The sequence below is a fragment of the Candidatus Nomurabacteria bacterium genome, from assembly GCA_023898665.1.
In the GTDB taxonomy this organism is placed as follows: Bacteria; Patescibacteriota; Saccharimonadia; order Saccharimonadales; family HK-STAS-PATE-42; genus HK-STAS-PATE-42.
In genome coordinates this window covers 57,672-114,410 of sequence record CP060233.1, presented here as the reverse complement: position 1 = coordinate 114,410, position 56,739 = coordinate 57,672, and the positions used below count along the sequence as shown (strand labels likewise).

Sequence of the window (56,739 nt, the reverse complement as noted above, 5' to 3'; positions counted from 1 at the left end):
CTGGCCAGCAAGAGGCCTTTAACCAAAGTGATACTCTAGATGACGAGTGGATATCAAGTCTAAATAAGCTTAAAGAGCCGGATACCGAGCTCAAAGTCTCTACTTCACAGATCAGCCCAGATTCACCAAATGTATACACTTTTTTAAACTTAAATAACGAGCAAGTTGCAGTCACAGCCGATAATGTCGATATTAGAAATCTTAGTACCCAAAATGATCTTGGAGTTCGCTCTTCAGATAGCTATCAATATAAAGCCAAGCTCGATCTGCCAGGCTCCGGAGCCAATACTTATAATGGCAACACTATGCAAGATTTCGCTCCCATACCCAATCAGTTTGCTGGCCAATATTATGCTAACGAGTCTCAAAACGGGTTCGGAGATCAGAATAATTACAGAAACGGCCTACTATTCACATTCTCAGAACCGCTTCAGGCATTCGGAGTTTGGCTCGGCGATCTCGAGACTAGAACGGATGGCAATGGTACTCCTGCACTTCTACGTATTTTTAACCCCAATGACGAGTTAATCTTAGAGCGCACTATCCCGCCAAATAACTGGATTACGAACGGAGACCTAGACCAATCAATTTGTGGCACAGCAAATACGACTACAGATCTTATCAACAAAATGGGATGTGGGCACAATACAACTAGATTTATCGGATTTAGTTCTGGCTCAGATTCAATCTTAAGCCTAGTAAAAAGAATGTTGATTATTGTAGGAGACGATGATAACTTTCCGGACCAGCCAGAGAATAACAACGGCAATACTGAGCACATTAGCTTTATAGGGCCAACTGTGGCCTTCTTCCAGGCAAAAACAATTATCACAGATCCAGCAGACCCTCATGACCTCGAAACACCAATCGCCTCTTCTTTGCTAAGTGCGGGCCCTGTGTCTACTGCTAATGCTTCTAGTTCTCAAGATCCAAGGATCGAAGCCTTACAGAATTATCCATTAAGCTTAGCAAAAACAGGACAGCCTCAAACTCTAAGCTTACTTTTTAGTCTAAGTTTAGTGATGATCTCTGGGTACTTAACTACCAAACAATCTCATCTTTACCGTGATATTTGAGCCACTCATTTACTCTTCTAAAATGATTATTCCCGAAGAATCCTGAATATGCTGAGAATGGGGATGGATGGGCAGACTCTAGAACCAAGTGTCTATTAGCATCAATAAGTTTTTTCTTTTTTCTTGCATAGGCTCCCCAAAGCAAGAAAACTACTCCATCACATTTGTTTGAGATGAGTTTAATAATCTCATTAGTTAGGCTCTCCCAGCCTAAATCTGCATGAGAGTTTGCTTTGCCAGCCTCTACTGTTAGAGTTGAGTTAAGTAGTAAAACTCCTTGCTTAGCCCAACTTGTTAGGTCTCCATTAAACTTAATCTCAGCTTCGGGCTTCTTATTAAATTCTGCTTCAAGCTCTTTAAATATATTTTGCAGACTCGGTGGATTCTTAATATATTCTGTAACCGAAAAGCTCAAACCTTGCGCTTGCGGTAATCCGCCTTCTGATCCATGGTAAGGATCTTGGCCTATTATTACTACTTTTACTTCATCTAGCGGAGTTAAGTTCAGGGCTCTAAAAATATTTTTGCTTTCGGGGTAGATCTTCTTGCTAGAGTATTCTTTTTTAATAAAACAAGCTAAAGATTTAAACTCTTTAGATTTAAATACAGCACCTAGGGCTAACTTCCATGTTTTATCGATCGGAGCTTCCATAGCAAATATTTCAATAGTCTTTACCCTATAGATCTTAACAAATTATGATAAGATTAAGCTTAAGTAAATTAACAATAACAATAAATAAGAGCAACACTAAATATGAGTGATTTCTTTCATAAGGTCTCTACAAAAATATCTAATGCCACAGGCAAGGCTTCGGCATTTATACTCTCAGTGTTAGTCGTGTTAATTTGGGCGTCTGTTGGTCCTCTGTTTAACTATTCAGACACATGGCAATTAGTAATAAATACCGGTACAACTGTGGTTACCTTTTTAATGGTCTTCTTGATTCAAAATACCCAGAATAGAGACTCTAAATCGATTCATCTAAAGCTCGACGAACTTATTAGAACCCAAAAGAACGCTAGCAATGCATTCATGGATCTCGACAGTCGCACCGACCAGGAGTTAGTTGAGCTCGAAGAGCACTTCGCAATTATGTCCAGCAAAGTCACAGGAGAAAAACTTGAGAGACTTCAAAAAAAAGAGGTGAATGAGCATAGATTACATATTTTTAAAAAAGATAAGAGTAAGATTAAAGATAGAGATGGTGACGGCCTTCAAGATCCTGTAAGAAAGAAGTAATAATTTATGGCTAAGAAGCCGACTAAAAAACAAAAAAGAAGTTATAAAGCTGAGGATTTAAAGTCTCATCACTCAAAAGCCTTCAGAAAACGACACCTTAGCTTATTAATTCTATCAGTAGCAATAATAACATTTACGCTACTTTCTTTATACTCAATTAAGCTTAACAATAACAATGCTCTAAGATCAGCAAAAGACTTAATTACTAAATTTATAGATCCAGAAAACGACAAGGAGACTAGTTATCAATCAGACCAAGTAATATCTTCATTCGGGTTTTCTCTATTATATAACTCATTTAGGCTGCAGGCGAGTGGTCTAGACTCAAGCACAAATTCAATTTACGTTGGTAAAGAGCTTAACGAGTCCCGACCATACTCCACGATAAAGATATCCCCATCATCTAACTCGAATACTACAGGACTCACAGGTGGTTACATAAGTTTAAAGTATTACCAGGATAACCCTTTGGGTGTATCAGCAGATTTGGCGAAGCTAGAGGCTCAGTATGTTAGCGTTGATTATCCAAATTTCGTTTTACAAAGCAGCTCAACAGAAGAGATCGATGGCCTAGATTTTCTAAAATCAAACTGGTCCCTTTCAGATAATGAGAAGCACAAGCAACCGCTAGCATCTGATTTAAGCTTAATAAGTTATACCGGATTAGTAAATAACTCACCTTTTACGGTTGTCGTAAACAGTGGCCTTAACTCTGAGGATGAAGTGCTATCTCTTTTTGAAGAAGCTTTAGATTCTCTTAGCTTTTCTGCCCCAAGCTCATTAAATATTAAAATTAAAACCAACGACAGCGCACAAATAGTAACTGACCGTAGCTCCACTTTGTCTTTACTTGATAGACTGACTTTTACAAAAAGCACTAACGCACAATCATTTTTAAACGAGAATAACCCGTCAGAAAGAATTAGCTTGCTCTATGGCCCAGCAGTAGTAAAGATCTACAACTTCTACTGTATGGATATCAATCTTAACAGTAAGATATTTATTCCACGGAGCTGTAGCGCAACAACAGGCAGCGGATTTTTGGTCAGCAGTGACGGCTATTTTGCCACAAACGGTCACGTAGTTGTAAATGACCCACTAAGTATTGCTATCACGTACGCGTTTGAGCAGATCAATAACGGAAACTCATTCTATTTCTCTCAATTAGCAAGCGCTTCAGGCTTAACGCAAGCAGATCTAGACTCCGGCTCCACTAATAAGGACAAGCTAAAAATAGCTATCGACAAGTTTTATAAAATCCCTACAAACAGAGTTACAGCCTCCAATAAATCAGAGAGCATACTAGTCGGGTTGGGAGAGCAGCAGCCGGATCTCTCGAAGCTTCTCGAAGCTACTAAGCTTAATCAGGAGTATACACTTCCACTAAAAACTCAAAAAGCTGAACTTATTGGCTATAATTACAGGGAAGTTGATGGGGCCCAGACCGGAGTCTTTACTGCATCAGACGTAGCTCTTTTGAAGATATCTGGCTCTAATTATCCTAACGTTAAGCTCGGGGATATTTCCAGTATTGTCCAGGGCAGCAACTTAAATATAATCGGCTACCCAGGCGCCGCTAGCACAAATCCTTTAGTTGAGGCGAGTCAGTCAATTGCTACCCTAACCTCAGGCAAAGTCTCTGCCATAAAAACAGCCAGCGGTTCTGACAGCAAGCTTATCGAAACGGATGCGACCATTGGGCACGGCAATAGTGGCGGTCCTGCCTTTAACGATTCTGGTGAAGTTGTCGGTATTGCTACATATACAATTGATGGCTCAGGAGAAGGTGATGGAGTATATAACTACATCAGGGACATTGCAGACTTTAAGGAGGTTGTTTACGAAAAGAATATAAGTTTAGCCAAAAGTAGCTCGACACAAAAAACTTGGGAGGATGCCATTGAACTAATTTATGAGGCAAAATACTCAAAAGCTTTAATAAAACTAGAAGAAGTCAGGTCATTATATCCTGATCACCCGAAGGTGGACTCGCTCATCTCCTATATTAGCCAGAGACCAGACCAAACTGAAGATGTTAAAGACTTCCCGGTGCTTATTGCGTCCATAGCTACTCTAGTCGGAATCTTAATCTTAACTCTTGCCATCATTTTAATAATTAATCATGGCAGAAGACATTCTGCATATCTTGAGCAGTCAAGAGTTAAGAATATCAATGAAGACAAAAATGGTATACAAAACATACAAGTTTAATAGCTTGTAATAATTATCACATCCAGCTACAATGTGCTTTAACCAAAAAGAGACTCTAAAAGATTCTAAAAAGAAGTCCCGCATATACTTTCTGTCCTTACTCTTAAAGTAATTTCACGAAAGAGCGGGATCTCTCTTTGGCTAGTTTTTCAGAAATCAACCAATAGAAAATACACCATGACAGACTCTAATCCTGAACTAACAAAGAATAACCGTCAACCAAAAAGAGAATCCAACGAATGGCGTTGCGAATGTGGCAAACTTTTATTTAAAGGAGCCTTCCTTGCAGGCTTAATAGAGGTTAAGTGTAGTCGCTGTAAACGTATGGTTTATCTCCAGCAGTTTAATGCTTATACTGCAGATAATCCCAGCTTTATGACTACGATGTCTCAAGAAGGAACAATTCTTACTGTCAGTCAAGGACTATTTGATGCGCTGGGCTATGCACAAGAGGAGGTGACTGGTAAAAGCTTTCTTGATTTCTTAAACCCTAAATTGCACTTAACTGCTCTATTTTGGATCGAGAGTATTGCCGAAAACAAACATACAAACAATCCCTATAGCTCCCTAATTGTCCCTCTTCTAACAAAAGAGGATGAAGAAAAGATCTTCTCAGTATTAATTAGACCAGCTCATCTTGGGGGTAAAGACATATATATTGTTTTAGCCGAGGCTGGAAAAGAGGCGGCAGACTCTCAAGAGCAAAAAGTACTCTCTAAAATAGCTCAAAAAGACAGAAAACGTAGGGAGAACTGGGACTTCATTATCGATGATGAAGGAACAATCTTAGAGGTTAGTGGCAAGTCTGATTTTGGCTACAAAAAAGAAGACTTAATTGGGAATAGTTTAATAAAAACCCTAGAGATTAATGATAAGAAACTTTCTAATCAATTAAAAATACAAGAAAGCTACGTTTTTACTACCAAGCTTAAGTCTAAAGATGATAAACAAAAAGAATATAAAGCTTGCTTCACACCAGACTTTATAGTTGAGCCCGGAGACAAACAAGGCTTTATTGTTGCTTTTCGACCTCTAGAGGCTCAGCGAGACTCCAGTACATCTCAAACATCTGCCGCATAGTGTTGGCAAAGGCTTTGTTATGTATCTCGGCTCCGACCTTTTGATCATCTCTCCAGTGATAGAAGCCAACTGTGTCGTTATAGACTACAATTTGTTGTTCTAGACCTAAGACATCTTCGCCGATAAACCTTCTATTAAAATTTTTATAAAAGTTACTATTCTTTGTAAAGTTTATCGGTTTTTTACCATGGTTGTTTAGTTCACGAATTGTGTAGTCTACATCTAAAGTCCTTTGCCTATGTGCTTCAGCCCACCTTTTAGAGCCCACTAAATCTTCTAAGACACCACTACCAAAAACCAAGATTTCTCCTTTTGTTTTTAGCTCATTCCATAGCATCTGTTTCATTCCGGCCACACCTTCATAAGTGCTAACACTAAACCTGGCATCGTTTTCCTGTGAGTCAAACATTTGAGAGAGAGTGGGCAATAGTTCATTTAAGATAATCTTTTTTGATTTGACCTCTTCCTCTTTATTAACTAAGCTCACTTCCAGATTTTTAGGCTCAGAAGCGCAAAGTAGTTTGCCACTATCAAGTTGCTCCTGCTTCACTAAACTAAGTTTTTCTAGATCATCAGCAATACGATAAACTTTTGTCCTATTAACTCCCGTTTTTCTAGCAACCTCTAAATGACTCAAAGGTTTTTCTAAAAGAGCGATATAAACCTTCGCTTCGTCAGAAGTTAGACCGTAAGCTGTTAGGTATTTTAGGATATCGTCTTTGTTGTTCAACATAGTGAACAGTTTAGCATATATAACAATAAAATGCAACAATATACAACCACAACAACAAAATATACAAGTTTCTTTAGTATGAATAATTTAGAAAAAACAATTTTAGACCAACACGCCCGTATAAGATCTGCAGGAGATAATCCAGTCGATGCTCTGGAAGAAGCAAAGGGCGAAATACTTGAAGTTGCTAATCAAGATAATGTATCTGAAATATTAAAAAGGAATTTTATCAACTCAATATACCTGGAGATGCCATCATCGACAACTGCGCAACTCAGAAGAATCAGGCACGATGAGTATCTGGCACATATAGCAAATACATCTCTTGAATGGCTAAGGAACTTGGTGGCTAGTGATGTTATTGCGCCAATGCAAGGTTATCTTGGTGGCATTGCTCTCGAAGGTGGACGAGCTATTGGGGTGTTCGGGTTTCCTCCTGGGGGCAACTGGATTTATGCCAGGAAGGGTTACCGCTGACACTATCAATGCTCCCTGGCCTATCGGAGATCATATAAGAAACGAGGAGATTGAAGTATTTAGGCTCTCTGGCTTTTGTGACCAAGCAGTAGTCGATCCAAAATTCGTTGAGAAGCCATCATCCTCTATGATGCAAGTAATTTTTAAAGGAGGAAGTTTAAATTAGTATGGCAAAAAATAGGACAGAAAGCTTAATTTTAGAAGATCTTCCAAGAGTATTTGAAGGTAATTCAGATACTCGTTGGGAGGCAGTTAAAGAGCTTCGAGAAAAAGCTGATAAAATTGCTCAAACTGATAGATTTGAGGACAATTTTATCAGAGAACTCGCAATTTATAACTCAGGTAAATATGGTTTAGATTGTTTTGAGGCAGATAAAACTTTTGATGTAGTAAGAAAGTCGGCCGGTGGGAGTCTAGCATCTATGCACTCACCTTCTCATAGGGCGTGGTTAGGCACTGGCTCATGTCTCACAACAACTGCTAACGGCGAAGTCGTCCATTATGTCAACAGGCCGGGTGAGGTCGAAGAGCGATATGGTCCCGCACTCCCTTATATTTTAGATAAATTAGCTTGGCTTGCTATAGCAAGAGACATTAAGGGTCATAATCAAGTGCATTCTGGAGAAGGTTACAGGTATGTAGCAAACAGGCTAAACAGAATAGGTCGCAAGGGCACACACCCTCATATTGGCTCAATAGCATTCAATCCAGAAGGGTTACTAGGGGTTAAAGAAGATGCACCTGTGCTTTTAGCTAGCGCAAGTGGAACGTTACCATCCGAGTTTCATGATTTTATGTACGAAGCACACATGCCATCACTCAAGGAACGCGCGGACAGAGACCGAGAAGCCGGACTATTCGATAGCTATGAAAAGAATAAACGGGCTGGTGTCTATGACATCGCTTTTGCTGAAATGGTCTGCGAAGCTCTCTATGGAAGACAAGTAAACGACCAAATGCTCGGCCTTTTCGATATCCCAGGAGAGTTCGCGGACGTAGATATAAATTAATCAATTAAATGATTTCTTGGTGGAGTATAACGGATTCGAACCGTTGACCTCTTCACTGCCAGCGAAGCGCTCTAACCAACTGAGCTAATACCCCAATACCTTCTATTATAACGCTGTTATCTTCTAACAACGACCATACTGTGGCGCAATATCTCATCCCCAAGCCTATATCCGGCTTGCATATCCTTAGTCACAACATCTCTTTCGCCATTGCTCTCATCGATAGAAATCGCATCATGAAGGTTCTCGTCAAACTTTTTACCTTCAGCTTCTATTCTTTCTAGACCTAAATTCTCAAGAGTCTTCTTAAGCTTAACTAAGACTGCCGACATTCCCTCAGAGGTTTTATCTAACTTCTCTTTGGAAGATAATTCTAAAGCTTTTTCAGCTGCATCGAGAACTGGCAATAATTCTTTAATAACCTGCGCCTTGTAAAATCCACTAAGCTTAATCTTCTCTTCCTCAGCTCTCCTAATAAGATTCTGAGCATCAGCTCGCTCCCTTTGAAGAGCCTCGGTAAGTTCGTTTATCTTAAGTTCAAGTTCTGACACTCCTCCGTTGTTGGAAGAATTTTTTTCGGACTTAGCCTTCTTTTTTTTAACTGGTTCCATAATGTCTAAGGTGGTGGGTGATGAGGGACTCGAACCCCCGACCCCCTCGGTGTAAACGAGGTGCTCTAGCCAGCTGAGCTAATCACCCACAAATTGTTAAACTCCTTCTCTCATTTTACACAAACATCCTATCTTTTGAGAGAGAATCTCACACCCTTCTATTCCTAGAAGCACTCTAACTATAAGATTGAGGGGTGCTAACCTTAACAATAGTTAAGGATTTCTTTGCCTAGTCCAAAATCGGATTTAGCTTTTTGCCGGTCGAAGCTTTATGCAAAGACTGGTGATCCCGCGGGGAATCGAACCCCGGTTGCCAGGATGAAAACCTGGTGTCCTAACCGTTAGACGACGGGACCATTAATAGCCTATTTTACCATATATCACCCCGGTGGTTCAATTTAAGGCCTTATTTTGATAAAATAGATACATTAGTTTTGTTTGACCAAATCATATAGAACTTAACAAAATGGGCGAGTGGTGGAATTGGTAGACACGCATGCCTTAGGAGCATGTACCGCAAGGTGTGGAGGTTCAAGTCCTCTCTCGCCCACCATCCGGCTTCGTTCTTGAATCTAAGAACTATGCCGGATTTTATTTATGGCCTAAGCGACTTGTCCGGTATAAGAATAAAACTAAAATAAGCGAAGTTAAGCGAAAACTAATGATATAGTTAAGCTTAAGCATATAAGAATCTATTTGGTGGGAAGCTGATTTAATGGCACGATCTAAACAAGCGGTTATAATTGGAGGGGGTTTTGCCGGACTTTCGGCAGCGTGCTACATGGCGCGTGCCGGATATCGTGTTGTTCTTTTAGAAAAAAATAAAAAAATAGGAGGCAGGGCACAGGCCGCCCAAGATGCCGGTTTCAAATTTGATCTCGGTCCAAATTGGTACATCATGCCAGACCTATACGAAGACTTCTTCCAAGATTTTGGGACTAGCCCGGAAGATCATTATAAACTAATTCGCTTAAGTCCTGCCTTTAGAACCTTTACTCCAGAAGGTGAATATTTTGATGCCCTAGAGCCGGAGCATATGGCTGATCAGCTTGACTCGTTCAACCATGGTGATGGAATCGGGTTCAAAAGACTGTTAAACAGATCAAAAGTAGTCTATTCTAGGTTTAAGCTTGGTCTTATGCAAGAAGACTGGCTTAGCAAGTTGTCAAAGCTAAAACCAAAAGTATCTTCCACAATCTTTAAACTACCAAAAGGCACTATAGCTTCTAGAAATGCCGAGTTTATAAAGTCTCGTGACGGCAAGGCTATGGCCGATAGCTTTAGCCACTTTCTCGGAGGCACAGCCAATAGAACTCCTGCCGCATACTCATTCTTGCCATACACAGTTTTTGACCAAGGAGTTTGGTACCCAGAAGGGGGCTTCAGCTCAGTTGTATCAGGCTTTAGAAGTCTGGCCCAAAAACTTGGAGTTGAAATCTACGAAGGTTATGAGGTCGAGAAAGTAGAAGTCCAATACGGGGTTGCTTCGGCTGTGGTCATAAAAGATTTAGGAGAACGAATCCCGGCCGATGTGGTCATTTCAGCCTCTGACTACTTAAATTCAGAAAGCATGCTCGAGCCGATCTACCAATCTTATAGCCTTGATTTTTGGAAATCTAAACAATATTCTCCGTCGGCGATCGTTGTCTCTTTGGGCTTAAATCAAAAAGTACCAAATTTGTTGCATCACAATACTTTTACTAATCCAAGTAGCTCAGACTTAAATATAAGAGCCTGGCCAAGCCAAATTGGCACATTTAGTGTGACATGTCCAACATTCACTGAGCCAAACTTGGCGCCAAATGGGGGAGAGGTTCTAACAGTTACTATTCCAATTCCTGCTGGTTTATCAGACGAAGAGGCTGCTATAAAGAGATTAATTTCTCAAGCTTACGAAAAAATCTCAGTGGCTACTGGAGTCAACATCCAAGGAGCAATTGTAACGGAGCATATCATTTCTTCAAGTTACTTCAAGAGTATGTTTTATGCACCTGGAGGCTCAATTGCTGGACTCGCCCAATACAAAGATCAAATCTTCCAAAAAGACCTCGTTTAAAATCTAAAAAACTCTCAAATTTATTTTATGCTGGACAAGATACTAATCCGGGATCAAGTGTAGGCTTTGCGATTGTCTCAGGAAAGCTTGCCGCCTACGCCGCCCTTGGTAAAAGACCAGAAGCAAAGCTTTAGTCTTTTTTAATCTTCATCACGCCCTCAGCTCTTCTTATAAAAACTGGTTCAAGCTCTGTGCTTTTCTTGTCCGAATAGACATAGTTATCCTCATTAAAGTTTTTTAATAATTCTGGGTCGTCGATTCTATTTTTAATAATCCATCGAGCCATCATTCCTCTGGCAACTTTAGCATGAACTGCCTCAAACTTAACTTCTGATTTATCACCTTTTTTTCTATCTTGTAAAAATAGGGGAGTAATTATTTTGCCCCTAAAACTTTTTCTAATCAATTTTATATATTCTTCTGAAGAAAGATTAATCACAAATTTGTCATTAATCTGAGCTGATATTTTATCTTCCCAAAAGTCATACAAGTTCTTACTTTTAGCGACGCTAAGCTTAAATCCGGCCTCCAATCTATAAGGCTTAATTAAGTCTAGCGGTCTTGCGATGCCGTAAAGTCCGGATAGAGTCCAGACTTTTTCTTGTGCCCAAAAAAAATCTTCTTGGTCTAAGCTTTCTGCAACTAAGCCCTTATAAACATCTCCGCTAAAATAGAGCCAGGCTGGCCACGCTTCCGCATCTTTCCAATTATCAATCTTAAGCTTAGTTTCTTTAGCTAAATTCTCAGAGATATGCATTAACTTCTGTAAGTCTTTAACACTAAGCTTAATTAATTTAGCATTAAGTGCTTTAGCTTCTGCTTCAAAAAGAGGGCTCGTTCCATTGAGCTTAAAATCAACATTTTTCTTAAGCATCGTCTTAGAAGAAACAAGTAGAGTAATCATTAATATTTAAGCTTAGCAGGTTTCTCTGTTAAACTTAAAACTGTATGAGTGAGGATCTAAGAGGTAAGACATTAGCTATCATTGATGGCAAATCAGTTTTTTATCGTGGTTATTACGCAATGCCGAATCTCTCTACAAGAGATGGAGTCTCCACGGGAGGGGTTTATGGCTTTGCTACTCTAGCATTAGAAATTATTGCTAAACTTAAGCCAGATTTTGTAGCAGTCGCATGGGATAAATCTAAAACCAATACCGCAAAAAGAAAAGAGATTTATGCAGACTACAAAGCCAACAGAAAGCCGGCTCCGCCAGATTTTTACGAGCAAGTCCCAATTTTAAAAGATTTTCTAAAAGTACTTGGCTGGCCTCTTTATGAGCTTGATGGGTACGAGGCGGACGACATCCTTGGCACGCTCGCTCACCAAGCAAAAGAGTTTGGCTTGCAGACTAAACTTATTACCTCAGACCTAGATATGCTCCAGTTAATTCACGATGGGAACACTGAGATTTTAAATATCAAAAAAGGTTTTTCAGACATCCAAAAGTTTAACCAAAAAGCATTCGAAGATAAGTACGGGATCCAAGTAGAACAATTTGTAGATTATAAATCTCTCACTGGCGATAGCTCAGATAACATTCCAGGCGTTGCTGGCATTGGTCCTAAAGCTGCGTGCGAGCTTCTAAACGAGTATAAAACTCTAGAAAACATCTACGAGAACCTCTGGAAGGTTCCGACAAAGTATCAAACCAAGTTGGAATCCGGCAAAAATTCTGCCTTTATGTCCAAAGAGCTCGCTACAATCATGCTCGATGCACCCCTTAAACTTAAAGAAGAAATTAAACACATGCATGGAGTCCCGGCCAATGCCTCTAAATTACTTACCACAATGGAGAACTTAGAATTCAGGACTCTTATAAAAAATCTCCCAAGCTTTTTAAGAGACCGTGGAGCCCTAAGTGAAGCTAATATTATCGAAAGCTCAAAAGTCGCACAAAAAGCGATTCTTAAACTCAAAAGTGTAAATAACTTAAATGATTTGGATATTAAACAAGATCAACCAACCTATCTTTACTGCGTTTCAGAAGGTAAGTTTGGCAAGAACTCTAAGCGTCTCTATATTTCTCAAAATCTAAAAGAAGGCTTCATAATTCATCCTCAAGACTTTAAAGATCTTGATAAATTAGAAGACTTGCTTTCAAAAACAAAGGTTGTAACTTACGATTCTAAAAAGCTTCTACATTTTTTTGCTGAACTTAAGTTTGGCGGGCTGGCTAATCTTCCTGTTCATCATGATCTGCAAATTGTAGCTTTCCTTTTAAACTCACTTTCACGCGCAAGTACCCTTACAGATTTAGCAGCTCAAGAGGTTAAGCTTAAGCTTCAAGAAGACTTGCCCCCAGAAGATCTAGACACAGTATTTCCAGAAATAAACCAAGCGCTAAATGAGCTTTACGAAAGGCAAGTTCATCAGCTTTCAAAACTCCCTAAACTTAAAGAAGTTCAAGAAGAGATTGACCAAGCGGTAGTCCCAACTCTAGTCCAAATGGAGAGATCCGGGCTTTATGTTAATCAAAAAAAAGTCACCACAATCACTAAAAAGTTTGAACGAAGAATTGATGAGCTCACAAAAAAAATTCATAAACTTGCTGGCAAAGAATTTAATATTGCTAGCCCAAAACAGCTCGGCGAAGTTTTATTCCAAGATTTAGGTCTTGCACCGACTGGAGTCAAAAAGAAGAAGACCGGCCTATCGACTGCGGCTGGTGAACTCGAAAAGATGGCTTTACTTCACCCCATAATCTCTCTTATCCAAGAATATAGACAAATCACTAAACTCAAAGGCACTTATCTCGATCCTATTCCTAAGCTTATTTCAGAAGAAGATGGCAGAGTCCATGGCTCGTTCAATTTAAATGTCGCTGCAACTGGGCGTTTGAGCTCAGCCGACCCTAACATGCAAAATATCCCTGCTAGAACAGAACTCGGTCGAGAAGTCCGCTCAATTTTTGAAGCACCAAAAGGTAAAACACTCATTTCCGCCGACTATTCTCAGGTAGAACTCCGTATTGCGGCAGCTATGTCTGATGACAAAGACTTAATTAAACTTTTTAACGAAGATCACGATATCCATACGGCAACTGCTGCAAGCCTTGCCGGAATTCCAGAAAGCGAAGTTACAAAAGAGCAGCGTTATAACGCAAAGGCCGTTAATTTTGGTATTCTTTACGGACAGGGAGCTCACGGTCTAGCTCAAGTAACTGGAATGACAGATGGAGAAGCACGGATCTTCCTACTTAAGTATAAAGAGATACGGTCAAAGCTTTTTGAACTTACCGATAATTTTATAAAGCAAGCAAAAGAGCAGGGCTATGTCGAAACAATTTACGGCAGAAGAAGACCAACTCCAGATATCAGATCTGTCAACTTTAATATCCGAGCCGCAGCAGAACGTGCCGCACTAAACATGCCAATCCAAGGAACAAGTGCGGATATAACAAAACTCGCCATGATTAAGCTTAGTAAAGTATTACCAAAAGGAGCCGAGCAAGTTTTACAGGTCCACGACAGCATTGTTGTAGAGGTTGATGAGAGTAGTGCACAAAAAGTTGCCAAACTAATGCAACAAGAAATGGAACAGATTGCCCCAGATCTAGGAGTTAAGCTCAAGGTTGACGCAAAAACCGCCACTAGCTTGGGTGAGTTATAACTGTTGACACATACTACATTAATATAATAAACGATATGACTGAATCGGGAAGATATACATTTGATACAGCAACTAAAACATTAGAAGAAAAGGTCAAGAGAGCATCGAGCCTCCTTGGAAAGGATATAGCCGTAGGTGCTAGCGAAGGGGTTGAATTAGCAAATCCGAAGCTAACGCCTCTTAAACCAAATACGGCCCGGAGCGTTGCTCAAGTACGTGTTGCGGGCGAGGTGGCAGGAGATCTTTTATGTAATTATATTCAATAAAGGTGATAGCACTGGCGAGTATAGTGAAGAGTACCCGCAGGATAGCCTTGAAGTGCCACCATTAAATCTAGGTGATGCTACCCTAACTCCTGGATCTACTTCATACCCGCGACCAAAAAATCAGCTTGCAGAAATATGTATTCCTTTGGTTAACGCAATGATATGGTAAGACGAAAGAGTAACTATGTACAGAGGAACACATCTTAGATTGATCGGGATTAATAAAGGCGGCTCTTTAGAGAAACCAACGGTTACCCCAGTTGACCTAGGGCCTTATGGTTCAAATAGGACCCCATCCCAGGCGTTTAGTGAGTCTCCTAGCTTCTTAACGCTAGGAACTGACGGTTTCGGCAGAAGAGTCGGTGACCCTCATGCCATTTTTAATCCATCAGAGCATGTTCAAATAGCCGGATTCATTGCAGCCACTGATGAAAGATGGCTAGACCTATTAGCATCTTTTGAGCCGACGAATCCATACACAAGTTAGCCAAGTTGACTCCTGAGCACAAAGATTGCTATAATCTCGATATTAAGTAAACTATTAATACTATTGTAAAAACAGATAGAATTTATCATGGGAGATCTAATAGTAGAAAAACCAACATTTAGGATGCACTGTGACAACTGTCACGGTAATACTGGATACTTCGAAGTAAGCAGAGAAGATGTCGTCCACATCGACAAAACAGCTCAGACAATCGTTTTTTATGCAACCTGTCCAAATGGTCATCAACACCCAGTTGATTCAGAGTACGTCGTATTCGCTCCAGAAGTGAGACAAGCCATTGAAAGTCTAAGGGCTCAGCTGGAAGGCTCTCAAGTCTAAATAAGTAACCTTTTTGCTAAACTTAAGGTATGCCTGAGCTACCAGAAGTAGAAACCGTTGTTCGTGGTCTAAATGAACATCTCGTTGGACATACAATTAAATCTTTTGATTTTGATTGGCCAAAAACAATCAAGACTCCACTTGAGATTTTTAAAAAAGAGATTGAAGGCTCTAGGGTTATTACTGCAAGACGTCGCGGCAAGCTGATCATCATAAACTTAAGTTCTGAGCATTCAATTTTAATTCATCTTAAGATGACTGGGCAGCTAGTTTATAAATCTTCAAAGCTTCAGTATGGAGCCGGCCATCCTAATAATTCACTAGTTTCTAAACTTCCAGACAAAACAACTCGAATTCACTTTAAGCTAGATAATAATTCTGAACTCTTTTTTAACGATGTTAGAAAATTTGGTTGGGTAGAGTTAATCCCCTCAGACGAACATCATTTGCATAAATTCATTTCATCCTTAGGTCCTGAACCTCTGGAGATAGACTACATTAAGTTTAAGCAAGCTTTATATAGATTTCCAAAAGCCCAGATTAAAGCTAAGCTTTTAGACCAAAACGTTCTTGCCGGAGTGGGCAATATTTATGCCGACGAATCTTTATGGGCAGCTCAGATTCATCCTCAAAAAAAGATCTCCGAGATTCCAGAATCTAAACTTAAGAATCTTTTTACAGAGCTCCAAGCAGTACTAAACTTAAGTATCGAGAAAGGCGGTTCATCTTCTGTCAACTATATCAAGGTAGACGGCAAAGTAGGATCATACCTCACATTTGCAAACGTTTATAAAAGAGAAGGTAAGCCCTGCAAAAGATGTGGTACAGAATTAATTCGAACAGTCGCAGCTGGGCGTGGAACCCGCATTTGCCCTAAGTGCCAGAAAATATAGAATCCAATACTAAATTACTTTGTTTAGAAAATAAATTATACCTGCTCGACTTTAAGTCCTCGGGCTTTGGCGCGGTGCAGATTAGATGTAAAATAAGAGCTAACTATGTTGAAGATTTTTTATGGCCAAAATACTTTTGCCAAACGCTTAGAAGTATCTAAGCTTAAGAAAGAATTTATAGAAAAAAATGGAGAATACTCTGTAAGAGAGTTCTCGGCAGAAGAGCAAAGTCCAAACATTTTTATATCAGATATATCATCCTCCGGACTGTTCGCCACTAAAGAACTAATAATTATCAAAAGATTAGAAGATAACTTAAATCTACTTAATAAAATTATTGAATCAAATTTAGAGCATAATCCTAATGAGATAATTTTATTAATAAACTCACTAGACAAAAGAACTAACGAGTATAAACAAATTCGAAAACACACCGGATTTACAGATTTCCAAAGCCTGCCAGAAGCTAAGCTTAAAACTTGGATTACGCAAACATCAAAAAAACTTGGCTTTACTTTTTCTCATGACGTTTTGCAAGATCTAATGATCAGAACAAATCAAGATCAGCAGGAGATCTGGATTTGCTTAAATCAACTCTCTCACCTCCAAAAAGAGTCTATAGATAAAGATGATTTAGATATTTTTCTAGCTCCTTCATGCTCCGAAACAGCTTTTAATTTGCTAGAATCTGCCCTAAGAAAAGATTCTAAAAAATTCCAGAAATCCTTAAAAGAGCTTGAGCTATTTAGGGAAGACCCCTATCAGATAGTGGCTCTATTATGCTCTCAAGCCCACTCACTTGTTGCTGTAGCTTTAGGGAATGAAGCTGGTAAATCACTTCAGTCTATAGCTGGCGATATCGGTATCCACCCATTTGTAGCCTCTCAACAAGCTAAGCTTGTTAGATCTCAAAATATTAATAAACAAAAGTCTCTTAACATTTCTAAAATCATAAACTGGCTTGATCTATCTTTAAAAACAGTTAACAAAACAGAACCTTGGCCAATGCTAGATTCTGCATTGATGCAAATTACTGTGCTATAGTTTCCAATAATAAAGTTAAGTTTAATACAATATAATTAATATGAAATATCGAGAGATTTGGAAATCGTTAGCACTTACTTTAATTACACTTGGGATTTATGGGATCGTCTGGCAGGTCAAAGTTAAAGGAGAGATGAACGGGCTTGGGGCAGACATTCCAACCGCTTGGTGGCTAATCGTCCCAATTGGGAATATCTGGTGGCTCTGGAAGTACTCCGAAGGAGTTGAGCAGGTTACTAAAGGCAAGTACACAGCAGGCGTAAGCTTCTTGTTGCTGTTCTTAGCAAGCGTGGTTGGACAGGCTGTATTACAGACAGAGTTCAACAAGATGGCTGGTGGCAAACCAGTTGAGGGCGGAGCTAGGAAGTCTATAGAATCATAAATATAGTTAAAACATAGCAAGAATCATCCTGAACTCGCACGTCATGGCGACATGCCACGGTCTCAGGATCTCTAAAACATAAAATGAGCTCCAAAAACGGAGCTCTTTAACTTGCTTAAGATTATAACATAATCAATAACTACAAAACAAGACTATTCAAACAATGTCAAACCCGCTAAAATCAAAAAGATTATGAATGATAAAAAAATGAGCAATAAGAGCGCGGATCAATTTACAAGATCTTACTACCTAAAGAAACTTAACCAAAACAAGTTGGGATATCTAGCTCCTTTATTTTTCCTTTTGGGGAATATCATAGCCATAAATATTACTCCCATAATATACTCTAACTTTATTCAAAGGGCTACACAGGGTAAGTACACACAGCTGCTAGAGATAATCCCTGTAATACTTATTCTTCTAGTACTTCACCTTACCCGATTCACTCTTTTTGGGCTTACAGATTATATCTGGTCTAAGGTTAGTACTAAAGTCCAGGGTGAGCTTATTGTAGAATCTCAGGAAGTCATATTAACCAAGTCTAAAAGCTTTTTTGCTGATAATTTTACGGGAGGGATAGTTAATAAGGTAGGCTCATTCGCGATAGGTTTTCAAGCCCTATTGAATGAATATAGCTATAACCTTATACCTTCAATTGTGACCATGACTCTTGTTTTTATCTATGTAGGCTCTAAGAGTCTCATTCTCTTAATCCCATTTATAATGACTTCGGCAGTTTTCGGTATATTTGTCCTGGCCACTAAACCTAAAAGAAAAAAATTAAATAAAGAACGGCAATTGGCAATAACCAAGTTTCAGGGCTTCTTGGCTGACTCCATCTCGTCCGTAGATGTGGTCAAGTCTGAAGGTGCAGAAGAGTATGAAATAAGAAACGTGAAGAAACCACTAAAAGTTTTTACGGATGCTAAGTCTAAGGCTATGGTATTCAGCAATGTTCTTGGCAGGGCGACGGGATATGTGGGTCAGTTCTTTACAATAGTAGCTTTGCTTTTCGCAATTTTTATGTATATAAACCATAAGATCGATCTGGCAATGGTTCTAATAATGACCTCTTATGCCGGAAGCTTGGTGGACAAGATAAGCGCACTCAGTAACTATAAGATTAATGTCCAGGAGGTTTATAATTCAACCTTTGAGATGGCTGAGATTATGATGATGGAGCCTGAGATTAAAGATCCTCAATATCCTGTTAAATTGAAGATTGAAAAAGGGCAGATCGAATTTAATGATGCAAGTTTTAAATACACTAATGCATCCGAGGAGCTTAAAGAAGATGAAGACAAACCTAATAAAAACATAAAAGACGAACAGCATCTGTTTAAAAACCTTAGCTTAACAATTAAACCAGGCGAAAAGATCGGTTTGGTTGGCCCAAGTGGAGGAGGAAAGTCGACTCTACTAAAATTAATCTTAAGGTTTTATGATATAGATTCTGGCGCAGTCAAAATAGATGGCATTAATGTCAAAGATGTAATCCAATCAAAACTAAGGCAGCAGATAGCTTACGTTCCACAGGATCCCGCACTCTTCCACCGCTCAATTGCAGAAAACATTGGCTACTCTAAGCCAAACGCTAAGCTTAAAGAAGTTAAGGCAGCCGCAAAACAGGCTTATGTTGATGAGTTTATAGAATCACTTCCAGATGGTTATGACACTTTAGTAGGTGAGCGCGGAGTTAAGCTCAGCGGAGGTCAGCGCCAACGTGTTGCAATTGCTAGGGCAATTCTAAAAGATGCCCCAATTCTACTTTTAGACGAAGCAACATCTGCTCTCGACTCAGAATCTGAAAGCTATATCCAGAAAAGCTTAGAGAAATTAATGAAAGATAGAACCACTGTAGTTGTAGCGCACCGTCTTTCAACAATCCGCAAAATGGATAGAATAATCGTAGTAGATAAAGGGAGAGTAGTAGACTCTGGCCCTCACGACCAATTGTTAAAATCATCACCACTCTATAAAAAACTATGGTCCCACCAAAGTGGAGGATTGCTCCAAGATTAAGCAACAAAAAGTTCAGTAAGATATTTAACACAACATTCATTGATTTTAACTAAGCTCGGGAGTTTAATTAACCTCAGTTAAGTTTAAAAAAGAGGAGAGAAAATATGGTTCTATTCGCTTTCGCGTTACTGGCGGTAGGCTTGCTTTGCGCAACGCTTGGAGCTCGCGTCGCAAAAACATTGTTACCACTTTTCGGCTTGTTTGCAGGAGTCATGGTTGGCTTTACTGGAGTTCAGGCCGTATTTGGTACAGGCGCACTTAGTACAACAGTCGCAGTGTTCGTCTCATTTGCAGTCGGATTGTTACTTGCGGTGTTATCCTACGTCTTCTTCGACCTAGCCGTCGTTGTACTGATGGGTCTAGTAGTAGCAAATGCCCTGGCATTCTTAGGTATTGCACTAGGCTTAAGAGAGAACGGTTTCGTAGTCTTTATGCTCTATGTAGCAGGTTTAGTTTGGGGAGTCAAATACGCCCTTCGCAATCCTACTGCCGAGGCATTCTTGATCTACCTAACTTCTTATGTAGGAGTCGCAATGATTCTAGCCAGCGCGCTACTGATTACAGGAGATTTAACTGTCGCTCAACTCGCTGATAATGGAGTTGTAAAAACTTCACTAGAGGCTATGAGTCAGTCATTCCTATGGTTCTTAGTTTGGTTTGGTGGATCAATGGTTGCTGCTCAAGCGCAAATCGCATCACTTGCAGCCGAGTTCGGACTTCCAAGGTCTAGTAGTAAAAGATAAATAAAAGTTCATAAAATTTAAAAGGAGATTTATTATGGCAAAATCATCAACAAAAAAACTAACCGGACTTAAAGCCAGCTCAGTGGCTATGTTCGAAGGGACTTTTGCGGCAATCGTTGGACTTGGAGTAGCGGTACTTTATAGCCTAGCCGGTACAATTGAGCTAGCCAAGTCTACCTCAAGCGTTCTAGCCGGAATGGCCTTTGGCCTAACTGCTGGAGTAGTCGCAATTGTGGTAGTACCACTTGTCTACTTTGCACTCGGATGGGCCGTTGGATATGTTCACGGATTTGTCTTTAACGTTGTAGCAGGAACATCAGGTGGCATAGATCTAGAATTTGAAGAGTAAGATCAGTATCTTCTATCAAAGAAAAAAACCGGGAGATTTAATCTTCCGGTTTTTAAAATTTTCTAGTTTGCTATAAAGAATCTATTTCTTAGCAGGAGCTTTTTTTGCAGCAGCCTTAGTAGCTGGCTTTTTAGCCGCAGGCTTCTTTTCTGCCGGTTTTGTGCTAGAGGTCTTAGCTTTAGTCGTACTCTTAGCTCCTTGAGGATTAACTCCCATAGCTTTTAGCTCAGCATTAAGTCTAGACTTTTTTCTAGAGCCAGTATTCTTATGTAGAACATTCTTTTTAACGGCAGTATCAATTGTTGCCTGAGCCTTTTTGAATAGTTCAGCAGCATTCTTCCCGCCATTCTTTGCATCTTCACGAAGGGCTTTAATAGCCTCACGCATGTTCTTTTTAGTTAGTCTATTCCTTGCTTCACGAACTTGAGTTTGTCTAGCTCGTTTTTTTGCAGATTTAATTATTGGCATTACTATTCCTTCTTATGATCCGTAGACCTTATTTTATATTTACTTGCTCATTATATTATAACAGGGTAGAAAGTATTATTCAAACATTTTAGTATTGACTTTAACAGTACAAGATGATATTATATGAGCGAATATGGCATTACGTGGTTTTTATAATGATAACTTAAGTATTCCAGGGAGATCGAGCTCGGGGCCCGAACTGGCAAGGGATATATCATTTATTTTGAAAAAAGGTGGAGCTGTCCGATCAGTATACGATTCAATTGAGACCTCTAGACCGATTGGTGATATGCAAGGGACACCAGGGATTGAATTAGCTGGTAAAGTTGCAACTACTGTTTATGCTGTATTATTACCTAATCCTCTTGCCTCACAAAAAGCTTTTGATAGAGCACAGCATTTTGTGAGTAAATATGACCTATTAGAGGACTATACAAATTAGATTGTTGTATAAAGCCAATAAAAAGTGTATATTATGCACATCTAAACAATTTAGATAATTATTTAATCAATAAACATGACAATTGAAAGACAAGACACATTAGACGAGACTAAACTCGATCTCGCGGATCCGAGCGGGCAAGAGAAAAAGGTCGCAATTGCCGCTTCTCCTAGACATACAGCAGGACCAACCAATAGACCACCAAGTGATGCTGAGCTCGCTGCTTTAAAGGGAAGTAGCTCAGGCTATGCAAGAAGCGTTAGGATGAAGGCAGCAGGAGCTTTAGCTACTAGACCACCTGTGAATCATAACTTTGATGATGAGCCTCACGAAGAATTGGGCTTTGGTGATTAACTAGCGTTCTTCAACATTTGCGTTAAGCTTATCTGCTAAGCCCTTTGCAGCAAGAGCCTCAGTATTCCTTTTTTCAACAATGCTGTTATATTCACCGATTATAGACTTAATTTCTTCTACTTTAGAGTTAAAAATTTTTACTTTAGAGTTATATTCTTCTACAGCAGATTGATATTCTTCTTGGCTGTCACTGTTTTGCAAATAATCAATCGAATCTTTTTCTCTATCAAGCTGAAGACTTAAAAGATTAATCTCTACTTCTAGATTATTTTTCTGGTCCCTTAAGTCACTTAGTTTCTTGTCGTATTCTTTTATAACAGAGTTTATTCTTTTAAATTCAGAGCTATAAGCAAGGTAATAGTCTACAATCGCACTCCTGTCCTTAAAATATTCTGAATAAATATCCTCAAGCTCACTCCCAACATCTTTAAGCTGAGTGCCAAAGATGGCGAACATTTCATTATTCAGCTCCTCACCTGGCCCAAGTTTGCTCTCATAATTTCTCACAAGATCTCTAGTTTCTTTGTCTTCTGTTCTAGACCTTAAGCTTTTAACAAGTCTCCCAACCTTTAATTTCTCAGAAGGATCCATTCTTTCGAATTTTGCATGTAGGAGCTCATGCGCTGCGGTGACTTCTTCGACTCCGTTAAGTTTAGGTTCATCTACTTTAAGAACGTAGATCTTTCTATTTCCGTAACATCCCAAGACACTGGCCTGTTCGTAAGCTTGCACAGGGCATTTTTCTCTAAAATTATCTTTATCATCAACCTCAGTTAAGCTAGCTCGGTATACCAGATCTCCCTTTGAAGTAAGTTGAAGATTATTCAAAACTTCAGCGGAGTCTTGGGTAGATTTATAACTCTGCGAAACCCATCTATCATGAATTTCCCACTTATTATTCCAAGCAACAATCCCCAAAATAAATAATAATGTCACTAAAATTAAACCCAGTAGTTTTTTTGAGGATCTCTTCTGTTCTGTTTCCATATATCTAATTCTACAATAGTTTAGCCTACTAAACTTCAAAAAACAGAGGTAATTGAGTTATAATTAAACTTAATGGGGGCGTAGCTCAGGGGTTAGAGCAGTCGGCTCATAACTGATTGGTCGTAGGTTCAAATCCTACCGCCCCCACCATTTTACCTAGCTATAAAGCCTAGCTGAGGGTCTAGGCTTATTTTAGATTAGATACCATAGATTAAATTGGGTATTAAGAGACTAATGACTTATAATTCTAAACCCTCGGAGATAGTAATTGAGACAGACTTTTTTGATGGAGCACCAAATAACGTAAAATTTGGTGTCGCTATATCGAGGCTACCAGACGAACCAGGCAGAAGCGGACTCCTACTTCCTGTTGAGGATGAGGCAGCCGTACGTCTTGTGCAGGTTAGTTATCAGCAGGCAGGCATCATTGCTAACTGCAAGGAGGATCTTGCAAGAATTCGAGCCTTAGATCACAGGTCAGAAAGGATTGTTGTAATGGAGCGTGTCGGCAAAAGGGCGGCCAGCCTATTTGCAACAGCCAGACTTGTCCATGGAACATTAGAGGAGTCTTTACCTATGGAGGAGTATTTCCCATCCTTGCTTTGTTCGGTGGATATTCCAAGATGTGTGGAAATATCTAGACTAACTTCAATAGCAGAGGACAAAAAAACAAGAGAGAGGCTTTCAAGCTGTCCTAAGAGCTGCCTATGGCTACGCAGTTAGCTCCATATCTGATTATTTTGGGGATGGAAACATATCAGCAGAAGAGATACGTGTAACAGAAGAGATAGATCATTACTTTGGGCCGATTCAGCCAGAGAAAATTGAAGGGGACCAACTTGACCATTTTCCAGACGTAGACACCATAGTAGCAATGACAGAAGACTTTGTGATTGCTCGGGCAAGAAAATTTGGGATTACGGTAGATGTACTAGGTGGGCCGATTCCTGTTCAAGAGGCAAGGGATACTATGGCCATCTTACATCCAGTCTCTTTCGATCTAAGGAAAGTGCGTCGCACTCACTTAGCTGGCACAAATCAGCTCTTTAACGTTTATCTAGACAATATAGATAAACACCATGGGCTTGGGTGGTTTGGGGATGAGATTATAGAGAACCTCGGCTTCCCTCAGCTTTAATGATGATTTATAATTAGAAATTATAAATATAAAAAAGAATGGGATTAAAAGGTGACAATGCCCAAGATCGATACCAGTATCATTATCCCAGCCTACAATGAGTCTGTGGTTATTGAGTCCACTCTCCAAAAGCTCGCTAATTACCTGTATAAAAAAAGAAAAGTTTTAGGGGTAACGGAAGTAATAGTGATTGCATCGGGTACCGATGATACTGCAGTACTTGCTAGAAAACTTTCTTCTAAATTCGAAAAACTTAAAGTTATTGATCCAGGTCATAAAAGAGGTAAGGGCTTAAGCGTAAGAATCGGTTTTGACAATGCCCAAGGTGATGTCCAGATATTCATGGATGCAGATCTTGCTACACCGCTCCATCATATCACCAAGACAGTTCAAAGCCTGAGAGGCGAAAGTGATGTAGTCGTTGGAGTCCGAAGACTTAGCAAAATACATCCTGGTAAACTAAGAACACTTTTCTCTATAGGGAGTAATTTAATAACAAGGGTTCTGCTATTCCCAAGAATAAGAGATACTCAGTGCGGTTACAAAGGTTTTAAAAAAGATGCCGCAAGAAAAGTCTTTACGAGGCAGCGCCTCAACGGCTGGGGGTTCGATATAGAGATGCTCCAGTTAGCAAAAGAAAATAAATTAAAAATCACTCAACAAGAGATTTCTGATTGGCAAGAAGAGCGGGAAGAGGGCTTGAGGGGGGACGGCTTGATGGGGGCCGGGTTCAAAACCTTGGCTGATGTAATCTTAGTTAGAGTAGAATCATGGGGCCGATTTGCTAACAGACACTATAAAGCAATTTTGATGTTTTCGATGATTGGTGTATTTTTGCTCTCTATGCACATTGGTTTAAAGCAGAGTATTTGGTTTGATGAAGGATATTCAATTACACTCGCTAAAAGGCCAGTCTCAGATCTCCTAAGTTTAACAGCAGTCGATGCCCATCCTCCACTTTATTACCTAATTCTAAAGGGGTGGGCGACTATACTCGGCTACAGCGAATTGGCATTAAGATCTCTAAGCGCAGTTTTTGCAGCCCTAAGCTTAAGTGCTATGTTTGTGTTAATTAAAAAAGTCTTTAGACCTTCATCGGCAGTTATTTCACTACCATTCCTAATTATCTCCCCATTCTTAATGCGCTATAGTTTTGAGATCCGTATGTACTCAATGGTCATGCTCATATGCATACTCGCTACATATGTTTTAGTAAAAGCAAAAGAATCAGATAAACTTAAGCACTGGTTGCTATATTCAGCACTAGTAGTTCTAGGTCTCTATACACTTTATATGAGTATAGTTGTTTGGCTTGCTCATGGACTTTATTTAGTCTCTTCATACATTAGAGATGTAAAGAACTCCAAAACAAAAGTCTCTTTAATACCTTCGTTGCTAAAGCAAAAATTCGTAATTGCATTTGGAGTTGCGGGCTTACTTTTTGCTCCATACGTCCCTACACTTATCGGGCAATTCCAGCATTCGGCTCTTCCAAGTATAACCTCTCCAGTTACATTTAAAGAGTTAACTAGAATCTTAAGCTTTGTCATAAGTTACGAGCCAGAATGGCAAATATCAGTCGTTCTCAGTTTGTTGCTGCTAACTTTCTTTATTATTTTAGTGAAACTAATTTCTCATAACTATTCTAAAGCTTTAAAAAAAGAAAAGAACGGTCTTAACTTATTTTTATCAATTCTTCTGGTTCCAATTTTATTCTTTGCAGTTATTTCTATACCTCCACTAAAGCCATATTTTATGGAGAGATACTTAGCACACTTTATTATCTTTGGCTATGCACTTATTGGTATAACTCTTGATTCCGCCTGGCGCAATGGTAAGCACTTAAGCTCAATAATTCTGACATTCTTATCACTGGGTTTGTTAATCTCCGGAGTGACTAATTTGAGCAAAACAGGAAATTACAACTTCCAGAGCTTAAACAAACCAAACTCAAAAATTATTCGAGAAAGCATTGGAGACTGTTCTAGCGCAACTATAGTAGCAGAAGATCCATTTGCTTACATCGATTCTTCTTATTACTACCAAGATTGTGACCTACGTTTTTACTCAAAAGAAGAGCTTGGTCCGTACGGTGGTTATGCTCCTTTGAGATTTAGTACCAGCAGAGTCAGCTCGACAGACGACGTCTTTGCTAGTACCGTTTACCACCTACACTGGGAGAAAGACCCTGAGTTTAAAATAAAAAAGGATCCTCGCTACAAACTGGTTAAGTCTAATAGATTTGATAAGCACTTTGTCGATGAGTACAAATTAGTAAACCAAACTATCAATTAGAATTTATTAAATAACATTTCTATTCCCACCTAAACGCTCTAAACGCGATGGTATAGATTATTACTATCCATGCTGCTAGCAACCCTACCTGTGGGCCAAGGTCAAAAATAGTTCTTCCTTCAGTAACAATTAATCTTACGCCGTCCACTACTGGAGTAAGAGGGAAGAATGAGGAAACTCTCTGTAATATCTCAGGCATTGCAAACCTTGGGAAGAAGACCCCACTTAAGAACATCATCGGGAATGTGACTATCTGAGCAAGTGGCGCTGCTTGATTCTCGTTTTTTGCCCAGCCACCAATCGCGAGACCAATTCCGAACAAGGTGATAGTCCCCAAAACAACAATTGCCATTAAGCTTAAATAGTCCCCATTCATATTGAGATCAAAGAATATTCTTGCTGCGACAAACATCATTGCAACAGAGACTATTCCTATAATTGAAGATGAAAGAGCATTCGCAATAAAGTACTGTCTAACCTTAAGTGTAGTAGTGTGAAGTCTTTTTAAAATTCCTTTTTGCTTCATTTGTGGGAATACTGTAGTCGGCCCAAAAATACCTAAACCCAGGATAGAGAATCCCACAAGACCAGCAAAAGTATAGTCAAATCTTCGCTGACCTTCCTTTGCGGTAGATATAGCTTTTACGCTGAAGGGAGTCTCCGACTTAACAAAGCCAGCATTCACCTTTTCAAATGCTCCACCTAAAACAGAAGTGAGGGTTGTGGCAGCCTGCTCATTATTTTGGTTATAAATAACTTGAGCCTCACCACTTGGGTAAGCATTGTTTCCTGATTTTTCACCAAAGTTTTGGGGTAGAACTATAGTGGCGTCTAATTGCCCTCGATCCATCTTAGCTTTAGCAAGATCTAGGCTAGTAGATTCTTTATCAATATCAAAAGTTTCATCTTCTGTTAGTTGCTTAACAAAACCTTGCGAAAAATCACTCTTAGATTCATTCAAAACTGCCACCTTAAACTTAACGGAGTTATTACCTCCAAAAATTCCCCCAAAAATAAACAAGAAGATTAAAGGGAAGACAAAAGTAAAAAACAGAGCAACTTTATCTCTAAATGTTCTAAAAGTTTCTAACTTTGCAAAAACCCAGATTGTAAATAATTCTTTTTTAATCATAAAATCAATCCCTTAAATCCTTCCCGGTTAAGTCTATAAAGACATCTTCTAAATTAGCCTGCTCAACAGTTTGTTCCTTCTTAAATCCTTTTTTTAGTAGATTCTTAATCAAATTCTTTGGTGTATCTAGAGCAACTATTTTTCCGTTATCCATAATGGCAATTCGGTCACAAAGTAGTTCAGCCTCGTCCATATAATGAGTTGTCATAATGACAGTTACACCTTTTTTTCTGACATCCTCAATTAATCCCCAAAGATTTCTTCTAGCCTGAGGGTCAAGCCCTGTAGTAGGCTCATCTAAAAAGAAGACCTTTGGTCCATGTACTAACGCTGCCGCAATGCTTAACCTTTGTCTCTGTCCTCCGGATAAATTCTCAGAGTAAGCACTGGCTTTTTCTTCTAAATCAACATCTCTTAAGAATTCTTTAGCATTTACTTTCTCTCCATAAGCTGCAGCAAACATGTCAATAATTTCTGTAAGCTTAAGTTTCTCGGCAAATGCTGGAGTTTGAGGCTGCACTCCGATTAAGGCTTTAATCTTTTGAGGATCTTTCGCCACATTAACTCCATCAAGTAGTGCCTCGCCGCCATCAATTTGTCTAAGAGCTTCTAGCATCTCAAGAGTTGTAGTCTTTCCAGCTCCGTTTGGACCTAAGATCCCAAAAATCTCGCCCCTCTTAACTTCAAAATCAATTCCGTTAACTACCTTCTTTTTGTCGTAAATTTTTGTCAGGTTTTTAACCTGCATAATAACATCATCATTTTTCATAACTTTAAGTGTAGCAGATCATAATTCCGAGGCTAAGTGCTTTTGGTTAACAGGTTGACAGAGTGTTAAAATCTATGGCTAAAGAATATGAGTTTGTTAAGATCAATTGTTGCCGAACAAGGTTCTGGGCTGGTTAGCTCTGAACAGCTTGGTCTAAACCCTACCTATGTGAACCACTTAAGAGACTCAATTGATCTATTGTCAGTTTGTAATCTTGGTGACCTCAAAAAAGCAAGCGATGAAGCAAGGCGAGATCCGGCCGATACTAGTGCCAGCGCTTTAGTGAGTGCAAGTGATGTATATGCTTGGCTGAGAGTACCAGTATTTCTTGATAGATTTAAACAATTGAGAGAAGTCATGTGGAAGACCTACCCTCATGAAGCAATAATAGCTTTAGATATTGGAGCATCTTTTGGGATATATCCTGAGGCACGTAGGTCAATATGGTTTCGAAAATGTGGAGACCTAGCTTCTTTAATCACGGGGCTAACACTCGAAGGAGTTTTTGAGATAGGGGAGAACATCGATGCTGATAGTCAGATGACAAACATAATTCATGCCGAACATGGAGCAAGAGGCACCGAATTCTATCGAACTCTTACTTCGCACATTCAAATTTCTTTAGCGACAATTCCTCTCGAACTATCTGGTGATCGGTTAAGGATCCAGGATTATATTAGACATTCGTTAATATATCTCGGTCATAATGCTACTCAAATTATTGATCGAGAAGACCGGCGAGATTATGGATCCTCCTCATTACAGGCTGTAGCCGAAAGAATGAATATGAAGGTGGAAGACGAGAAATACATACCTATAGAAAGAAGATGGCGAGTAGATGCTTTCAACGATACTCTATCTGGAACTACTGCTGCTGAACAAATTACGAACACAAGCAGAATAATAGTAGACCCAAAGGTGTCTGAGCAGGTTGGCTATCTCTTTGAACTGGCTAAACTTGCAAAAAGGGAGGGAGATAGTGATACAGCCAATCAATATAGAAAGGAAGCTTACCAAATTAAAGCAGAATCAACTCGAGTATATAGGTTCGATCCTGAGAAAATTGGAAAATTTTATGTGGCCATTGCGAACAAGGCCGCAGCTTTTGCCGTAACCCACGGACATGCTTGTCCCTCACGTTTTATGAGTCTGGATATGCTAGATCCAAAAGTTATAGCTCATGAAGCTGAACTTGGTATGGATGAAGAGGCTAAGGCAACAGGTATGTTTAGAAGAGAAAGGGAAAGACTTCTTAAGGGTGATCCGGATCATATAACATGCAGGATAGAAGATGCGGGCCACGACCCTCGTATACCTGATAAGTTATCGTTGATAACGAGCATTGAGTCATGGCCGTTTTACACTGAAGCTCCAAAAACATATACCGAAGCAGACGAGATGGCTGCATATGTTGCCGAAGCAATGGTGAATCTAGGACTAAAGCTTAAGCCATTTGGAGAGTATATAACTTTCCCATGGGGGATTATTAATCATAGAGGCGAGCCTGGCCAAGAATCCGATACTATTGGAAGTACAGCCAGATTAAGGGTTGCAAGACAAAGATTAATTGATACGGTTAATGGTATGCTGGCTGGCTACACATATAAGGGCACGTTTAGAAAGATTCATGAGAGGTTCTCTGTAATGGAAGTTAAAGATTGGATGACGAATGGCGAAGAAACTCACCTAGCGACGAAATCTCCGATATTCACGATGATAGGGGGTAGTAATGAATTCCAGACAGAGATCGAGTTATTGAGGTTGAGGCGAGAAAAACTCCGAATAAGAGCGGGCGACCATACAGGTAAGAAAAAGCACCGAATTAAGCCTTAGCTAAATCCCAGGCAGTAATCACTCCGAGTAAACTCTCTTTTGGCTTACCATTTGCTGTTACAAAAATCATCCCGATCCTAACTCCATTCTTAACAGCCTCACTGAACATCTCGCGAATTTCCATTGCAGTTGAGTTTGATGATACAAAAACAAACTTTTCGCTAGGATGATCATTAAAGCCAATAAAATCCTTAAAATCTCCAATTGTAGTTTGTTCATCAATTAAGCTTTGTTTCTCTTTCACTAAATATGCAAAGACAGTATTCTCACTGAACACGCCGATCATCTTCCCATCTTGAATAACTGGAGCATGGGTAAAAGTCTTTCTATTCATTTCGGCCATAACTTTAGTAGCGTGATCACTTAATTTCACTGTAAAAACATGGCTTGCTCGAACAGCAATATTAAGAGCTCTTTTTGGCTTCATAATCAAATCGGCAAGCTCTTGGTATCTCTTAACTGCAAACTCTGTGGGCTCAATCAAGGGCATTTGATTAGCCCCATTACTATCATGGACCAGCATGTTCCTTAATTTAGAAAAAGACCTAAGCTCATAAGTATATCTGTTAACCTCGGGATTAATCCTAGAAATTCTTTGTAAAACTGCCGCATGATCAATCACTTCATCTTGCCCAATAGAAGTTCTAAAGAACTTGTCAAGTTCGTTATAAATTCTCAAAATTTCTTTTTCGCCATTACTTTGATTCATGGCTCAAGTTATACCTTATACCTTAGTTTTAAACAAATGCGCTTTAACAGTTTGATAGTCATGTTATAATCAAATTGAAGATCTACTAAAAATAAAAATCAAAAAAATGAAGTTCACTAAAAATCTTAGTTTAGACTCTTTTCCCACCGTATCGAGTATAAAAGATACTGACTCATCTGAGTTTAAAGCCAAGCTTAAGAAGGCTACATCTCGAAGTAATTGGATAAATTATATTGTTATATTCTTTAGTATTTATTTCGTCTGGAATACTGGAGTGGCAATTAGGCATAATCAAAAACTCCAAACAAAACTAGAGACACTACAAAATAAAGCCCAATTACTTGAAGAAGCCAATAAGAATCTTGCTCTTCAAAAAAACTATTATTCCTCAAAAGAGTATCAAGAAAAAGCACTAAAAGAGAATTTCAATCTAGCGGCAAATGGAGAAAAAGTATTAATAATAAAAGATTTACCGGCTCCAAAAGATAAGTCTAATAACATTTTCTCTGAGCTACAAGAACTACGCAGGTTAATAAATCAATAAATAATACAAAAAGAAAAATGACTAGCATATATCAAGTCTTACTTTTTTCAACCATAGGCAGTATATTTTCACTTGCGGGGGGAGTGCTTCTGCTTAGTAAGCGCTCAAGAGCTGAATCTATTGCAAAATATGGAGCACCTTTTGCTGCAGGGACTTTTCTCGCAGCAGCCTTCCTAGACCTTTTAAAAGAAGCAGGTGAGCAAGGCTTATACGAACAAGGGTTAACTTTTGCACTAATCGGTATTATACTTTTCTTTCTATTAGAGAGGTTCTTAAGCTGGTTCCATCATCACCACCCACACGAGCATGAACATCATAACGATCCTAAAATATCGATGATAGTCTTTGGTGATACTCTGCATAACTTTATAGATGGTCTTGCTATTGGTGCAGCATTTTTAGTCTCTCCAGAAGCCGGTATTATAACCTCACTTGCAGTTGCAGCACACGAGATCCCACAAGAAGTTGGCGATTTTGGACTTCTCTTAAGTAAGGGAATGGCAAGAAAAAGAGTTCTCATTGTAAACTTAATTAGCGCTTTTGCTGCCGTTGTTGCCGCAGTGCTTGTGTTTACAGTAGGACAAAATCACGATTTTAATACCGCTCCTCTCCTTGGTCTTGTCGCTGGTATGTTTATCTATATTGCAGTCAGTGACATCATTCCAGAGATCCACGAAAAATCCTCAAAAAAAGCCATAAACTTAAGCGCAGCACTTCTTATATTTGGAGCTCTGTCTGTAGGCTTAATCTCTAACTATCTACACGGCAAGATTGAAGGTGTAGACCGTCACCATAGCTCAGATTCATCTCATCATGATCATAACTAAGCTTTAAGTTTAAAGATTAATTACTATGGAAAAAACTCCATTTTTGTGCTAAAATTAACCTTAGCCATTTAACGCGGAGTAGAGCAGCGGCAGCTCGCGTGGCTCATAACCACGAGGTCGCAGGTTCGAGTCCTGCCTCCGCAACCAAGTTAGAATAACAGGTAGAGATTGAATATTACATTCAGTCTCTTTTTTGTCTTGGCTGCTACCCTGACCCATTCCCGCCTACTAAATAGAATTGACTTATTCAGAGTCGTCAAAGATAAGTTTGGCATAACCTGGATGTTCAACATTTCTAAGGATTAAACACTTATTGCCCACCCCCCCATAACATGTTAAAATCCTAACCATAAGCTTAATATATGTATGAATAATTATTCATACATATAAATAAGCCTAGATTTAGACTTAACTAAAAAACATGTATATATCTTTAAAAAAATCCATGCTTTCTAAAAAACTTAAACTTCTTTTTCTCACCGGATTTCTAATTCTCGGCTCTTTCCTCTCCCTAGCTCTATCTAGACAAAACAAGAATGTCTCTGCTCTTGATAATGACTTCTCAGATGGTATAACCGTAGACTCCACTCTAGATACTGCAGATGCAAACATTGGCGATGGAACCTGTGATGATGGAGATGGCAACTGTACCCTAAGAGCAGCTATTCAAGAAGCTAACTCAGATCCTGATGCCTCAACCATTCTCTTTAATATCTCAGGTACTCCAGACTTCACTAACAACTCTCAAAATGGCTACACCATCTCTCCTCAATCTGCACTACCTCAAATAACAGAAACCCTCACCATAGACGGCTACTCCCAACCAGGATCACAGGCTAATACTGCTATAGCTCCTAACCCCCTTAATGGTACGTTGTTGATTGAGTTGGATGGGACTGGAGCAGGGGTAGTTGATGCACTTGACATTAGTGCGACGGATGGCGTTACTATTAAGGGCTTAGTAATAAATAGTTTCCAGTTTTCAGGTATCGGTGTATTAGATACTTCAACAAATATTAATATCCAAGGTAACTACATAGGTGTAGACCCAACTGGTTTGCTGGACAGAGGAAACTATAAACAGGGCATATGGGGCAACTTAGACAGTAATCAACAAAATGGTTCGACAAATGTCTTGATCGGCGGCCTAAACCCGGAGGATAGAAACATAATTTCAGGTCAGGGCTGCCCAAGTTGTTTGGACTCACAGGGTATTGCGGCTGGTGGAGAGAACTGGACTGTTCAAGGTAATTACATTGGAGTAGGAGCGGACGGCTTAACTGCAATTGGTAATAACGCTGCCGGTCTAACTATAGACTATATGCACAGCATGTATATAGGGGGAGATGAACCCGGTGCGGCAAATGTAATTTCGGCCAACGGTTCTGGAGGGGCAGGTCCGATTCAAGGTGGTATTCAGCCAGATTTCAGCGACAATATATACATCATTAAAAACTATATTGGAACTGACTACACTGGCACACAAGATTTAGGCAATTATCAAAACGGGATCTCACTTGGTGGCACATCAGATTCGGTAGTTAGGGGTAATATGGTTGCATTCAACGGTGAGAATGGAGTGCACGTCTGGGATATGACCGATCAGGATGAAGAGTTAGTCCCTTCTCAAAGAGTTTCTATACTTGGAAACTCAATCTTTAGTAATGGTGACTTAGGAATTTCCCTTGGAGCTAATCATCCTCTCTTCAATGACCATTTTGACCTAGACACCGGAGCAAATGAACTCTTGAACTATCCAATATACACGGCAGTTAACGAGGTCTCTGGTGATACAACCGTATCTTATGCGCTCGACGTTCCCGCAGGGGACTACCGAGTCGAATTTTACTCAAATACCACCCAAGATTCTTCAGGCAACGGTGAAGGCGAAACCTATCTGGGTTATCAAAACATAACTTCCCTAGGATCTGGCGCTCAGTCTTTTACGAATACACTAAGCAATGTTACAGGGGTGACAAACCTAGCCATGACTACTACCGAAATTGACCAATCTACAGATGGCTTTGGTGCAACAAGTGAGTTTGGTGGTGTTAATATACCGAGGTCTGATATGTCTGTCACAAAAACACTTCTCAATCCAGAGGAGATATCTGCTCCTGGCTCGATTGTAGATTACCAAATTACCTATACTAACAGCGGTAGTACTGCCTCCGATCTAAGTAATTTTAGCACTATAGGCGGAGCAGGGCTAATATATGATTTTGTTCCGCAAGACTTAATAAACCCATCCGGTTATGTAGCAGATGGGCCACTACCCGGTTCTCAAATAATTGATGTTGGCGATCCAGACCTGACTTGTCTATATGGCCCCGCTCCCTCAGCCGCAGGTCTTGGAGCAACAACTGATACAACACTTGGAATTGTGGTATGCTGGCTCACTGGCTCAAATACCACCCTAGAGCCTGGGTCTTCTATTACTGTAAACTTAAGTTTTGAGATATCCCCAGATTCAGACCTTGTCTTCACTAACTATGCGTTAGGGGCAGCCCCATCTGATGATCCAGAGTATAGTACTGTAAATAGTGGGTTTGCATCTGGTGACCCACTTGCGTACATGATTGACCTTGGTGAAGACAACATAAATAACTTTTCATCAAATAATTACCCTATGCCGGTTACCCCAGAGGAACCCACTGGTGGCAATAATCCAACCAATAACTTAAGTGACCCCACACCCTTAGCTTCAACTGGAGGATTAGTCATAAAATATCTTTTGGTTGCTTTAATATTTGTTTTTGTGTCTCGGTATGCCTCCTATAAACTTAACCATAAAAGAAGTTAAAAGTCTTCTGCAACCATTAAGTAGATCATATAATAGAGACTATGCAGTATATTGCTTTACTACGTGGTATAAATGTTGGTGGCAACTCTAAGGTTGAGATGCCTAAACTTAAGATACTATTCGAAGATCTTGGGTTCACTGATGTCAAAACTTATATTAATTCTGGCAATGTTATATTCTCATCAAGTCAAAATGATATAAAAAAGATTTGCTTAAGTATTGAGCAGGGGATTAAAAAGGAATTTAAGTTTAGTGTTCCTGTTCTGGTAATTACGGAGGCTAAACTTAAAAAGATAGTTAGTGAGATTCCAGAAGCTTGGCAAAACAATTCTGAGATGAAGTGCGATGTCATGTTTTTGTGGGACGAAGTTGATTCGCCAGAGACTCTAGAGTTACTAAACTTAGATAAAGATCTCGAAGATTTTAAATACGTACCTGGAGCAATAATTTGGAGAATCGATAGAGATAAAGTCACAAAAAGCAAAGTCTTAAAAATGATCGGAACAGACATTTACAAAAAAATGACCGTACGTAACTGCAACACTGTCCGTAAGATTATTTCTTAGACAACCTTAGAATCAAAATACCCACGGTATGTACTACAAACCAAGCATCATCCTTATCAGCTTCTGTAACCTTGTGGCTGTCGCCTAATTCTGACCTTACTGCAGATACCCAGTTTACTAAGTTATCTATAGCATCTATATATCGACTATTATAGCCATTTAATATTGTTGACTTGGCAGATTTAAGTAGTGCGCTAAAGTTATCCCCCTTACAGCCGAGTACCCTCAATATTTCTTGTAGTGCAGTACCTGCATCAGTTATCGAGTCACTAGGCTTACCATTAGTAAGTTCTTTGATGCTATCTCGGTAACTTTTTTCGACGAGGTTGAATCTCTTTTCAGACGCTAGCAATTTTAAGGTGGGAGCAACTATCGAGATGTGTAGTTCTTTTGATGAGAACTCCACCACTTCATCCCCTTCAATTAAATAGCTTATACGATAAGACTCTAGAAGCCTGTTAACATATTTCAAATAATTATCTTTAATAGTGTCCTGATTACCTCTGGCCAGCCTTGCAAAGGCAACTAAAGTCGCCTCTAAAATGTCAGGAAACTCTTCATCTGAACATCCTCTAACATATGAAGACAACTTGGGTATCTCATTGCCTTGCTCCATTGAAATAATTGTCCTTACTGTTTTGTCTAAGTCTTCTTCGGGGCCGTTATATGTCCTTGGCAGATTCTCTTTAGCTAGGGCAACTACAAATTTCAAGAACTTATATCTTAGTTGATCAGGAATTTCGTTAGTCCAAAGAGACTCACCTCTAGACTCTTTGTTGATAATCTCTAACATCCTCTTTCTTTCACTAAAAAGCATAATGAGTATTATAAACTATAATTGAAATTAACAGCGTATTAGCACTCTTGCATTGTGAGTGCTAGTTTGGTATATTCTTATGTATAGTTAGCACTTGACTACCAAGAGTGCTAACATATAATATTGGAAGTACATACACTTAAAGCAGTCAAAAACAATAAGTTTAAGGAGGAAATGAACTTATGGGAAAGATAATCGGAATTGATTTAGGAACTACAAACAGCGCGATGGCTGTAGTTCAATCTGGTAAACCAACAATAATTACCAATAACGAAGGGAACCGCACAACTCCTTCTGTTGTAGCTGTAAAAGGTAAAGACGGTAAAGAAGAGCGCATCGTAGGTTCTGCTGCTGTTCGTCAAAGAGTAACTAACGCCGAAAACACAATTTATGGGGTGAAGAGACTGATTGGACGTAAGTTTAGTGATAAAGAAGTCCAAAAAGATATCGACCTAATGCCATACAAGATCGTTAAGTCTGGTAACGGTGTTAAAGTAACTATGTCTGGCAAAGATTACTCACCAGAAGAGATCTCTGCAATGACACTCTCTAAGCTTAAGGCAGATGCAGAAAGTTTTCTTGGTGAGCCAGTAACAGAAGCAGTAATTACAGTTCCAGCTTACTTTGATGATTCACAAAGGCAAGCAACAAAAGATGCCGGTAAGATCGCAGGCCTAGAAGTTAAAAGAATAATTAACGAGCCAACTGCCGCAGCCCTTGCTTACGGTCTAGATAACAATAAAGAAGAAAAAGTTGCCGTATTCGACCTCGGTGGTGGTACATTCGATGTCTCAATTTTAGAACTTGGTGACGGTGTTTTCGAAGTTAAGTCCACAAACGGTGACACTCACCTCGGTGGTGAAGATTTCGACCTAAGAATTGTTAACCACTTCGTTGATGAAATCAAGAAAGAGCACTCAACCGACCTAACTAAAAACCCAACTGCAATGCAGAGGCTTAAAGAGGAGGCTGAGAAAGCTAAGAAAGAGCTCTCAACTGCCCAAACTTACGAGGTTAACTTACCATTCTTAGACCAAGGTGAAGACGGTCCAATTAACTTTGAGTACAACTTTACTCGTGCTAAACTCGAAGATCTAGTAAAAGACTTAATCGAAAAGACAGTTGAGCCATGCAAAAAGGCTCTAAAAGATGCTAAGCTTAATAGCTCAGACATCCAAGAAGTCATCCTAGTTGGTGGTATGACCCGTATGCCAGCAGTGCAGGCTAAGGTTAAAGAAATCTTTGGTAAAGAGCCAAAACAAGGAGTAAATCCAGACGAAGTCGTTGCCATGGGTGCAGCAATCCAAGGTGGAGTTTTGCAAGGAGACGTAAAAGATGTTCTTCTTCTAGACGTAACACCACTTTCTTTAGGTATCGAGACAATGGGTGGAGTTTCTACTAAACTTATCGAAAGAAACACTACAGTTCCAACTTCAAAATCTGAGGTCTTCTCAACCGCTGCAGATAACCAACCTCAGGTAGAGATCCATGTGTTGCAAGGTGAGCGAGAAATGGCCGAAGGTAATAAATCTCTGGGTAGATTCATCCTTGATGGAATCCCTCCAGCGCCTCGTGGTATCCCACAAATCGAAGTTACATTTAATATCGATGCTAACGGAATTCTAAACGTAACTGCAAAAGATAAAGGAACTGGAAAAGAGCAGAGTATTACAATCCAAAATTCCGGAAACTTAAGTAAGGATGACATAGAAAAAGCCCAAAAAGAGGCTGAGGCTCATGCCGAAGAAGATAAAAAGAAGAAGGAAGCAGTAGAGGCTAAAAACGGCTTAGAGAACGCAATCTACCAAGCAGAAAAGATGCCAGATGAAATGGGCGATAAGCTTAGCGACGAAGACAAAGAAGAGATCAAGAAAGCTGTCGAAGCCGCTAAAGAGAAGCAAGGCTCAGAAGATAAAGAAGAGCTAGAAGCAGCCGCTAAAGAGCTTTTAGATAAGATCCAACCAATCGCAACTAAAATGTACGAACAAGCTGCAAAAGAAGCCTCCGAAAAATCAGAAGAGTCTAAGGACAAAAAAGAAGAAGCTCAAGAGGCCGAAGTAGTCGACGAAGACGAAAGCCGCTAAGCTTAATCTAAGAAAATCCCCCACTTTCTATAGTGGGGGATTTCTGCTAAACTCAAGAGTCCGTATTTATGGATAGGCCTAAGTCCACAACTGATAGATTAAAACAAATCATGCCATTTGGGGTTGGATCAGCTCCAATTAGCCCTGCAGATGGAGAAATTGCAGCGCTAATGGCTTCACAAGGTATTTTACCTATAGAGCTAACAGATGGTCATGAGGCTTCTTTTGGACCAGTTGGTACAGATGCAGTAGAACAACTAATAATTAGCGAACTTGGAGACGTGGCCTCACATCCTCCTATAGTTCCGGGCTCAAATGTAGTTTCAATGTTTGGTAGCTTAGGAGAGGATAAATAATAATATGAAGATAACAGTAATAAACGGAAGTAATAGAGAGGAAGCACAAAGCTTTAGAATAGCTGAGTGGCTCCAAGATAGACTTAAGTCTAGTGATGTAGAAGTAGACTTTGTTGATTTGAGAAAAGTCGACATGACCTTTGTTCCTGACGAATACTGGGCAGGACAGAGCGATAAAGCTAAAGCAATGGCAGATGAATACGCTAAGCTTAGCAGCTCCGATGGAGTAGTTATTGTTACTCCAGAGTGGGGAGGAGCAGCATCGCCCGTTCTGAAACATTTTATTCTAATGTCCGAGAAGAGCTCATTCTCTCATAAGCCAGTATTAGTATTTGGCGTATCAGCAACCCATACTGGTGGAATCCGCCCTATCGAAGATATAAAACACCTCTTCAAGAACGCTCGTGGAGTCTTTGTACCAGAGCCAATAGTCATCAATGATGTTAACAACTTCTTAGAAGGCGACAGTAGAGACGAAAAGCGTGAAGATTATCTCATTAAGCGTACAGATTACGCACTTAAACTCTTAGTAGAATACTCTAAAGCACTAAAGCAAGTTAGAGGTTCTGGGATAATCGATCACGAAACATATCCTCACGGAATGTAGACAATCATTTGGTTTAGTTGCTAGGTGTTAAGATAGACCCTAAAAACTCTAATACTGCTCCTGGGTCATATGCCACAATAGCCCCAGCGATACACCCAAGAGCTACGATCTTGTGATTAACATCTCGAGATCTGGTTCTGGTGGGCTCCCTTTCAGCGTTACTAGATATTGTTTTCTCTGCCATATGCATGAGATTATCTCATAATTGTATTTATAAATAAATTGCTAGAGTTTAAACAATCTTAACCAGTCTAGCTCTTATAACTACACGCCCGTCAGCCGATCCTTTTAGAGTACAAGTATAAAGAGTCATATATGGCTCCTCTCCATCTTTAAGTGGATCTTCGATTTCTGTCTGATCAGGCTTAATATCAAAAATGTCAAAAATCTCGTACTTATATCTTGCGCCATCAAAATCAATAACTATAGAATCTCCGACAGCCAGTCTATCGGTATTATAGAAAGGGCTTTGTTTAATTGTTTCCTGAGGAGTATTCCCGCGGATCCACCTATGAGCACTAATAATAAAGTTTCCGCCCATAACTGGATCTCCACGCTCCGGTAATCTGTGCCAAGCGTTTCCATTATTCATAGCTTCCGCTCCACCGGTATTAAGCTTAACGTTTACTCCAAGCTTTTGGATGTAAACTCGATCATTCCCTTTTTCGGGCAGAGTCCCACTCAAAGTTTTTTCAACCTTTCCAGAGTTTAAATAAGGAGTAAGCTTTGGAGCGAAGACTAAACTTAAAAGATATAAACCGATTAATAGCGGGATTATAGGTAATATAACTTTCAGAATCTTCTTAAGTTTAGTACCTTCTTTTTTAGATTCAACTTCACTTTGCTCTAAACTAGTTTGAGAGTTTTTCTTCTTTTTCAACATATCTTTATACAGACCTTTGCAAAGCCTCGACCAACTTACTCACCAGTGGGATCTTATCGAATGCACCTAAAATCCATACCACTAAACCTACGACAACTGTACCACCAATAAAGATTCCAAAACCTTGCGCCATTCCTTTAAGAGCCGTAAATCTAAGAGCCTTCCACTTATCGACATAACCCCCGAGCTCATAGAAATCTTTTAACTTTTGTCCAAGCTTTTGGAGCTCTTTATCACTCATCTGTTTCTCTTCCATATAGCTTAAGTTTAGCATATATCAATACTTTTCTTTTTCTGTAATAATTAGACAAGAATAAAGTAGAATGTAAGGCTAAAACACCTTGAAAAATCATATAGAAAAAGTCCTAAGAAAGGTATTTAAAAAGCGCTTTGCGCGCTTCTTTGTGGTCGGCGTTTGGAACACGCTGGTTGATTTAACTGTGCTTACGATTATGGTTAAACTTCTTGATGTCCAGGCAGATCAAACTCTTAAGCTTATTCTTGCAAATTCTGTCTCTGCCACAGCCTCAATAACATCAAGTTTCTTATTAAATAGATTTTTTGTATTTAGAGATGGTGGCAATCCGATTCATGGCAAGAAAGTTGCTACTTTTATAGCCGTAAGCTTAATTGGAGCCTACGGAATTAACAATACAGTCTTAAATCTTGTCGTTTTGCATGCAGATTGGCTACATAACTTTACGTACTCAATAGTTCAAGCCTTAAGCTTAGATTCAGTATTTAGTAAGAACTTCGTAACTATATTTACGGGTAAGGCAGTCGCAGGTTTAAGTTCAATGCTTTGGAGCTTCTGGGCCTACGGCAAATTCGTTTTTAAACGCGACTGAGCTAGCCCTTAATCTTCAAATTACTTAAAATCATCCGGAGACAGCTTTGATATGGCTCTGATCTCAGCCTCCTCATCAACTATAGGAGGTAGGCCATGCTTAGTATCTTCCATAAAAGTATTTATATCATACTCAACTACAACAGCATGTGTTTTATTTTCAAGTTCAGATATTAATCTTAATCCAGTTTGTCCTATAAATTGCTGTGTGTGCGGTTTATTACAATTAGGACATCTGTATGCAAGAAAACCTATCATATCGGTGGATGTGGAAGGTAGCCTGTCTTTTCTAACATGCAAAGATACGGTGGGATGATCCCCAGACACTTCCAACCTTACATCCCCACCACCATCTTGACATGAGGTTAGTATAGGTCTATTTGGTTTATTAATTCCTTTTGAATCTGACATACTTAGATATTATCATAAACGCTTTGAAAAGTCAATCCATAAAGGGTTCTATGTTTTCTAAATCAGAGATTGACCCAACAACTCCTATGATTTCATCAGTATCAATAGGATTGCCAAGCTTTAGCCCAAATGTCTCTGGTGTAGTAATTATCCTGAACCCGGCTACAGTTGCTAGGTACTCAACTTCCGCTGGGCTTATTTTAATTTCTTTACTACCACAACCTGGACAGGTCATTAAAATGCAAGCAGAGTGACCTAACTCAGTTTGAGTCTTATTGGGAATGCTAACAAATCTAGCATCACTAGAAATCTCGACTGCACGCACAATTGTAGTTCCGTGCTCGGCTATACAAACTATATTAAATTGACTAGATGCATTTCTAGCACTAGTGCCAAAGCCATTAAGTTGATGAGTAGAGTTCACTCTTAAAAAATACAACTCTTTGATCTTTACGGTCAATTCAAATCTTCCCCTAGCTCTGTTATAATGTGTAATAATGACAGCAAGGGAAATCCGCAGAGCTTATCTAAAATTTTTTGAAGAAAGAGGACATCTAATTGTTCCGAGAGCTTCTTTAGTGCCACAAGATGATCCAACAACTTTATTTACTGGATCTGGTATGCAGCCAATGGTTCCATATCTCTTGGGGGAACCATATCCCAATGGCCAAAAGAGAATCTCTGACTCTCAGGTCGTCTTCCGAGCTGTTGATATTGATGATGTAGGGGACAGCGAGCACTTAACTAGCTTTGAAATGCTAGGAAACTGGAGCTTTGGTGATTATTTTAAAGCGGAGCAGATTCCATGGATTTGCGAATTCTTATTTGATGTTATTGGGCTTGATATCAATAAGGTATATGTAACTTGTTACGCTGGTAATGAGAGTCTAGGCATTCCAAGAGATGATGAGGCTATTAACCTGTGGCAAGAAGAGTTCAAGAAAAGAGGAATCGATGCCAAGGTTATCGAACTCTTAACAGAGGAAGAGGGTAATAGGCGAGGTATTGAGGATGGAAGAATATTCTTATATGAAGGTAAGGAGAATTGGTGGGGCAGAGGAATACCAGAGCTCAACACTCCAATTGGAGATCCTTGCGGTCCTTGCTCTGAGATGTTCTTTGATTTTGGAGAGGAGTATGAAGATGAGATCAAGTATGGCAAGGCTCATCCTGCCGGCAAAAGTCCAAGATTTACAGAAATTGGCAACAATGTATTTATGGGCTACAAGCGTGAGAGCGAATCTGAGTTTGTTAAGCTTAAAGCTCCAAATATTGACCAGGGCGCAGGCCTGGAGCGTTTAGCTATGGCATCACTAGGAGTCCCAGATATATCCGCAACAGATCTTGCTAAACCAATTAATGATCAGATTGAATTAATCACTGGCAAAAGGTATGAAGAAAACACCAAAGCTTTTAGAGTAGTAACCGACCACATAAAATCTGCCGTTTGGTTGGCAACCGATGGAGTCTTGCCGAGTAACACAGGTCAAGGCTACGTCCTAAGAAGATTAGTAAGAAGAGCAGTTAAGTTTGCACTAGATTTAGGCATATCACAGAATCTAGTATCACAGCTTGCTCCTGTTGTTAGAGAAATCTACGGAGAAGATTATAAAGAAGTTATAGCTAACTTTGACAATACTCTAACCACTTTAGAAAAAGAAGAAAGAGTCTTTAGGCAAACTCTCCAAAAGGGCTTAAAAGAACTTGAGAAGGTTGCAAGACAACATTCTCTAAGCGGAGCAGATGTCTTTAAGCTTTACGATACTTACGGATTCCCACAAGAATTAACAGTAGAGGAGTGCGCACTGCGCGGTTACAAGCTTAATGATAAATGGCGTGACGAATACGAGATCTCTATGCAAGAACAGCGCGAGCGCTCTCGCACTGCAACTGCCGGTCAGTTTAAAGGAGGTCTTCAAGACCACTCTGATATTGTTGTTAAGTACCATACTGCAACTCATCTTATGCATAGAGCCCTCAGAAATATCTTAGGAGATCATGTCATCCAAAGAGGATCTAATATAACCCCAGAAAGATTAAGATTTGATTTCTCACATCCAGAAAAAATGACTCCAGAGCAAATCAAGGCAGTTGAAGATATGGTCAATGAGCAGATCCAAAAAGATTGGCCAATGACATGGCGCGAAGAAAATACCAAAGAAGCTCTAGATTCTGGAGTAATGGGGGCATTTGGGGATAAGTATGGCGAGATGGTTAAAGTGTATACAGTTGGAGATCCAGATGGTGAGAATTACTCACGCGAGATTTGCGGAGGTCCGCATGTTAAGCATACCGGAAAATTAAGCGAAGAAGGCAAAAAGTTTAAAATCCTAAAAGAAGAATCCTCATCCGTCGGAATCCGCCGCATAAAAGCCGCATTAGTATAGATACCTATGAAGCTTAAGGTGGATATCTTTTTAGAAAAGTTTTTGGCGAAGTCAGATTTTGATAAGCCGACCAATGCAAAAGATTCTATAAAAGTAATAAAGAGAATTAAGCTTAATAATACTAAAGCAACTTTTTTGTTTGTACCGTGGCAATCTGGGGATGTAATGCAAAGATGGATCATGAAGCAAGTCCCAAAAAGTAGGGATACATATTCTATATCACCTAGATCTCTTTTGCTTAAAGATCCGATTCAAACCAAAGAGCAGTGCATTAGAGTTTGTGAAGAAGCCACAAAAAGAGTCCAACAAATTCTAAACGAGAATAATTACAAAGAAATTAATATCGTTGGATTAAGCGTAGGAACCGGGGTTGCGGCTTACGCGGCCAACAGAATAAAAAGCGCTAATCTTAAGTTTGTAGATTTTGTTTGTCCTGGAGCTGAACTTTCTACTGCGCTTTGGCTTGGCTCAAGAACTCAGAATCTTAAAGATTGTTACGAAGAACAGGGCTTCTCTCTTATGCAGATACAAAAAGAGTGGAGTAGAGTGGATTTAATTAATAACTTAGATTTTGCCAAAAGTACAAAGCTTAGAATAACTTATAGTAAATCAGATTTGGTGATAGTTCCAAGACAATCTGAGAAAGTTATAACAAACCTTAAGTCTAGCAATACTTATCTTAAAGTTAAAACCAATAGATACTTCGGACATTATTTAACTATGTTTTGGGTTTGGCTTACTTGGCGTACAGTCTACCTCTCAGGCAAGATAAAATAATCTCTTTGCCATCTTCATTAGGATGAATGTGGTCAACCAATAATTCATCTTCTCTACCAGTAAAATAGGGAAGAAGATCAACAAATTCAATATTATTCTTACCACAGAGTTCTTTAACTAACTTATTGTACTTAACGATTACCTCATTTTGGTATTGGATCTCTGCACCATTGAGTTTAACCTTTTCTTCAGTAGAAGTTAGCAAGCCTAAAACTATAACCTTCTTAAACTTTCTTTTTGCTAAGCTTAATAATTCTCTGTAAGTGTTCTTAAAATCGTCTATATCTGGGTTTATTTCATTGCCATCATTAATATCTTTTATAATTGCAGTGTCGTTTACCCCAGCCCCAATAATTAGTGTTTCACCAGTATCTAATTCTTTAAGCTTATCTAAAACTTCATTAACTCTATACCCAGGAACTGACAGATTCTCAAAGCCTTTAAGCTTAATAAAAAAAGAGTTACTATCACCTATTATCAATTTAGAATTACTAATCACTGAATTTGACATTCTCTGGGTCTAGTTCTGCTCCCGCTCTTACAAATTGATCCCCAATAAACTCAGAAAGACATGTCGCTGGCACTATAGCACCACTAGGTAATCGAACTGAGCCATGTGGGCTGAGTCTATCATGGACTCGTGGCGCTGCAACTCTTTGCTCGAGCTCAACTTTATCTGGCGGGTGATCTTCTGCTCTAGCATGTAAGATTACTTTTTGATCAGTCGATCTCCTTAAAGGGTGGCAAGACATCTTTTATGCTCCTACACGGTCTTTCTTTTGACCTCGTTTAGCATTATTTTCGACATATTTGATGATTTTAGTAGCAATATCTTTTCCCGTAATTTTTTCTGGAGTCATTATGCTAGCTGAACTATTAACTTCTAAGATTAACGGCCCGCGATTAGAACGCATCATATCAACTCCACAAATGGGTAGACCCATAACTTTAGCAGCTTTTTTTGCGGCCTTCTTTTCTTCTTCTGTAAGCTTAACTTTACGACCTTCGGCGCCTAAGTGAGTATTACTTCTGAACTCATCATCCAATGACTGCCTTTTAATACTGGCATAAATCCTTCCGCCGATCACCAGAACACGGATGTCGGTCCCGGCACTTTCTTCGATAAATTCCTGCACCATAAAGTTAACATTCTCAACATAAAAAGCTTGCATCACCGCTTTAGCAGCTTTTTTAGTCTCTGCCAAGACCACTCCCTTCCCATGAGTTCCTCTTAAAGTTTTAACAATATAAGGCCCTTTACCAAACGCATCCAAAATATCATCAGTATCAGAATCGGAGTTCGCAATAATCGTTTTGGGAACTCCAATGTTTGCTTTAGCCAAAAGTTGCATACTCCTAAGCTTATTTCTGCTTCTATTTATTGCAAGAGATGACGCCGCCACATAAGTTCCCTTCATCTCAAACTGCCTTAAAACAGCTGTCCCGTACTTTGTATAACTTTGAGCAATACGCGGGATTACCGCATCATATCCGGTTAACTCTTTACCTTTATAAAATATTTTAGTTTCTCCAGACTCAACAGAAAGGTAGCAGTTTTTATAGCTTTTGATATGGCAAATGTGACCGCGCTCTCGAGCAGCTTCTCTTAGCCTTTTATTTGTGTAGCTTGCACCACCTAAAATCAGAATCTTCATATGCTACTTGCTCCTTTCTTTTAACTTTATTTTAATCTCTTCTTTGTCTTTTCCAAAATAAAAACTCCTCGAGGAATCAATTAAATAGTTACCATGTTTTAATATTCTCCTACCTAGTAAAAATTTATTTCTCAATCCAGTTCTACTGCTTAAGCTTATCTCTTCCTTAATTATTTTATCCCCCATTAAAATCTCAAGCGGTACAACAAAGCGTTTTTCTCTATGGCCACCAGTAGGAGAGACTTCGATTTTTCTAAACTTATCAAACTCTCTCTCAACTCCATTATCAAAAACAACTTTAAGTTTAGAGTCTTTTAACTCCACTGAGCCTACATGCAATGAGCAGTAATAAGCACCACTATCAACTTTAGCTCGTATAACTTCACCAGATTCAAAAATACCAATATACTCTCTACGCCCAACTTTTTGAGCTTCTTCCAAGTCTATCAAACCTGTTTTGTTTGGTTTATAAGATTTCTTCTCTAGCAATTCTCTAATCATTTCTGCATATGCTTCAGTCTTCTCTTTAGCAAACTCACCAGTAATAAGTTGTGGGCTTATATTTACCTCTAAAACCATCCACCTGCCAGTAGTTTTATCTTCAATTAGATCAACTCCTGCTACACTGAGTCTATCAACCGCAGCAGCACGTTTTACTAAACTTAGTACCTCTTTTGAAACTTTTTCTAAATCTATTTTGTTAACATTTGCTCCGCTCGAAGTATTATTTAGATGAGTTTTAGACTTGTCACCGGAGCGCTTAAAGGCCAGTCTAACTTCTGAGCCCATAACTAAAAACCTGTAATCACCATCATTTTCAACATAAGGTTGTAATACGAAGTTAACATCTTTATTCTTACTTAATATTTCTCTTAAATCATCTTTAGACTTAACTAAAAAGTTATTCTGTCCTTTTCTACCAATATCTGCTTTTAAGACAAGAGGAAAGTCATTAAACTTATTAAAATACTTGAGAGAGTTTAATAAGCCGTTACCAGAGGTTGCTCCTAAAGTTGGGACTATATCCACTTCTTTTAAGCTTCTTTGCATAGCGCAAGCTAGCTTTCCAGAGGGCACTGCTCGTTTTAAGTACCTATCAATAAAGGGGATATTCTTAAACTCTAAGTATCGAGCAGCTGCAATAGCATATTCTCTTTTAGTACCAGTATAAACAAAAACTACTAAATCAAACTCAGCAATATCCTTATTGGTTTCTCTTATAAAAACTTTAGATTCTTCTCCATTTACGTAATAAGTTAACTTACTAAGAGCAGAAGTAGTAAGCTTAATGTGCTCATTATCTAAATTCTCTTTTATTAAACTAGAAAAACTCTCCCAGTTTCTTTCTGTAAGATTTTTAGGCTTAACTCCAAATAAAATTAAAACATTTTTCATAAGCTATAACTCCTCAAAGAACTTGCTAACAGCTTTCATCTTTTGGGGTATGTAAGTACCTTCATCAAGCATAGTTTTTTTATTTACTTCTAAGATGTAGTGCTTGCCAGTTTCTTTATCGACTAAAATATCAACTCCACATAGCTCTCTGTGTAGAGCTTTAGCCGCATTTACTGCGTCTCGCTTCATTTTTCTACTTAAGTCATTAGTAGGTATTAACTTAGCTTTTGCCCCAAGCGATGTGTTGTTTCTATGGTCACCTTCAACTGCACTTCGATGAATAACTACTCCAACTTTATCACCAGTAATTAAGAATCTATAGTCTCCATCGTTAGGAACCATTTGCTGATATATAAAAATCGTATCTTTGTACTCATCTCTATTTAAAATTTTTTTAAGTTCTTTTTTATCTTTTACTAAAAAGTTATGGCCACCTACACTTGCATTAGCACCCTTCATAATAAGAGGGAAGGGCAGCCACCACTTTTTTTCTTTTAATAACTTTTTTACTTCTGGTCGTGCTGCAATGATAGTATCGGGAACCGGTAAACCTTTTATACTTAGTGCTACTAGCTCAGTTAACTTAGAGAAGCTCTGCAAGTTGGTATTTTCAGAATTAATGACCTCAATACCCCACGCATCTGCAGCAATTGCTACAGCTGTAACTTTCTCTTGGGTCTTACTCTTTAGCCTTCGTACATAAATAGCTTTAAAATCACGAATATCACGACTACTCATTGTCTCAGTAATCTTTAATTTAGAGTCTTTTATCTCGAAGATTAAGTTTTTTAGAGACCCTTGAACTGCAAGATTGTCGTTCCCAGCATACTTATTTACGCTCTTTACGAATCCAGCAAAATCTAGACGCCTATCCCTCTTAAAAGGGAAAAGCACCAGAACTTGTTTATTGTTTGATTTTTTACCACCGCTTATCATGTCTATTATTCTAGCATATAGAGGGGTATAGAGTCAATGATTGAATTACTCTAAATCTGATTCTTCCGCGCTTGAGAGATTAGTAGCAATGATATCTATAACTGAAGGATCAAATGCTCCGCATTTACCTCTTATTGGGCCTCCGCATTCACCAGCTCTATCTGCTAGCTCACTTAATACTGCCGCTCCATTATGAAAAATACCTTTTGCCGCCTCGTCTGAGACTATCACCAAAGGGTAGTCTTGGGGGTATTCAAAGGGTTCGAATACTGTCTCATAGGGCGGTACTTCTTTAACTTTGCCTTTTCTCCGCCAGGACCTACCTGAATTGTGTGGTTTAACCCTTACGTTTTCATGGTATATCTCTGCTAAAAGAGACGTTTTTCCTATCCTATCAATCATTTCTATGGCTTTTCCTATGGATGAGAAAGCAGGATCCCAGAAGCTTCGTCCAGAATTCGTTCTTGCAACCTCATTAGTTTCTAGAATAACACTCCCAACACACAGTCCCCTAGAAGGACATATCTTACACACTCCTGGTGCATTCACTCTATTTACCTCACTCATATCTATTATTATAATACATTAATGGTCAAAGAGTCAAAATCTTAGCGCATTATTTCTGCAACTCTACCAATCATATCTACAGTAAACCTTTCAAATGGTTTTTCCTCTAAGCCTAACTGTTCAAATCCGCGGTTATGTTTTTCAGCGTCCGGAAACTCTAATCCTGCGAGGTTAGGGCCAAGGGTTCTCTCCATGCTCTCCCAAAAATCTTGAAGCCACAGTTCAGGGTTGCCATCTGGATCCCCACTTATAGCGTCCCAAAGAGCAGTATCAGTCAGCAATCTAGCGCCTTCTTTTATGTCTCCTGAAAGCGGCCGAAACGGTAACTTCTCCCCAGCTACACTTTCTTTTAAGGAATGTCTTCCTAGTAATAGAATCATCTTAAAAGCCTGGGGCAAAAAACCAACATAAGTTTCTCCGGGCAACCCATCAGCGCCTATTGTAATTCTTTGGGTGTCAATCATAATTCTTCTGTTACCTGAGCCTTTTGAAGGTGTAAATAATGCAAAACCATCTCCTTTCCCTTTTGGTTTATGTCCATTGCTGTATCCTGGTTTACCATTATTTCTATATCCAATGTAAAGATTAGAGCCATCTGGTAATACAATTGGACCTTCAGAATTTGCAGCCCCAAAAAGTCTCTCTATTATCTCATGTTGTCTCCTAGGACTATACTTAGCTGATGGCCTCCAGGTTGGTCCACCAGCGAACCATAGTTTTGTTTTTATCTCTGACATCCATTTATCTCCATTGGTAGAGGATTATACCTTTAAGACTTTAAAATAAAAAACTTAAGCCTTATCTAAATAAGCCTCGTTTTTTTGCTGATTTGAATTCTTCGAGCAGTTCTTTTTGGTGTTTACTTAAGTTAGTTGGAGTTTTAACTCGAATTGTAACAATATGATCTCCTCGACCAGAGCCTCTAACATACGGCACTCCTCGTCCGCTAAGTTTAAAGTCATTCCCGCTTTGTGTACCAGCCGGAACTCTCATCTTAATTTTGCCATCAACAGTTTCAACATCGATCTCTATACCTAGAGCAGCATCAACCATTGATATCTCTTCAGAAGAAAGAATTAAGTTTCCCTCACGGGTAAACTTTTTATGAGGCTTAACTCTAATTTCGACATATAAATCCCCACGAGAACCATCGTCGCCCATAGCTCCTTTGCCGGATATTCTAAGTGCAGCTCCGTCATCAACACCTTGAGGTATAACCACTTTAACTTCTTCAGTTTGTTTAGTTCTACCCTTGCCGTTACAGACCGTACAAGGTACATCCGGGATCTTACCCTCACCGCCACAAGTATGGCAAACTTCTTCTTGGTTAATCTGACCAAATGGGGTACTAAAGGTTTTAGTTTGACTACCTTTGCCGTCACAAGTTGGACAACTTTTTAGCTTATGTCCTGGCTCACTTTTTGTGCCTTTACAGTGTTCACAGGTAAGTTCGGTAGTCACATCCATCTTCTTCTCTGTACCAAAAACAGCCTCTTCAAAAGTTAGAGTTATTAGCGTCTGCAGGTCTGCTCCTCGAGATTTTCGTCTACTCCCACCGCCACCTCCAAAAGCTCCGCCAAAGAAGTTGCCTAAGATATCATCAAGTCCAAGGTCGGAGATATCGAAACTAAATCCTCCTCCAGCTCCGCTAAAGTCAAAGCCTCCAAAACCTGCTCCTCCACCCGAACTGCTAGCTCCACCAACTCCAGCGTGTCCAAATTGATCATACCTTTGCTTTTTCTCTGTATTACTCAGTACCTCATAAGCTTCAGCTGCTTCTTTAAACTTAGTTTCATCTCCTCCTTCTTTATCAGGGTGATACTTAACAGCTAGCTTTCTAAAAGCTTTTTTTACCTCATCAGCAGAGGCGTTTTTACCAACACCTAAAACTTCGTAATAATCTCTTTTTTCAGCCATACTTTTATCTGTAAAATCTATTTTTTGATTTTAACATATCAAGTAGTATTTTAGCACTCCCAAGTCTTGAGTGCCAATGCTTCTTTATAATTATTTTTAAAATTAAATTAAATTAAAGAAACCCAGTAGCTCCAGAACCTTTGAAGGATTAAGATGAGAATTAGAGCATATATAGAGACCATAATTTCTAGTGTGTATTTTTCCACCATATTCCTTAACTTAGTAGGAAGCTTTATCGCATTCTCTTTAGACGCGTATTTTAATGTAGTCACAAAACTGGCAATGGTTACGACCCAAGCCCCTGAGCAGTAAAGACAGATTGATCCAATCTCATATAAAGTCTCATAAATTAACCATCCACAAAATATTGTCCCGACGAGAGTTCCTGACAAGAATGTTTGCCACCACCACTTCTTCAAACTATTAGCCCCAGCTAATAAAGCCATTCCAGCAGCAATAACCAGTCCAAAACCTAAGATGCCAAATGCCGGATTAGGAATCGTGAAAATACTAGCTTCTGGGCTGTTAATTACTGGAGAACATGCAACTATTGGGCTCAAAGAGCAGCTTGTTATTCTGGCAGGATCTTTTAAAAGAGCTATCTTCTCAATTGTCAAAATCCCTGCAGCTGCTAGACCAATAGATCCACAGACGATTAAAATATATGGGTAAGCTTTTTTAAAATTTTTACCAGCAATTTTTCTAATTAAGAAGAATTCTAAAATCACTAGATTTAATGCCAAAGCGTAAAAAACCTTAACAGATTCTCTAGTATGAAAAACTGTTAAAAAAGTAAACAATAGGGGAATAATAGCTGCGACAGCTTCTAAATTTACTTCTTTATTAAATACTTTCATCTTAAGATCTATTATACCACCACAAGAAATGTACTAATCTGTGTCTAAATACTTGACATTGTGCCTATGCTTTGCTATGATACTAAACATAAACAAAAAAGTTTAGACAAAACAAAAACAATAAACATTAAGTAATAACACTATGAGACAAGATACAAGAACTAATCGTGGACCACGCCCAACACCTAGACCAGGTGAGGTGACAATGGAGTTTGAGCCAATTAGAGTTAACCCGGCTAAACTTGCGATAGCTGGGGCTGCTGTAGTAATAGGCCTGGCTGTGGGTGTTAACTATGGAATTGATAGAATCAATTCTGGTCCTACTCAAGAGCAAATTGATAAAGCTGGTGACCAAACTAAACCAGAAGGTTATAACCCTGATAAGGCAAATCCAAGTGGTGTCCCTACAAGCGGTAACGAGTCAGAATAAATCTTTACTTTTTATACTTAAGTTATAAATATCAGTTTATGGCATCATTTTTTACAAAGCGTTTTGGCGGTGAGTCTCATGACCTCAAAACTATGCGTGCTAATCACTCAGCAATAAGCGCTTTAGGTAGAGTGTCAAGTGGCCCAATTCTTACCATTAAAGTCCCAAGAAGTGCAAAAAAAGATGGAGTAGTCGATGCCCAACACAGATTTGAGGCGGTTCGAGAGCAAAAACCACCCTTCGAGCAAATTAGTCACGTTAAGCCATTTGTAGATGCAGACTTTTATAGTAATGTAAGGTTTATAGATACTACCCAAGAAGGTGCTTAAATCACTAAACTAACTAGTCTTCCTGGTACGTAAATTTCTTTTTTGATCTCTTTGCCGTTTATATGAGCGGCAACTTTTTCGTTTGATTTTGCTAAGCTTAAGACCTCTTCTTGAGTAGCGTCTTTAGTAACTTCAATTTCTGCTCTGACTTTTCCATTAACCTGTACAGCAATTGTGATAGTATCAGCCACTAAGTATTCATCATCCCATTTCGGCCAAGTATCAATATGTACCGAAGTACTATGACCGAGATCTTGCCATAACTCCTCTGTAACATGAGGTGCAAAAGGTGCTAAACATGCAACTAAAGATTCTAATGCAACTTGCCAAACTCCAGATTTTCCGAAACCTCCTGATTTAGCCCTATTCAAAGTATTTAAATACTCCATCATGGCGGCAATTGCAGTATTAGTTTGATCATTCTCAATATCTTTTGTTACCTTACGGACCATCTGACTATTTGCGATCTTAATCTCTTTAACGGTTTTGTCTTCAACTTCAGTATCATCAGTATCTACATATTCTTGAACTAAGTTCCAGACCCTAGTTAAGAATCTGAAAGTTCCCGGCACTCCTTGTGGGTTCCAGCGGATATCTTCACCTGGAGGAGCGGCAAACATCAAATATGTTCTAAGAGCATCAGCCCCATAGCCACTCTCAATAACCTCTAACGGATCAACACCATTACCAGCAGATTTAGAAAAGTTTGTACCATCCGCAGCTAGGATCTTCCCATGATAAAGCATTTGATTGATTGGCTCAGGATTATCTACTAAACCAATCTTAGTAAAGAATCTAGCAACGAATCTTGCGTAAAGAAGGTGAGCGGTGGCATGGTCAGCACCATCATAAAAATCTATTGGCATCCATTTATTTGCCGGAGCACTTTCAAAAATCTTATTCTCGTTCTGATGGTCAAGATAACGGTATAAATACCAACTACTATCAATAAAAGTATCAAGAGTATCAGTCTCTCTTTCTGCTTCCTCACCACATTCAGGACACTTAACCTTAAGCCAATCTGTCGCCCGAGCAAGAGCGCTCCTGCCATCCCCGCTAGGCTTAAAATCATCAAGCTCTGGTAATACAACTGGCAAATCCTTATCAGGCACTAGTACTGGCCCACAACTTGGACAGTAGATAATTGGCGTAGGAGCTCCCCAGTATCTTTGTCTAGTGGCACTCCAGTCACGCATCTTGTAGTTAACCTTCTCTTCAGCAACACCTTTTTTAGCAAGATCAGCCACAATCTTCTCCCGCGCCTCAGATGTAGTAAGTCCACTAAACTCTCCAGAATTTATCAATCTGCCTTCTTTCGGCATTTCCATGATTCTTCCTTCAGACATTTCTAAGACCTCAACCATACCCCCCGATGAACTCCGTTTTATATACTCATCACGACTAACCCATTCAACCTCTTGTTCTTCAGCATCAACCGCAGACTTCAAATCTTGGTCTAAAGACTTAAGCTTAATAAGTATGGGGTAGCAGTAGGCGATTCTATTTACATCTTTGTGTTTAGCAAAGAATTCGGATGCGAATATCTCCCCACATTGTTCTATGGTGTCTATATCAATATAGCCAGTTTCTTCGACTAGCTCTCTCTTAGCAGCTTCAATAGGATTCTCTTCATCATCAATCCCTCCCATAATTGGAGACCAATTAGCTCCACCTACAGGCTTAGCTATTAGGTATTTTTCTTCTGTTGGATGTTTCACAATACAAGTTGCTACATTCCTTGAGACAACTTCTCTATTTTTTATATGTGGATTAGTGTTATCAACAAAAGTAGTAGCCACAACTTGTTCGATTGGAAGATTAAACTTCTTTGCAAACTCGTTATCTCTTTCATCATGCGCAGGAACGCACATAATAGCGCCAGTTCCATAGCCACCTAATACGTAATCAGCAATCCAGATTGGTATCTCCTCATTGTTAACAGGATTAATTGCATAAGCACCGGTAAATACACCAGTCTTATCTTTTGAAGCCTGTCTTTCTACTTCGGTCTTTCTTAAGCTTTGTTTTATATATGCTTCTACGTCTTCTTTGTATTCATCGGTAGCCATTTCTTTTGCAAGTTCATGTTCTGGAGCAAGCACCATGAAAGTTGCGCCAAAAAGAGTATCTGGACGAGTAGTGAATACGGTTATGTCTTTGGAAGAACCTTTGACTCCGAATTTAACTTCTGCACCAACGCTGCGACCGATCCAGTTCTTTTGGGCTAGCTTCACTCCATTAGTCCAATTTAGATCGTCAGTTGCCTCAAGTAATTCATCTGCATATTCTGTTATTTTGAAGAACCACTGTTTAACTTCTTTTTTCTCAATCTCTGGGTCGTCGGCTTTATCATGCCTCCAACACTTTCCGTTATGATCTACTTGCTCATTAGCAAGTACAGTTTGACATTGATCACACCACCACTGCATTCTAACGTCTTGGTAGACTAAGCCGTTTCTGTAAAGCTCACTAAAGATCCATTGGGTCCATTTGTAGTAAATTGGTTGAGATGAATCAATTTCTTTATCCCAGTCAACACCCCAACCCATCGCAGTATATTGTTTTTGGTAGTAAGCAATACATTGAGGAATACTGACTTGAGGTGAGACACCAATCTTAATTGCATAGTTTTCGGCTGGAAGCCCAAAAGAATCCCAACCTACCGGGTTTAGACTTTCGTAACCTTGCTGTCTTTTAAATCTAGCTAGTACATCAGGTATGGTAAACGTGTAAGCATGACCAACATGGATCCCGCTACCACTCGGATAGTTAAACATGCCACTAGCCATGTATTTTGGCTTTTTACTGTTCAGATCAACGGTGTAGGTTTTATTCTCTTTCCACCAGTCCTGCCATTTTGGCTCTATTTCTTTCGGTATATATTTCTTCATTTTCTGTTATCTTTAAACTTAATTTATTTAATTTTTGAGGATGCCAGAAAACAATCTGACTAAACTTAAGCCAGCAGGAGGTAACGAGTCTTTACAATACTCTTCAACATAGCTTTTTATTATAGCATTATTTACAGTGGTTGCCCCAATTTATCCTCATTAAGTTTAAAGAATATAAAAAATGATAAACAAATTATAGAGCTTGCTAATAAACCATACTGAAGTCTTATTCCACCAAAATAGTTAACAAGCGGGAGTAGGGTCACAACCATGAGCTTATATACCATCCTATAGACAGATATTGCCGTAGCCTGGATGTCTTCATCAGCACTTTCTTGAATTGCCGGTGATATTTTGGCAGAATTAAGCCCCCTTGAGAAACTAGTTAATAAAAAGAACAGTATTGTTGCAAATGAGATACTAACACTTAAAATTGCATACGCAAATGCGCACAAAAGGAATGGAATTAATATGCTAAACTTGACCCCTCTCTCTACAAGCTCCGAACCACAGACTGCAACAACAGAGATTGCAGCGAATAGTATTCCGTGATACTTTAAATCAATCTTAGCTTCTAAAAACATGGGTGTTAAAAACCAGACTATAAACATCGTCGACAACATCAAGCATGAACTCAGGAATATTCTCCATGCAAGCTCCTTGTGCCCATGAAGGCAGTATTTAGTAATTAGCCAGACATCCTTAAGAGGGTTGTGCTCAGATACTCTATTCTTACCGGCATTTTCAATAGTTATAGCGAATATCCCAGCTACCAGAAACAGAACTGCTTGTACCAAGAAGACAGATCTCAGGTTCCAGGCACCAAGTACACCACCAAGTATCGCTCCAATTCCCGAAGAAGCAAAACCTATAGTTCCAAACCTAGCAGCAAGAGTCTTGTAATCTAGCTTAGCATTTTTAGAGTGTGCCCTTAAGAGCGCAGAATCTGCACCACCGCTAAGGCTCAACCCAATACCTAACATAACTTCACATGCCACAACGGCCCAAAAGCTGTTAGCAAAGAAGTAACCAGCCATCCCTATTGTCATGAAAAAGTCTCCACCTGCATTACTCACTTTTTTACTAACTCTGTCT

Annotated in this window: 62 protein-coding genes and 6 tRNA genes (2 of these 68 running past the window's edge); 39 read left to right on the top strand and 29 right to left on the bottom strand. The window is 39.2% G+C overall.

The genetic code is table 11. From position 1 onward, the window contains the following. Nucleotides 1-1,076, top strand: the 3' portion of a protein-coding gene (locus H6799_00650; GenBank protein USN97599.1) for a hypothetical protein. Its footprint begins 154 nt before the window's first position; the window shows 1,076 of its 1,230 coding nt (coding positions 155-1,230); its start codon lies beyond the left edge, outside the window; it ends in the stop codon at nt 1,074-1,076. Here the strand turns inward: H6799_00650 and ung are convergent. Further along, nucleotides 1,042-1,728, bottom strand: a complete 687-nt coding sequence (ung, locus tag H6799_00645; GenBank protein USN97598.1) for a uracil-DNA glycosylase — start codon at nt 1,726-1,728, stop codon at nt 1,042-1,044. The genes H6799_00650 and ung overlap by 35 nt on opposite strands. A 102-nt stretch (nt 1,729-1,830) precedes the next feature. Between ung and H6799_00640 the strand changes: the two genes are divergently transcribed. From H6799_00640 to H6799_00630, 3 genes are all read left to right on the top strand, one after another. After that, nucleotides 1,831-2,316: a low affinity iron permease family protein gene (locus H6799_00640; GenBank protein USN97597.1), complete on the top strand. Its 486-nt coding sequence runs from the start codon at nt 1,831-1,833 to the stop codon at nt 2,314-2,316. Nucleotides 2,317-2,322: 6 nt separating this feature from the next. Beyond that, the gene (locus tag H6799_00635; protein USN97596.1) at nt 2,323-4,527 is read left to right on the top strand and encodes a trypsin-like peptidase domain-containing protein; all 2,205 of its coding nucleotides are present in this window, start codon (nt 2,323-2,325) and stop codon (nt 4,525-4,527) included. 177 nt (nt 4,528-4,704) lie between these two features. Beyond that, nucleotides 4,705-5,607 (top strand): PAS domain-containing protein, encoded by a 903-nt coding sequence (locus H6799_00630; protein ID USN97595.1) that lies wholly within the window; start codon nt 4,705-4,707, stop codon nt 5,605-5,607. Here H6799_00630 and H6799_00625 read toward each other — a convergent pair. Beyond that, a complete protein-coding gene (locus H6799_00625) occupies nt 5,540-6,340 on the bottom strand; it encodes a hypothetical protein (GenBank protein ID USN97594.1) in 801 nt (266 codons plus the stop codon). The two genes, H6799_00630 and H6799_00625, sit on opposite strands and share 68 nt — an antisense overlap. A 78-nt stretch (nt 6,341-6,418) precedes the next feature. On the opposite strand from H6799_00625, the gene H6799_00620 reads away from it, so the two are divergent. The 3 genes from H6799_00620 to H6799_00610 are packed head-to-tail and all read left to right on the top strand — an operon-like array spanning nt 6,419 to nt 7,827. Then, nucleotides 6,419-6,817 (top strand): hypothetical protein, encoded by a 399-nt coding sequence (locus tag H6799_00620; protein USN97593.1) that lies wholly within the window; start codon nt 6,419-6,421, stop codon nt 6,815-6,817. Further along, nucleotides 6,795-6,983: a hypothetical protein gene (locus tag H6799_00615; protein ID USN97592.1), complete on the top strand. Its 189-nt coding sequence runs from the start codon at nt 6,795-6,797 to the stop codon at nt 6,981-6,983. Before H6799_00620 ends, H6799_00615 begins: the two co-directional genes overlap by 23 nt. Before the next feature lies 1 nt (nt 6,984). Then, nucleotides 6,985-7,827 (top strand): hypothetical protein, encoded by an 843-nt coding sequence (locus tag H6799_00610; GenBank protein ID USN97591.1) that lies wholly within the window; start codon nt 6,985-6,987, stop codon nt 7,825-7,827. Nucleotides 7,828-7,844: 17 nt separating this feature from the next. On the opposite strand, the gene H6799_00605 is transcribed toward H6799_00610, so the two are convergent. The 4 genes from H6799_00605 to H6799_00590 form a co-directional block, all read right to left on the bottom strand. Next, nucleotides 7,845-7,921: transfer RNA gene (locus H6799_00605), tRNA-Ala, on the bottom strand. 22 nt (nt 7,922-7,943) lie between these two features. After that, nucleotides 7,944-8,438: a nucleotide exchange factor GrpE gene (locus tag H6799_00600; protein ID USN97590.1), complete on the bottom strand. Its 495-nt coding sequence runs from the start codon at nt 8,436-8,438 to the stop codon at nt 7,944-7,946. An 11-nt stretch (nt 8,439-8,449) separates the two neighbouring features. Next, nucleotides 8,450-8,526, bottom strand: a tRNA-Val gene (locus tag H6799_00595). A 193-nt stretch (nt 8,527-8,719) separates the two neighbouring features. After that, a tRNA-Glu gene (locus H6799_00590) sits at nt 8,720-8,794 on the bottom strand. A gap of 112 nt (nt 8,795-8,906) precedes the next feature. Here H6799_00590 and H6799_00585 point away from each other — a divergent pair. Together H6799_00585 and crtI are read left to right on the top strand one after the other, a co-directional pair. After that, nucleotides 8,907-8,991: transfer RNA gene (locus H6799_00585), tRNA-Leu, on the top strand. A 162-nt stretch (nt 8,992-9,153) separates the two neighbouring features. Then, on the top strand, nt 9,154-10,494 hold the full coding sequence (gene crtI, locus H6799_00580; protein ID USN97589.1) for a phytoene desaturase: 1,341 nt from the start codon (nt 9,154-9,156) through the stop codon (nt 10,492-10,494). Between the two features lie 130 nt (nt 10,495-10,624). Here the strand turns inward: crtI and H6799_00575 are convergent, their stop codons facing one another. Then, complete coding sequence (locus H6799_00575; protein ID USN97588.1) at nt 10,625-11,398, bottom strand: YaaA family protein; 774 nt, start codon at nt 11,396-11,398, stop codon at nt 10,625-10,627. 44 nt (nt 11,399-11,442) lie between these two features. Between H6799_00575 and polA the strand changes: the two genes are divergently transcribed. From polA to H6799_00525, 10 genes are all read left to right on the top strand, one after another. Beyond that, nucleotides 11,443-14,106 (top strand): DNA polymerase I, encoded by a 2,664-nt coding sequence (gene polA, locus H6799_00570; protein USN97587.1) that lies wholly within the window; start codon nt 11,443-11,445, stop codon nt 14,104-14,106. Nucleotides 14,107-14,141: 35 nt separating this feature from the next. Next, a complete protein-coding gene (locus H6799_00565; GenBank protein ID USN97586.1) occupies nt 14,142-14,372 on the top strand; it encodes a hypothetical protein in 231 nt (76 codons plus the stop codon). Between the two features lie 184 nt (nt 14,373-14,556). After that, entirely contained in the window at nt 14,557-14,859 is a 303-nt protein-coding gene (locus H6799_00560) for a hypothetical protein (GenBank protein ID USN97585.1), read from the top strand. 87 nt (nt 14,860-14,946) lie between these two features. Then, the gene (locus H6799_00555; GenBank protein USN97584.1) at nt 14,947-15,198 is read left to right on the top strand and encodes a hypothetical protein; all 252 of its coding nucleotides are present in this window, start codon (nt 14,947-14,949) and stop codon (nt 15,196-15,198) included. A 29-nt stretch (nt 15,199-15,227) separates the two neighbouring features. After that, nucleotides 15,228-16,091, top strand: a complete 864-nt coding sequence (gene mutM, locus H6799_00550) for a bifunctional DNA-formamidopyrimidine glycosylase/DNA-(apurinic or apyrimidinic site) lyase (GenBank protein ID USN97583.1) — start codon at nt 15,228-15,230, stop codon at nt 16,089-16,091. 105 nt (nt 16,092-16,196) lie between these two features. Further along, entirely contained in the window at nt 16,197-17,135 is a 939-nt protein-coding gene (holA, locus tag H6799_00545; GenBank protein ID USN97582.1) for a DNA polymerase III subunit delta, read from the top strand. A 40-nt stretch (nt 17,136-17,175) separates the two neighbouring features. After that, the gene (locus tag H6799_00540) at nt 17,176-17,517 is read left to right on the top strand and encodes a DUF4234 domain-containing protein (protein ID USN97581.1); all 342 of its coding nucleotides are present in this window, start codon (nt 17,176-17,178) and stop codon (nt 17,515-17,517) included. Nucleotides 17,518-18,540: 1,023 nt separating this feature from the next. Further along, a complete protein-coding gene (locus tag H6799_00535) occupies nt 18,541-19,539 on the top strand; it encodes an ATP-binding cassette domain-containing protein (GenBank protein USN97839.1) in 999 nt (332 codons plus the stop codon). A gap of 104 nt (nt 19,540-19,643) precedes the next feature. Then, on the top strand, nt 19,644-20,282 hold the full coding sequence (locus H6799_00530; GenBank protein ID USN97580.1) for a hypothetical protein: 639 nt from the start codon (nt 19,644-19,646) through the stop codon (nt 20,280-20,282). Between the two features lie 34 nt (nt 20,283-20,316). Beyond that, nucleotides 20,317-20,631 carry a hypothetical protein gene (locus tag H6799_00525; GenBank protein ID USN97579.1) on the top strand — a complete coding sequence of 105 codons (315 nt, stop codon included), beginning with the start codon at nt 20,317-20,319 and terminating at the stop codon, nt 20,629-20,631. An 81-nt stretch (nt 20,632-20,712) separates the two neighbouring features. Here H6799_00525 and rpsT read toward each other — a convergent pair whose 3' ends face one another. Then, nucleotides 20,713-21,099 carry a 30S ribosomal protein S20 gene (gene rpsT, locus H6799_00520; protein USN97578.1) on the bottom strand — a complete coding sequence of 129 codons (387 nt, stop codon included), beginning with the start codon at nt 21,097-21,099 and terminating at the stop codon, nt 20,713-20,715. 133 nt (nt 21,100-21,232) lie between these two features. On the opposite strand from rpsT, the gene H6799_00515 reads away from it, so the two are divergent. Together H6799_00515 and H6799_00510 are read left to right on the top strand one after the other, a co-directional pair. After that, nucleotides 21,233-21,541, top strand: a complete 309-nt coding sequence (locus H6799_00515; protein USN97577.1) for a hypothetical protein — start codon at nt 21,233-21,235, stop codon at nt 21,539-21,541. 75 nt (nt 21,542-21,616) lie between these two features. Next, nucleotides 21,617-21,895: a hypothetical protein gene (locus tag H6799_00510; protein USN97576.1), complete on the top strand. Its 279-nt coding sequence runs from the start codon at nt 21,617-21,619 to the stop codon at nt 21,893-21,895. On the opposite strand, the gene H6799_00505 is transcribed toward H6799_00510, so the two are convergent. Further along, the gene (locus H6799_00505; protein ID USN97575.1) at nt 21,896-22,882 is read right to left on the bottom strand and encodes a hypothetical protein; all 987 of its coding nucleotides are present in this window, start codon (nt 22,880-22,882) and stop codon (nt 21,896-21,898) included. Between the two features lie 74 nt (nt 22,883-22,956). Here H6799_00505 and H6799_00500 point away from each other — a divergent pair. The 4 genes from H6799_00500 to H6799_00485 all read left to right on the top strand — a co-directional run bounded on the left by H6799_00500 (nt 22,957) and on the right by H6799_00485 (nt 26,315). Next, nucleotides 22,957-23,032: transfer RNA gene (locus H6799_00500), tRNA-Ile, on the top strand. Between the two features lie 84 nt (nt 23,033-23,116). After that, nucleotides 23,117-23,605, top strand: coding sequence for a hypothetical protein (locus H6799_00495; GenBank protein ID USN97574.1), 489 nt, complete (start codon nt 23,117-23,119; stop codon nt 23,603-23,605). Between the two features lie 151 nt (nt 23,606-23,756). After that, nucleotides 23,757-24,020, top strand: coding sequence for a hypothetical protein (locus H6799_00490; protein ID USN97573.1), 264 nt, complete (start codon nt 23,757-23,759; stop codon nt 24,018-24,020). A gap of 57 nt (nt 24,021-24,077) precedes the next feature. Then, a complete protein-coding gene (locus tag H6799_00485; GenBank protein ID USN97572.1) occupies nt 24,078-26,315 on the top strand; it encodes a glycosyltransferase in 2,238 nt (745 codons plus the stop codon). A gap of 19 nt (nt 26,316-26,334) precedes the next feature. Here the strand turns inward: H6799_00485 and H6799_00480 are convergent, their stop codons facing one another. Both H6799_00480 and H6799_00475 read right to left on the bottom strand, forming a co-directional pair. Then, on the bottom strand, nt 26,335-27,447 hold the full coding sequence (locus H6799_00480) for an ABC transporter permease (protein USN97571.1): 1,113 nt from the start codon (nt 27,445-27,447) through the stop codon (nt 26,335-26,337). A 4-nt stretch (nt 27,448-27,451) separates the two neighbouring features. Next, nucleotides 27,452-28,216, bottom strand: coding sequence for an ABC transporter ATP-binding protein (locus H6799_00475; protein USN97570.1), 765 nt, complete (start codon nt 28,214-28,216; stop codon nt 27,452-27,454). 87 nt (nt 28,217-28,303) lie between these two features. Here H6799_00475 and H6799_00470 point away from each other — a divergent pair, with 87 nt between their 5' ends. Beyond that, entirely contained in the window at nt 28,304-30,049 is a 1,746-nt protein-coding gene (locus H6799_00470; GenBank protein ID USN97569.1) for a hypothetical protein, read from the top strand. Here H6799_00470 and H6799_00465 read toward each other — a convergent pair. After that, complete coding sequence (locus tag H6799_00465) at nt 30,039-30,758, bottom strand: CBS domain-containing protein (GenBank protein USN97568.1); 720 nt, start codon at nt 30,756-30,758, stop codon at nt 30,039-30,041. The genes H6799_00470 and H6799_00465 overlap by 11 nt on opposite strands. Before the next feature lie 106 nt (nt 30,759-30,864). Between H6799_00465 and H6799_00460 the strand changes: the two genes are divergently transcribed. From H6799_00460 to H6799_00440, 5 genes are all read left to right on the top strand, one after another. Continuing rightward, the gene (locus H6799_00460) at nt 30,865-31,302 is read left to right on the top strand and encodes a hypothetical protein (protein ID USN97567.1); all 438 of its coding nucleotides are present in this window, start codon (nt 30,865-30,867) and stop codon (nt 31,300-31,302) included. A 17-nt stretch (nt 31,303-31,319) separates the two neighbouring features. Continuing rightward, a complete protein-coding gene (locus H6799_00455; GenBank protein USN97566.1) occupies nt 31,320-32,129 on the top strand; it encodes a ZIP family metal transporter in 810 nt (269 codons plus the stop codon). A 72-nt stretch (nt 32,130-32,201) separates the two neighbouring features. Further along, nucleotides 32,202-32,276 (top strand) — tRNA-Met (locus H6799_00450). Between the two features lie 274 nt (nt 32,277-32,550). Next, the gene (locus H6799_00445; protein USN97565.1) at nt 32,551-34,932 is read left to right on the top strand and encodes a hypothetical protein; all 2,382 of its coding nucleotides are present in this window, start codon (nt 32,551-32,553) and stop codon (nt 34,930-34,932) included. A 41-nt stretch (nt 34,933-34,973) separates the two neighbouring features. Next, on the top strand, nt 34,974-35,498 hold the full coding sequence (locus H6799_00440; protein ID USN97564.1) for a DUF1697 domain-containing protein: 525 nt from the start codon (nt 34,974-34,976) through the stop codon (nt 35,496-35,498). Here H6799_00440 and H6799_00435 read toward each other — a convergent pair. Next, a complete protein-coding gene (locus H6799_00435) occupies nt 35,488-36,315 on the bottom strand; it encodes a hypothetical protein (GenBank protein USN97563.1) in 828 nt (275 codons plus the stop codon). The genes H6799_00440 and H6799_00435 overlap by 11 nt on opposite strands. A gap of 182 nt (nt 36,316-36,497) precedes the next feature. Between H6799_00435 and dnaK the strand changes: the two genes are divergently transcribed. The 3 genes from dnaK to H6799_00420 all read left to right on the top strand — a co-directional run bounded on the left by dnaK (nt 36,498) and on the right by H6799_00420 (nt 39,362). After that, on the top strand, nt 36,498-38,399 hold the full coding sequence (dnaK, locus tag H6799_00430) for a molecular chaperone DnaK (GenBank protein USN97562.1): 1,902 nt from the start codon (nt 36,498-36,500) through the stop codon (nt 38,397-38,399). Nucleotides 38,400-38,467: 68 nt separating this feature from the next. Beyond that, nucleotides 38,468-38,755, top strand: a complete 288-nt coding sequence (locus H6799_00425) for a hypothetical protein (protein ID USN97561.1) — start codon at nt 38,468-38,470, stop codon at nt 38,753-38,755. A 4-nt stretch (nt 38,756-38,759) separates the two neighbouring features. Then, entirely contained in the window at nt 38,760-39,362 is a 603-nt protein-coding gene (locus H6799_00420) for an NAD(P)H-dependent oxidoreductase (GenBank protein USN97560.1), read from the top strand. Between the two features lie 13 nt (nt 39,363-39,375). Here H6799_00420 and H6799_00415 read toward each other — a convergent pair whose 3' ends face one another. From H6799_00415 to H6799_00405, 3 genes are read right to left on the bottom strand one after another with little or no spacing between them, the layout of a single operon-like run. Continuing rightward, nucleotides 39,376-39,546 (bottom strand): hypothetical protein, encoded by a 171-nt coding sequence (locus tag H6799_00415; protein USN97559.1) that lies wholly within the window; start codon nt 39,544-39,546, stop codon nt 39,376-39,378. A gap of 48 nt (nt 39,547-39,594) precedes the next feature. After that, nucleotides 39,595-40,245 carry a class E sortase gene (locus H6799_00410; GenBank protein ID USN97558.1) on the bottom strand — a complete coding sequence of 217 codons (651 nt, stop codon included), beginning with the start codon at nt 40,243-40,245 and terminating at the stop codon, nt 39,595-39,597. A 4-nt stretch (nt 40,246-40,249) separates the two neighbouring features. Beyond that, nucleotides 40,250-40,501: a hypothetical protein gene (locus H6799_00405; protein USN97557.1), complete on the bottom strand. Its 252-nt coding sequence runs from the start codon at nt 40,499-40,501 to the stop codon at nt 40,250-40,252. Between the two features lie 85 nt (nt 40,502-40,586). Here H6799_00405 and H6799_00400 point away from each other — a divergent pair, with 85 nt between their 5' ends. After that, entirely contained in the window at nt 40,587-41,093 is a 507-nt protein-coding gene (locus tag H6799_00400) for a GtrA family protein (protein ID USN97556.1), read from the top strand. A 20-nt stretch (nt 41,094-41,113) separates the two neighbouring features. Here the strand turns inward: H6799_00400 and H6799_00395 are convergent, their stop codons facing one another. Both H6799_00395 and H6799_00390 read right to left on the bottom strand, forming a co-directional pair. Continuing rightward, nucleotides 41,114-41,503, bottom strand: a complete 390-nt coding sequence (locus H6799_00395) for a hypothetical protein (GenBank protein USN97555.1) — start codon at nt 41,501-41,503, stop codon at nt 41,114-41,116. A 31-nt stretch (nt 41,504-41,534) separates the two neighbouring features. Further along, entirely contained in the window at nt 41,535-41,963 is a 429-nt protein-coding gene (locus H6799_00390) for a hypothetical protein (GenBank protein ID USN97554.1), read from the bottom strand. A 37-nt stretch (nt 41,964-42,000) separates the two neighbouring features. On the opposite strand from H6799_00390, the gene H6799_00385 reads away from it, so the two are divergent. Together H6799_00385 and H6799_00380 are read left to right on the top strand one after the other, a co-directional pair. Beyond that, a complete protein-coding gene (locus H6799_00385) occupies nt 42,001-43,890 on the top strand; it encodes an alanine--tRNA ligase (GenBank protein USN97553.1) in 1,890 nt (629 codons plus the stop codon). 6 nt (nt 43,891-43,896) lie between these two features. Further along, nucleotides 43,897-44,667, top strand: coding sequence for a hypothetical protein (locus H6799_00380; protein USN97552.1), 771 nt, complete (start codon nt 43,897-43,899; stop codon nt 44,665-44,667). Here the strand turns inward: H6799_00380 and H6799_00375 are convergent. The 9 genes from H6799_00375 to H6799_00335 all read right to left on the bottom strand — a co-directional run bounded on the left by H6799_00375 (nt 44,627) and on the right by H6799_00335 (nt 51,994). Continuing rightward, nucleotides 44,627-45,178: an SGNH/GDSL hydrolase family protein gene (locus H6799_00375; GenBank protein USN97551.1), complete on the bottom strand. Its 552-nt coding sequence runs from the start codon at nt 45,176-45,178 to the stop codon at nt 44,627-44,629. The two genes, H6799_00380 and H6799_00375, sit on opposite strands and share 41 nt — an antisense overlap. Then, complete coding sequence (locus tag H6799_00370) at nt 45,159-45,419, bottom strand: hypothetical protein (GenBank protein ID USN97550.1); 261 nt, start codon at nt 45,417-45,419, stop codon at nt 45,159-45,161. The genes H6799_00375 and H6799_00370 overlap by 20 nt, the downstream gene beginning before the upstream one ends. 3 nt (nt 45,420-45,422) lie before the next feature. Further along, entirely contained in the window at nt 45,423-46,322 is a 900-nt protein-coding gene (locus H6799_00365; protein ID USN97549.1) for a RimK family alpha-L-glutamate ligase, read from the bottom strand. A gap of 3 nt (nt 46,323-46,325) precedes the next feature. Continuing rightward, on the bottom strand, nt 46,326-47,717 hold the full coding sequence (locus tag H6799_00360) for an ATP-dependent zinc protease (protein USN97548.1): 1,392 nt from the start codon (nt 47,715-47,717) through the stop codon (nt 46,326-46,328). Nucleotides 47,718-47,720: 3 nt separating this feature from the next. Continuing rightward, entirely contained in the window at nt 47,721-48,653 is a 933-nt protein-coding gene (locus H6799_00355; GenBank protein ID USN97547.1) for a hypothetical protein, read from the bottom strand. A 45-nt stretch (nt 48,654-48,698) separates the two neighbouring features. Next, complete coding sequence (locus H6799_00350) at nt 48,699-49,220, bottom strand: hypothetical protein (protein ID USN97546.1); 522 nt, start codon at nt 49,218-49,220, stop codon at nt 48,699-48,701. Between the two features lie 41 nt (nt 49,221-49,261). Further along, a complete protein-coding gene (locus H6799_00345) occupies nt 49,262-49,957 on the bottom strand; it encodes a hypothetical protein (protein ID USN97545.1) in 696 nt (231 codons plus the stop codon). 61 nt (nt 49,958-50,018) lie between these two features. Beyond that, nucleotides 50,019-51,137 carry a molecular chaperone DnaJ gene (dnaJ, locus tag H6799_00340; GenBank protein USN97544.1) on the bottom strand — a complete coding sequence of 373 codons (1,119 nt, stop codon included), beginning with the start codon at nt 51,135-51,137 and terminating at the stop codon, nt 50,019-50,021. Nucleotides 51,138-51,244: 107 nt separating this feature from the next. Continuing rightward, entirely contained in the window at nt 51,245-51,994 is a 750-nt protein-coding gene (locus tag H6799_00335) for a vitamin K epoxide reductase family protein (GenBank protein USN97543.1), read from the bottom strand. Nucleotides 51,995-52,136: 142 nt separating this feature from the next. Here H6799_00335 and H6799_00330 point away from each other — a divergent pair, with 142 nt between their 5' ends. Both H6799_00330 and H6799_00325 read left to right on the top strand, forming a co-directional pair. Further along, nucleotides 52,137-52,424 carry a hypothetical protein gene (locus tag H6799_00330; protein USN97542.1) on the top strand — a complete coding sequence of 96 codons (288 nt, stop codon included), beginning with the start codon at nt 52,137-52,139 and terminating at the stop codon, nt 52,422-52,424. A 38-nt stretch (nt 52,425-52,462) separates the two neighbouring features. Next, nucleotides 52,463-52,753, top strand: a complete 291-nt coding sequence (locus H6799_00325; GenBank protein ID USN97541.1) for a hypothetical protein — start codon at nt 52,463-52,465, stop codon at nt 52,751-52,753. Here the strand turns inward: H6799_00325 and H6799_00320 are convergent. After that, a complete protein-coding gene (locus tag H6799_00320; GenBank protein ID USN97540.1) occupies nt 52,750-55,644 on the bottom strand; it encodes a class I tRNA ligase family protein in 2,895 nt (964 codons plus the stop codon). The genes H6799_00325 and H6799_00320 overlap by 4 nt on opposite strands. Nucleotides 55,645-55,775: 131 nt before the next feature. Further along, nucleotides 55,776-56,739, bottom strand: the 3' portion of a protein-coding gene (locus H6799_00315; GenBank protein USN97539.1) for an MFS transporter. 203 nt of this gene lie beyond the right edge of the window; 964 of the gene's 1,167 nt are visible here — the last part of the coding sequence; the start codon falls outside the window, past its right edge; it ends in the stop codon at nt 55,776-55,778.

Bases quoted from the DNA above. Each gene is read 5' to 3' on its own strand.
- ung (USN97598.1), bottom strand. From the start codon at position 1,728: ATGGAAGCTCCGATCGATAAAACATGGAAGTTAGCCCTAGGTGCTGTA.
- H6799_00640 (USN97597.1), top strand. From the start codon at position 1,831: ATGAGTGATTTCTTTCATAAGGTCTCTACAAAAATATCTAATGCCACA.
- H6799_00635 (USN97596.1), top strand. From the start codon at position 2,323: ATGGCTAAGAAGCCGACTAAAAAACAAAAAAGAAGTTATAAAGCTGAG.
- H6799_00630 (USN97595.1), top strand. From the start codon at position 4,705: ATGACAGACTCTAATCCTGAACTAACAAAGAATAACCGTCAACCAAAA.
- H6799_00625 (USN97594.1), bottom strand. From the start codon at position 6,340: ATGTTGAACAACAAAGACGATATCCTAAAATACCTAACAGCTTACGGT.
- H6799_00620 (USN97593.1), top strand. From the start codon at position 6,419: ATGAATAATTTAGAAAAAACAATTTTAGACCAACACGCCCGTATAAGA.
- H6799_00615 (USN97592.1), top strand. From the start codon at position 6,795: ATGCCAGGAAGGGTTACCGCTGACACTATCAATGCTCCCTGGCCTATC.
- H6799_00610 (USN97591.1), top strand. From the start codon at position 6,985: ATGGCAAAAAATAGGACAGAAAGCTTAATTTTAGAAGATCTTCCAAGA.
- H6799_00600 (USN97590.1), bottom strand. From the start codon at position 8,438: ATGGAACCAGTTAAAAAAAAGAAGGCTAAGTCCGAAAAAAATTCTTCC.
- crtI (USN97589.1), top strand. From the start codon at position 9,154: ATGGCACGATCTAAACAAGCGGTTATAATTGGAGGGGGTTTTGCCGGA.
- H6799_00575 (USN97588.1), bottom strand. From the start codon at position 11,398: ATGATTACTCTACTTGTTTCTTCTAAGACGATGCTTAAGAAAAATGTT.
- polA (USN97587.1), top strand. From the start codon at position 11,443: ATGAGTGAGGATCTAAGAGGTAAGACATTAGCTATCATTGATGGCAAA.
- H6799_00565 (USN97586.1), top strand. From the start codon at position 14,142: ATGACTGAATCGGGAAGATATACATTTGATACAGCAACTAAAACATTA.
- H6799_00560 (USN97585.1), top strand. From the start codon at position 14,557: ATGTACAGAGGAACACATCTTAGATTGATCGGGATTAATAAAGGCGGC.
- H6799_00555 (USN97584.1), top strand. From the start codon at position 14,947: ATGGGAGATCTAATAGTAGAAAAACCAACATTTAGGATGCACTGTGAC.
- mutM (USN97583.1), top strand. From the start codon at position 15,228: ATGCCTGAGCTACCAGAAGTAGAAACCGTTGTTCGTGGTCTAAATGAA.
- holA (USN97582.1), top strand. From the start codon at position 16,197: ATGTTGAAGATTTTTTATGGCCAAAATACTTTTGCCAAACGCTTAGAA.
- H6799_00540 (USN97581.1), top strand. From the start codon at position 17,176: ATGAAATATCGAGAGATTTGGAAATCGTTAGCACTTACTTTAATTACA.
- H6799_00535 (USN97839.1), top strand. From the start codon at position 18,541: ATGTATATAAACCATAAGATCGATCTGGCAATGGTTCTAATAATGACC.
- H6799_00530 (USN97580.1), top strand. From the start codon at position 19,644: ATGGTTCTATTCGCTTTCGCGTTACTGGCGGTAGGCTTGCTTTGCGCA.
- H6799_00525 (USN97579.1), top strand. From the start codon at position 20,317: ATGGCAAAATCATCAACAAAAAAACTAACCGGACTTAAAGCCAGCTCA.
- rpsT (USN97578.1), bottom strand. From the start codon at position 21,099: ATGCCAATAATTAAATCTGCAAAAAAACGAGCTAGACAAACTCAAGTT.
- H6799_00515 (USN97577.1), top strand. From the start codon at position 21,233: ATGGCATTACGTGGTTTTTATAATGATAACTTAAGTATTCCAGGGAGA.
- H6799_00510 (USN97576.1), top strand. From the start codon at position 21,617: ATGACAATTGAAAGACAAGACACATTAGACGAGACTAAACTCGATCTC.
- H6799_00505 (USN97575.1), bottom strand. From the start codon at position 22,882: ATGGAAACAGAACAGAAGAGATCCTCAAAAAAACTACTGGGTTTAATT.
- H6799_00495 (USN97574.1), top strand. From the start codon at position 23,117: ATGACTTATAATTCTAAACCCTCGGAGATAGTAATTGAGACAGACTTT.
- H6799_00490 (USN97573.1), top strand. From the start codon at position 23,757: ATGACAGAAGACTTTGTGATTGCTCGGGCAAGAAAATTTGGGATTACG.
- H6799_00485 (USN97572.1), top strand. From the start codon at position 24,078: ATGCCCAAGATCGATACCAGTATCATTATCCCAGCCTACAATGAGTCT.
- H6799_00480 (USN97571.1), bottom strand. From the start codon at position 27,447: ATGATTAAAAAAGAATTATTTACAATCTGGGTTTTTGCAAAGTTAGAA.
- H6799_00475 (USN97570.1), bottom strand. From the start codon at position 28,216: ATGAAAAATGATGATGTTATTATGCAGGTTAAAAACCTGACAAAAATT.
- H6799_00470 (USN97569.1), top strand. From the start codon at position 28,304: ATGAGTTTGTTAAGATCAATTGTTGCCGAACAAGGTTCTGGGCTGGTT.
- H6799_00465 (USN97568.1), bottom strand. From the start codon at position 30,758: ATGAATCAAAGTAATGGCGAAAAAGAAATTTTGAGAATTTATAACGAA.
- H6799_00460 (USN97567.1), top strand. From the start codon at position 30,865: ATGAAGTTCACTAAAAATCTTAGTTTAGACTCTTTTCCCACCGTATCG.
- H6799_00455 (USN97566.1), top strand. From the start codon at position 31,320: ATGACTAGCATATATCAAGTCTTACTTTTTTCAACCATAGGCAGTATA.
- H6799_00445 (USN97565.1), top strand. From the start codon at position 32,551: ATGTATATATCTTTAAAAAAATCCATGCTTTCTAAAAAACTTAAACTT.
- H6799_00440 (USN97564.1), top strand. From the start codon at position 34,974: ATGCAGTATATTGCTTTACTACGTGGTATAAATGTTGGTGGCAACTCT.
- H6799_00435 (USN97563.1), bottom strand. From the start codon at position 36,315: ATGCTTTTTAGTGAAAGAAAGAGGATGTTAGAGATTATCAACAAAGAG.
- dnaK (USN97562.1), top strand. From the start codon at position 36,498: ATGGGAAAGATAATCGGAATTGATTTAGGAACTACAAACAGCGCGATG.
- H6799_00425 (USN97561.1), top strand. From the start codon at position 38,468: ATGGATAGGCCTAAGTCCACAACTGATAGATTAAAACAAATCATGCCA.
- H6799_00420 (USN97560.1), top strand. From the start codon at position 38,760: ATGAAGATAACAGTAATAAACGGAAGTAATAGAGAGGAAGCACAAAGC.
- H6799_00415 (USN97559.1), bottom strand. From the start codon at position 39,546: ATGGCAGAGAAAACAATATCTAGTAACGCTGAAAGGGAGCCCACCAGA.
- H6799_00410 (USN97558.1), bottom strand. From the start codon at position 40,245: ATGTTGAAAAAGAAGAAAAACTCTCAAACTAGTTTAGAGCAAAGTGAA.
- H6799_00405 (USN97557.1), bottom strand. From the start codon at position 40,501: ATGGAAGAGAAACAGATGAGTGATAAAGAGCTCCAAAAGCTTGGACAA.
- H6799_00395 (USN97555.1), bottom strand. From the start codon at position 41,503: ATGTCAGATTCAAAAGGAATTAATAAACCAAATAGACCTATACTAACC.
- H6799_00385 (USN97553.1), top strand. From the start codon at position 42,001: ATGACAGCAAGGGAAATCCGCAGAGCTTATCTAAAATTTTTTGAAGAA.
- H6799_00380 (USN97552.1), top strand. From the start codon at position 43,897: ATGAAGCTTAAGGTGGATATCTTTTTAGAAAAGTTTTTGGCGAAGTCA.
- H6799_00375 (USN97551.1), bottom strand. From the start codon at position 45,178: ATGTCAAATTCAGTGATTAGTAATTCTAAATTGATAATAGGTGATAGT.
- H6799_00370 (USN97550.1), bottom strand. From the start codon at position 45,419: ATGTCTTGCCACCCTTTAAGGAGATCGACTGATCAAAAAGTAATCTTA.
- H6799_00365 (USN97549.1), bottom strand. From the start codon at position 46,322: ATGAAGATTCTGATTTTAGGTGGTGCAAGCTACACAAATAAAAGGCTA.
- H6799_00360 (USN97548.1), bottom strand. From the start codon at position 47,717: ATGAAAAATGTTTTAATTTTATTTGGAGTTAAGCCTAAAAATCTTACA.
- H6799_00355 (USN97547.1), bottom strand. From the start codon at position 48,653: ATGATAAGCGGTGGTAAAAAATCAAACAATAAACAAGTTCTGGTGCTT.
- H6799_00350 (USN97546.1), bottom strand. From the start codon at position 49,220: ATGAGTGAGGTAAATAGAGTGAATGCACCAGGAGTGTGTAAGATATGT.
- H6799_00345 (USN97545.1), bottom strand. From the start codon at position 49,957: ATGTCAGAGATAAAAACAAAACTATGGTTCGCTGGTGGACCAACCTGG.
- dnaJ (USN97544.1), bottom strand. From the start codon at position 51,137: ATGGCTGAAAAAAGAGATTATTACGAAGTTTTAGGTGTTGGTAAAAAC.
- H6799_00335 (USN97543.1), bottom strand. From the start codon at position 51,994: ATGAAAGTATTTAATAAAGAAGTAAATTTAGAAGCTGTCGCAGCTATT.
- H6799_00330 (USN97542.1), top strand. From the start codon at position 52,137: ATGAGACAAGATACAAGAACTAATCGTGGACCACGCCCAACACCTAGA.
- H6799_00325 (USN97541.1), top strand. From the start codon at position 52,463: ATGGCATCATTTTTTACAAAGCGTTTTGGCGGTGAGTCTCATGACCTC.
- H6799_00320 (USN97540.1), bottom strand. From the start codon at position 55,644: ATGAAGAAATATATACCGAAAGAAATAGAGCCAAAATGGCAGGACTGG.